Annotated in this window: 58 protein-coding genes and 2 tRNA genes (1 of these 60 only partly in view); 35 read left to right on the plus strand and 25 right to left on the minus strand. The window is 70.8% G+C overall.

Going from position 1 to position 55873, the window contains the following annotated elements; genetic code table 11:
• Positions 1 to 24: 24 nt before the first annotated feature.
• Together BIU98_RS11195 and BIU98_RS11200 are read right to left on the minus strand one after the other, a co-directional pair.
• Positions 25 to 426: a hypothetical protein gene (locus BIU98_RS11195; RefSeq protein WP_071275873.1), complete on the minus strand. Its 402-nt coding sequence runs from the start codon at positions 424 to 426 to the stop codon at positions 25 to 27.
• A 33-nt stretch (positions 427 to 459) separates the two neighbouring features.
• Complete coding sequence (locus BIU98_RS11200) at positions 460 to 642, minus strand: hypothetical protein (protein WP_071275875.1); 183 nt, start codon at positions 640 to 642, stop codon at positions 460 to 462.
• A gap of 156 nt (positions 643 to 798) precedes the next feature.
• On the opposite strand from BIU98_RS11200, the gene BIU98_RS11205 reads away from it, so the two are divergent.
• From BIU98_RS11205 to BIU98_RS11215, 3 genes are all read left to right on the plus strand, one after another.
• On the plus strand, positions 799 to 1821 hold the full coding sequence (locus BIU98_RS11205) for an endonuclease/exonuclease/phosphatase family protein (RefSeq protein ID WP_071275877.1): 1023 nt from the start codon (positions 799 to 801) through the stop codon (positions 1819 to 1821).
• A 42-nt stretch (positions 1822 to 1863) separates the two neighbouring features.
• Entirely contained in the window at positions 1864 to 2115 is a 252-nt protein-coding gene (locus BIU98_RS11210) for a hypothetical protein (RefSeq protein WP_071275879.1), read from the plus strand.
• A 141-nt stretch (positions 2116 to 2256) separates the two neighbouring features.
• Complete coding sequence (locus BIU98_RS11215; RefSeq protein ID WP_139200673.1) at positions 2257 to 2895, plus strand: hypothetical protein; 639 nt, start codon at positions 2257 to 2259, stop codon at positions 2893 to 2895.
• A 372-nt stretch (positions 2896 to 3267) separates the two neighbouring features.
• Here the strand turns inward: BIU98_RS11215 and BIU98_RS11220 are convergent, their stop codons facing one another.
• The gene (locus BIU98_RS11220; protein ID WP_071276491.1) at positions 3268 to 3750 is read right to left on the minus strand and encodes a GNAT family N-acetyltransferase; all 483 of its coding nucleotides are present in this window, start codon (positions 3748 to 3750) and stop codon (positions 3268 to 3270) included.
• A 268-nt stretch (positions 3751 to 4018) separates the two neighbouring features.
• Between BIU98_RS11220 and BIU98_RS11225 the strand changes: the two genes are divergently transcribed.
• From BIU98_RS11225 to BIU98_RS11245, 5 genes are all read left to right on the plus strand, one after another.
• On the plus strand, positions 4019 to 6826 hold the full coding sequence (locus BIU98_RS11225) for an FtsX-like permease family protein (RefSeq protein ID WP_071275883.1): 2808 nt from the start codon (positions 4019 to 4021) through the stop codon (positions 6824 to 6826).
• Positions 6823 to 9021, plus strand: coding sequence for an FtsX-like permease family protein (locus BIU98_RS11230; protein WP_139200674.1), 2199 nt, complete (start codon positions 6823 to 6825; stop codon positions 9019 to 9021). The genes BIU98_RS11225 and BIU98_RS11230 overlap by 4 nt, the downstream gene beginning before the upstream one ends.
• Entirely contained in the window at positions 9018 to 9983 is a 966-nt protein-coding gene (locus BIU98_RS11235; RefSeq protein WP_071275887.1) for an ABC transporter ATP-binding protein, read from the plus strand. The genes BIU98_RS11230 and BIU98_RS11235 overlap by 4 nt, the downstream gene beginning before the upstream one ends.
• Positions 9976 to 10680: an ABC transporter ATP-binding protein gene (locus BIU98_RS11240; RefSeq protein WP_071275889.1), complete on the plus strand. Its 705-nt coding sequence runs from the start codon at positions 9976 to 9978 to the stop codon at positions 10678 to 10680. Before BIU98_RS11235 ends, BIU98_RS11240 begins: the two co-directional genes overlap by 8 nt.
• A gap of 189 nt (positions 10681 to 10869) precedes the next feature.
• Positions 10870 to 11676, plus strand: coding sequence for a response regulator transcription factor (locus BIU98_RS11245; protein ID WP_254787866.1), 807 nt, complete (start codon positions 10870 to 10872; stop codon positions 11674 to 11676).
• A 55-nt stretch (positions 11677 to 11731) separates the two neighbouring features.
• Here BIU98_RS11245 and BIU98_RS11250 read toward each other — a convergent pair whose 3' ends face one another.
• Entirely contained in the window at positions 11732 to 12286 is a 555-nt protein-coding gene (locus BIU98_RS11250) for a TetR/AcrR family transcriptional regulator (protein ID WP_071275893.1), read from the minus strand.
• A gap of 212 nt (positions 12287 to 12498) precedes the next feature.
• Here BIU98_RS11250 and BIU98_RS11255 point away from each other — a divergent pair, with 212 nt between their 5' ends.
• A complete protein-coding gene (locus tag BIU98_RS11255; RefSeq protein WP_217635692.1) occupies positions 12499 to 13080 on the plus strand; it encodes a hypothetical protein in 582 nt (193 codons plus the stop codon).
• 116 nt (positions 13081 to 13196) lie between these two features.
• Here the strand turns inward: BIU98_RS11255 and BIU98_RS11260 are convergent, their stop codons facing one another.
• Entirely contained in the window at positions 13197 to 14630 is a 1434-nt protein-coding gene (locus tag BIU98_RS11260; protein ID WP_071275897.1) for an NAD(P)/FAD-dependent oxidoreductase, read from the minus strand.
• On the minus strand, positions 14627 to 15523 hold the full coding sequence (locus BIU98_RS11265) for a UbiA family prenyltransferase (protein ID WP_071275899.1): 897 nt from the start codon (positions 15521 to 15523) through the stop codon (positions 14627 to 14629). The genes BIU98_RS11260 and BIU98_RS11265 overlap by 4 nt, the downstream gene beginning before the upstream one ends.
• A gap of 69 nt (positions 15524 to 15592) precedes the next feature.
• Between BIU98_RS11265 and BIU98_RS11270 the strand changes: the two genes are divergently transcribed.
• The gene (locus BIU98_RS11270; RefSeq protein WP_071275901.1) at positions 15593 to 16789 is read left to right on the plus strand and encodes a glycosyltransferase; all 1197 of its coding nucleotides are present in this window, start codon (positions 15593 to 15595) and stop codon (positions 16787 to 16789) included.
• Positions 16790 to 16989: 200 nt separating this feature from the next.
• Here the strand turns inward: BIU98_RS11270 and BIU98_RS11275 are convergent, their stop codons facing one another.
• The 3 genes from BIU98_RS11275 to BIU98_RS11285 all read right to left on the minus strand — a co-directional run bounded on the left by BIU98_RS11275 (position 16990) and on the right by BIU98_RS11285 (position 19356).
• The gene (locus tag BIU98_RS11275; protein WP_071275903.1) at positions 16990 to 18030 is read right to left on the minus strand and encodes a lipocalin-like domain-containing protein; all 1041 of its coding nucleotides are present in this window, start codon (positions 18028 to 18030) and stop codon (positions 16990 to 16992) included.
• A gap of 94 nt (positions 18031 to 18124) precedes the next feature.
• Positions 18125 to 18862 carry an NAD(P)-dependent oxidoreductase gene (locus BIU98_RS11280; protein WP_217635693.1) on the minus strand — a complete coding sequence of 246 codons (738 nt, stop codon included), beginning with the start codon at positions 18860 to 18862 and terminating at the stop codon, positions 18125 to 18127.
• Complete coding sequence (locus BIU98_RS11285; protein WP_071276495.1) at positions 18859 to 19356, minus strand: pyridoxamine 5'-phosphate oxidase family protein; 498 nt, start codon at positions 19354 to 19356, stop codon at positions 18859 to 18861. The genes BIU98_RS11280 and BIU98_RS11285 overlap by 4 nt, the downstream gene beginning before the upstream one ends.
• Positions 19357 to 19432: 76 nt before the next feature.
• Here BIU98_RS11285 and BIU98_RS11290 point away from each other — a divergent pair, with 76 nt between their 5' ends.
• Entirely contained in the window at positions 19433 to 19876 is a 444-nt protein-coding gene (locus BIU98_RS11290; RefSeq protein ID WP_071275905.1) for a MarR family winged helix-turn-helix transcriptional regulator, read from the plus strand.
• Positions 19877 to 20096: 220 nt separating this feature from the next.
• Here the strand turns inward: BIU98_RS11290 and BIU98_RS11295 are convergent, their stop codons facing one another.
• On the minus strand, positions 20097 to 20738 hold the full coding sequence (locus BIU98_RS11295; RefSeq protein WP_071275907.1) for a response regulator transcription factor: 642 nt from the start codon (positions 20736 to 20738) through the stop codon (positions 20097 to 20099).
• A 123-nt stretch (positions 20739 to 20861) separates the two neighbouring features.
• Between BIU98_RS11295 and BIU98_RS11300 the strand changes: the two genes are divergently transcribed.
• The 4 genes from BIU98_RS11300 (at position 20862) to BIU98_RS11315 (ending at position 25044) form a co-directional block, all read left to right on the plus strand.
• Positions 20862 to 21782 (plus strand): bacteriorhodopsin, encoded by a 921-nt coding sequence (locus BIU98_RS11300; protein WP_071275909.1) that lies wholly within the window; start codon positions 20862 to 20864, stop codon positions 21780 to 21782.
• Complete coding sequence (locus BIU98_RS11305; RefSeq protein WP_175481340.1) at positions 21769 to 23037, plus strand: lycopene cyclase family protein; 1269 nt, start codon at positions 21769 to 21771, stop codon at positions 23035 to 23037. Before BIU98_RS11300 ends, BIU98_RS11305 begins: the two co-directional genes overlap by 14 nt.
• On the plus strand, positions 23034 to 24098 hold the full coding sequence (locus tag BIU98_RS11310; RefSeq protein ID WP_083393181.1) for a Brp/Blh family beta-carotene 15,15'-dioxygenase: 1065 nt from the start codon (positions 23034 to 23036) through the stop codon (positions 24096 to 24098). The genes BIU98_RS11305 and BIU98_RS11310 overlap by 4 nt, the downstream gene beginning before the upstream one ends.
• A gap of 94 nt (positions 24099 to 24192) precedes the next feature.
• Positions 24193 to 25044, plus strand: a complete 852-nt coding sequence (locus tag BIU98_RS11315) for an alpha/beta fold hydrolase (RefSeq protein WP_071275913.1) — start codon at positions 24193 to 24195, stop codon at positions 25042 to 25044.
• Positions 25045 to 25093: 49 nt separating this feature from the next.
• On the opposite strand, the gene BIU98_RS11320 is transcribed toward BIU98_RS11315, so the two are convergent.
• Positions 25094 to 25510: a MarR family winged helix-turn-helix transcriptional regulator gene (locus BIU98_RS11320; protein WP_071275915.1), complete on the minus strand. Its 417-nt coding sequence runs from the start codon at positions 25508 to 25510 to the stop codon at positions 25094 to 25096.
• 72 nt (positions 25511 to 25582) lie between these two features.
• Here BIU98_RS11320 and BIU98_RS11325 point away from each other — a divergent pair, with 72 nt between their 5' ends.
• From BIU98_RS11325 to BIU98_RS11335, 3 genes are all read left to right on the plus strand, one after another.
• Positions 25583 to 26533 (plus strand): zinc-binding alcohol dehydrogenase family protein, encoded by a 951-nt coding sequence (locus tag BIU98_RS11325; protein WP_071275917.1) that lies wholly within the window; start codon positions 25583 to 25585, stop codon positions 26531 to 26533.
• A 93-nt stretch (positions 26534 to 26626) separates the two neighbouring features.
• Positions 26627 to 27469 carry a helix-turn-helix transcriptional regulator gene (locus BIU98_RS11330; RefSeq protein ID WP_071275919.1) on the plus strand — a complete coding sequence of 281 codons (843 nt, stop codon included), beginning with the start codon at positions 26627 to 26629 and terminating at the stop codon, positions 27467 to 27469.
• A gap of 82 nt (positions 27470 to 27551) precedes the next feature.
• Positions 27552 to 28469 carry an SDR family oxidoreductase gene (locus BIU98_RS11335; RefSeq protein ID WP_071275921.1) on the plus strand — a complete coding sequence of 306 codons (918 nt, stop codon included), beginning with the start codon at positions 27552 to 27554 and terminating at the stop codon, positions 28467 to 28469.
• A gap of 86 nt (positions 28470 to 28555) precedes the next feature.
• On the opposite strand, the gene BIU98_RS11340 is transcribed toward BIU98_RS11335, so the two are convergent.
• The 4 genes from BIU98_RS11340 to BIU98_RS11355 all read right to left on the minus strand — a co-directional run bounded on the left by BIU98_RS11340 (position 28556) and on the right by BIU98_RS11355 (position 30805).
• Positions 28556 to 28774 (minus strand): hypothetical protein, encoded by a 219-nt coding sequence (locus BIU98_RS11340; RefSeq protein WP_071275923.1) that lies wholly within the window; start codon positions 28772 to 28774, stop codon positions 28556 to 28558.
• 142 nt (positions 28775 to 28916) lie between these two features.
• Entirely contained in the window at positions 28917 to 29123 is a 207-nt protein-coding gene (locus BIU98_RS11345) for a tautomerase family protein (RefSeq protein WP_071275925.1), read from the minus strand.
• Positions 29124 to 29162: 39 nt separating this feature from the next.
• Entirely contained in the window at positions 29163 to 30065 is a 903-nt protein-coding gene (locus BIU98_RS11350) for an SDR family oxidoreductase (RefSeq protein WP_071275927.1), read from the minus strand.
• Positions 30065 to 30805, minus strand: a complete 741-nt coding sequence (locus BIU98_RS11355; RefSeq protein WP_254787867.1) for an SDR family oxidoreductase — start codon at positions 30803 to 30805, stop codon at positions 30065 to 30067. Before BIU98_RS11355 ends, BIU98_RS11350 begins: the two co-directional genes overlap by 1 nt.
• A 96-nt stretch (positions 30806 to 30901) precedes the next feature.
• On the opposite strand from BIU98_RS11355, the gene BIU98_RS11360 reads away from it, so the two are divergent.
• Both BIU98_RS11360 and BIU98_RS11365 read left to right on the plus strand, forming a co-directional pair.
• Complete coding sequence (locus BIU98_RS11360) at positions 30902 to 31627, plus strand: TetR/AcrR family transcriptional regulator (RefSeq protein WP_071275932.1); 726 nt, start codon at positions 30902 to 30904, stop codon at positions 31625 to 31627.
• Positions 31624 to 32124, plus strand: coding sequence for a VanZ family protein (locus BIU98_RS11365; protein ID WP_071275934.1), 501 nt, complete (start codon positions 31624 to 31626; stop codon positions 32122 to 32124). The genes BIU98_RS11360 and BIU98_RS11365 overlap by 4 nt, the downstream gene beginning before the upstream one ends.
• Positions 32125 to 32638: 514 nt before the next feature.
• Here the strand turns inward: BIU98_RS11365 and BIU98_RS11370 are convergent.
• Positions 32639 to 32714 (minus strand) — tRNA-Val (locus BIU98_RS11370).
• A gap of 205 nt (positions 32715 to 32919) precedes the next feature.
• Here BIU98_RS11370 and BIU98_RS11375 point away from each other — a divergent pair.
• From BIU98_RS11375 to BIU98_RS11385, 3 genes are all read left to right on the plus strand, one after another.
• The gene (locus tag BIU98_RS11375; protein ID WP_071275936.1) at positions 32920 to 33213 is read left to right on the plus strand and encodes a hypothetical protein; all 294 of its coding nucleotides are present in this window, start codon (positions 32920 to 32922) and stop codon (positions 33211 to 33213) included.
• A 22-nt stretch (positions 33214 to 33235) separates the two neighbouring features.
• On the plus strand, positions 33236 to 33439 hold the full coding sequence (locus tag BIU98_RS11380) for a hypothetical protein (protein WP_139200676.1): 204 nt from the start codon (positions 33236 to 33238) through the stop codon (positions 33437 to 33439).
• Between the two features lie 70 nt (positions 33440 to 33509).
• Positions 33510 to 34400, plus strand: coding sequence for a hypothetical protein (locus BIU98_RS11385; RefSeq protein WP_139200677.1), 891 nt, complete (start codon positions 33510 to 33512; stop codon positions 34398 to 34400).
• A gap of 14 nt (positions 34401 to 34414) precedes the next feature.
• Here BIU98_RS11385 and BIU98_RS11390 read toward each other — a convergent pair whose 3' ends face one another.
• Both BIU98_RS11390 and BIU98_RS11395 read right to left on the minus strand, forming a co-directional pair.
• The gene (locus BIU98_RS11390; protein ID WP_254787869.1) at positions 34415 to 35998 is read right to left on the minus strand and encodes a CoF synthetase; all 1584 of its coding nucleotides are present in this window, start codon (positions 35996 to 35998) and stop codon (positions 34415 to 34417) included.
• Positions 35995 to 37032 (minus strand): hypothetical protein, encoded by a 1038-nt coding sequence (locus BIU98_RS11395; RefSeq protein WP_071275942.1) that lies wholly within the window; start codon positions 37030 to 37032, stop codon positions 35995 to 35997. The genes BIU98_RS11390 and BIU98_RS11395 overlap by 4 nt, the downstream gene beginning before the upstream one ends.
• A 114-nt stretch (positions 37033 to 37146) precedes the next feature.
• Between BIU98_RS11395 and BIU98_RS11400 the strand changes: the two genes are divergently transcribed.
• The 6 genes from BIU98_RS11400 to BIU98_RS11425 all read left to right on the plus strand — a co-directional run bounded on the left by BIU98_RS11400 (position 37147) and on the right by BIU98_RS11425 (position 42220).
• Positions 37147 to 37524 (plus strand): holo-ACP synthase, encoded by a 378-nt coding sequence (locus BIU98_RS11400; protein WP_071275944.1) that lies wholly within the window; start codon positions 37147 to 37149, stop codon positions 37522 to 37524.
• Between the two features lie 114 nt (positions 37525 to 37638).
• The gene (locus BIU98_RS11405) at positions 37639 to 37932 is read left to right on the plus strand and encodes an acyl carrier protein (protein ID WP_071275946.1); all 294 of its coding nucleotides are present in this window, start codon (positions 37639 to 37641) and stop codon (positions 37930 to 37932) included.
• On the plus strand, positions 37929 to 39122 hold the full coding sequence (locus BIU98_RS11410) for an acyl-CoA dehydrogenase family protein (RefSeq protein WP_071275948.1): 1194 nt from the start codon (positions 37929 to 37931) through the stop codon (positions 39120 to 39122). Before BIU98_RS11405 ends, BIU98_RS11410 begins: the two co-directional genes overlap by 4 nt.
• Entirely contained in the window at positions 39119 to 40063 is a 945-nt protein-coding gene (locus BIU98_RS11415) for an amino acid--[acyl-carrier-protein] ligase (protein ID WP_071275951.1), read from the plus strand. The genes BIU98_RS11410 and BIU98_RS11415 overlap by 4 nt, the downstream gene beginning before the upstream one ends.
• Positions 40060 to 41646: an alpha/beta fold hydrolase gene (locus tag BIU98_RS11420; protein WP_139200678.1), complete on the plus strand. Its 1587-nt coding sequence runs from the start codon at positions 40060 to 40062 to the stop codon at positions 41644 to 41646. Before BIU98_RS11415 ends, BIU98_RS11420 begins: the two co-directional genes overlap by 4 nt.
• A 22-nt stretch (positions 41647 to 41668) precedes the next feature.
• Complete coding sequence (locus tag BIU98_RS11425; RefSeq protein ID WP_139200679.1) at positions 41669 to 42220, plus strand: hypothetical protein; 552 nt, start codon at positions 41669 to 41671, stop codon at positions 42218 to 42220.
• Here BIU98_RS11425 and BIU98_RS11430 read toward each other — a convergent pair.
• The gene (locus BIU98_RS11430) at positions 42156 to 43190 is read right to left on the minus strand and encodes an alpha/beta fold hydrolase (protein WP_071275957.1); all 1035 of its coding nucleotides are present in this window, start codon (positions 43188 to 43190) and stop codon (positions 42156 to 42158) included. The genes BIU98_RS11425 and BIU98_RS11430 overlap by 65 nt on opposite strands.
• A 65-nt stretch (positions 43191 to 43255) precedes the next feature.
• On the minus strand, positions 43256 to 43744 hold the full coding sequence (locus BIU98_RS11435; RefSeq protein WP_071275959.1) for a peroxiredoxin: 489 nt from the start codon (positions 43742 to 43744) through the stop codon (positions 43256 to 43258).
• A gap of 235 nt (positions 43745 to 43979) precedes the next feature.
• Here BIU98_RS11435 and aceE point away from each other — a divergent pair, with 235 nt between their 5' ends.
• The 6 genes from aceE to BIU98_RS11465 all read left to right on the plus strand — a co-directional run bounded on the left by aceE (position 43980) and on the right by BIU98_RS11465 (position 51684).
• The gene (aceE, locus tag BIU98_RS11440; RefSeq protein ID WP_071275961.1) at positions 43980 to 46724 is read left to right on the plus strand and encodes a pyruvate dehydrogenase (acetyl-transferring), homodimeric type; all 2745 of its coding nucleotides are present in this window, start codon (positions 43980 to 43982) and stop codon (positions 46722 to 46724) included.
• 7 nt (positions 46725 to 46731) lie between these two features.
• Positions 46732 to 47955 carry a CdaR family transcriptional regulator gene (locus BIU98_RS11445; RefSeq protein WP_071275963.1) on the plus strand — a complete coding sequence of 408 codons (1224 nt, stop codon included), beginning with the start codon at positions 46732 to 46734 and terminating at the stop codon, positions 47953 to 47955.
• A gap of 78 nt (positions 47956 to 48033) precedes the next feature.
• Positions 48034 to 48963, plus strand: coding sequence for an ACP S-malonyltransferase (locus BIU98_RS11450; RefSeq protein ID WP_071275965.1), 930 nt, complete (start codon positions 48034 to 48036; stop codon positions 48961 to 48963).
• Positions 48964 to 49043: 80 nt separating this feature from the next.
• A complete protein-coding gene (locus tag BIU98_RS11455) occupies positions 49044 to 49994 on the plus strand; it encodes a beta-ketoacyl-ACP synthase III (RefSeq protein ID WP_071276501.1) in 951 nt (316 codons plus the stop codon).
• A gap of 103 nt (positions 49995 to 50097) precedes the next feature.
• Positions 50098 to 50346, plus strand: a complete 249-nt coding sequence (locus BIU98_RS11460) for an acyl carrier protein (protein WP_071275967.1) — start codon at positions 50098 to 50100, stop codon at positions 50344 to 50346.
• 93 nt (positions 50347 to 50439) lie between these two features.
• Positions 50440 to 51684, plus strand: coding sequence for a beta-ketoacyl synthase (locus BIU98_RS11465; RefSeq protein ID WP_071275969.1), 1245 nt, complete (start codon positions 50440 to 50442; stop codon positions 51682 to 51684).
• 428 nt (positions 51685 to 52112) lie between these two features.
• On the opposite strand, the gene BIU98_RS11470 is transcribed toward BIU98_RS11465, so the two are convergent.
• The 5 genes from BIU98_RS11470 to BIU98_RS11490 all read right to left on the minus strand — a co-directional run.
• Positions 52113 to 52613, minus strand: coding sequence for a DUF3145 domain-containing protein (locus tag BIU98_RS11470; RefSeq protein ID WP_083393218.1), 501 nt, complete (start codon positions 52611 to 52613; stop codon positions 52113 to 52115).
• Positions 52614 to 52769: 156 nt separating this feature from the next.
• Positions 52770 to 53570 carry a DUF1684 domain-containing protein gene (locus BIU98_RS11475; protein ID WP_071275971.1) on the minus strand — a complete coding sequence of 267 codons (801 nt, stop codon included), beginning with the start codon at positions 53568 to 53570 and terminating at the stop codon, positions 52770 to 52772.
• Entirely contained in the window at positions 53567 to 54703 is a 1137-nt protein-coding gene (locus BIU98_RS11480) for an AI-2E family transporter (protein WP_083393183.1), read from the minus strand. Before BIU98_RS11480 ends, BIU98_RS11475 begins: the two co-directional genes overlap by 4 nt.
• A gap of 117 nt (positions 54704 to 54820) precedes the next feature.
• Positions 54821 to 54895: transfer RNA gene (locus BIU98_RS11485), tRNA-Ile, on the minus strand.
• A 12-nt stretch (positions 54896 to 54907) separates the two neighbouring features.
• On the minus strand, positions 54908 to 55873 hold the 3' portion of the coding sequence (locus tag BIU98_RS11490; protein WP_071275973.1) for a glycosyltransferase. 237 nt of this gene lie beyond the right edge of the window; only the last 966 of its 1203 coding nucleotides appear in the window; the start codon falls outside the window, past its right edge; the stop codon is at positions 54908 to 54910.

Here is a 55873-nt window from a genome sequence, read left to right on the forward strand (position 1 = left end):
CCGAGCCTCCCGTCCGTCATGGGGTCACCAGATGCCGCCGGCGCGGAGGAACCCCCAGCCCATGGCGACCTGCGCCCCCACCATGAGTGCGAGGTAGATGCACGCGACCAGGACGAACACCTTCCGCTCCCGGGCCCGCAGGTCCTGGGAGCCGCGCTTGCCGGTGGTGATGTACGGGGGCAGCAGCACCAGCGGCACCACGGCCAGGATGACGACCGGCAGGTCCCATCCGCGGCTGAGGCGGGAGTACTCGACGGTCGTGGACACGGGCACCGACACCACGACGAGCACGGCGATGAGGGCGGTGGCGACGATGCTGGCCAGGTTCGCGCGTCGCACGCCCTGCACGGTGCGACGGGACACGGCCGTCTCGTCCCTCGTGTCGGGCGGCGCCGGCGTCGGGTCGGTTCGCTCCGGCTCGGTCATGGGAGGCTCCTGTCCGCTCGGGCTGAAGGGCAGCTAGCGGTCGGTGCGTCGTGCGCGACGCATGAGCACCAACTGCCCGACGAGCAGCAGGCCGATCAGGACGGCGACCCAGCTCGCGACACCGTTCGCCACGAGTGGCGCGATGACGAGCCCGAGCACCAGGCACGAGACGGCGCAGACGAGGACGACGGTCTGGTTCAGTGCGGTCGGTCGCACGGTGGTTCCCCTTCCCACGGACGACGAGCTCCTCGGCCCGTTGCGACCACCGTAACAAGCGGATTCGGAGGGAGCACGGTCATGACCCTTGGTCGGCTCTGCTGCGTGGGACAATCGAGCGTCCGCCAGGGGGGCGGCGAGACCGATGGAGTCCCCGTGACCGCTCAGCCCGGACCGGTGACCCGACACGGGTGGTCCAGCCGACCCGGGCGGGCACGCAACGCCGTCGCGACCGCGTCAGCGGTGATCGCCGCGGCGCTCCTGATCATGGCGCTCCTGCTCCCGCACGTCGGTGGCAGGCTGCCGGTGCTGTTCCTCCTCGTCGCGTTCCACGCCCTGTTCCTGCTCTGTGTCGGGGCGTTCGCGGTCGTCGTCGGCATCGTCGGCGCCGCGCTTCGCTCGCGGTGGACGATGATCGTCGCCGTCGTCGTGGTCATCGCCGTCGGTGTCGCCTTCGCGGTGCCGGCCTCGGTGCGCTCCCCCGGAGCCGACCCGGCTCAGATCACTGCGTCGGGGAAGGGCACGCTCCGCGTACTCGAGTGGAACACCGACCAGCAAGACGTCGACGCGACGACGATCCGGACCCTCATCGCACAGACGGATCCGGACATCGTGGTGCTGCCGGAGTACTTCGAGCAGATCGCCAGGGGGTCGCTGGCGGAGATCGCGAAGCAGCGAGACATGCAGGTCCTGGGATGGGACAGTTCGGCTTCGACGCTGTTGGTGGCGCGTTCCCTCGGCGGGTACAGCGTCGATCACCGCGACGCTCCTGCGTGGGCCGGGTTCGTCGCTGTGCCCACGAACCCGACGTCCCCCCGGCTGGTGATCACGCACCTGCAACGACCGGACATCACCAGCACGGCCCGGTGGCGCGAGCACGTCACGTGGGCTGCGAACCAGTGCAGGGGCAACTCGCTCGCCGTCGGCGACTTCAACGCCACTGTCGACAACATCAGCCCCTCGCGGACCCTCGGCGGGTGTGTCGACAGCGCCACGGCTCTGGGGCAGGACCCGCAAGGGACGTGGCCGACGGTGCTGCCCGGCTCGTTGGGGGCGACCATCGACCACGTGTTCACCGGCCCGAGCTGGAAACCGGCCGTGTTCTCCGTCCTGGACGGACTCGACCGAGCCGGTTCCGACCACCGGCCGACGTTCGCCGTCCTCACCAGAGCCGCATGACGATCGGGCCCCGCCGTCCGATCTCCGGATAACGTCACCCACATGACCGACATGCATCGGCGCAGCCTCCTCGAACGGCTCGTCGGCAAGCCCCTCCCCTGGGTCGTCTGGGCGTGGGCCGTCCTGGCTGTCATCTGGACCGTCCTCGCGATCATCGACCCGTCCGGGCTCCACACCTCCATGGCGATCGTGTGGACGATCCTCGCTGCGATCCAGATCAGCGCCGCCTACTACGGTCGACGACAGGAGCGGAAGCGCGCTCGCAACGCAGACACCGGTTCCGGGAGTCGCTGAGCTGGATGCCGCGTCGGGAGCGGATCCGCGACGCGTCGACAGACTCCTCAGCTGCAGTGCGACGCTCGGCACGAAGCTGCTGCTGCTCCCCGTCGTGATGGGGACGGGATCGGCCACTGAGACGCGACGTAGGCTCAGACCATGACTCGTGGGGGAACGTGGTTCGGGAAGTTCATGCGCCGCGGCCGGACCATGGCCGCCGAGCGCAAGGGGCTCGGGGATGAGCACATCCGGAACGGATCGAGCATCGCTGTGGGCGACGCACTCAAGTGGGAGGTGCGCGACGCAGTCGGAGACGCCCCTGCGACGATCACCCTCACCCTGCGCGAACAGATCGAACGTGTGCCCTACGTGCACCTCACCGGCTTCATCCTCGACGGTGCGTTCCGCGGGACACTGCCCGAACGCTGGGAAGCCACCGACACCTACCGGGGCTCACTCGACGACGGGAGCGAGATCGAGGTGATCGCTCCGCTCGTCGTGGCCCCGGTGAAGAACCTCGTGCCCGGCACTGCGCACACCATCGAGATCCCGGTGCCACTCGACCGCATCGTCGCCCTCCGGTTCGGGTCCCTGACCAACCGGGCATGGGTGGAACGCGCCCGAGAACACGTCTGGCTCGTCGATCACGAACGCACACCGCGCCTGGACGACTTCGCCACACAGTGGGGAAGCGACCCTGTCGTCCACCGGGTCGCGCTCCGCACGGACGGCCCGCTACGACTCGAGCCGGTGGAGGACGTCCTGCTCAGCGAGCTCTACCGTCGCAAGGCAGAGTGACGTCGCCTCGCCGCCGCCGCCGTTCCGCGGCGGCATCCTCGCGACACCCACTGACGAGCGGGTAGGCGGCCGTCTGACTGCGGGCAGGTGGACCTCGACGGTGACGGCGACCTGCCACGAGGAGCACTGCGATGCCTCGATGACGTCGCACGTGCCGGACGAACGGGCACTCTTGCCTGGGTCCGACGAACGACCGAGGGCGACCCTGTCCCGTTCTTCGCGCAGGTGGACGGCACCGCGGTCACGGTCGCTTCCACGTCGACGTACGACTCGTACGGTCAGGGCGGCTGGACCGTGTCCCGCTGCTCCGAACCGGCAGAGCTTCCCGACTGTGGGTAGCGCTCGTCATCGCGCGGACGTCGGAGCCGCCTGTCAGGCAGTGAGTGCGCGTCGGTAGAACACGTGCGACTCGGTGCGCTTGACCTCGGTGAGCCCGTTCTTCTCGAGGACACGTTGCGAGGCGATGTTCGCGAGGTCCGTGTCCGCCACCGCGACCCGTGCGCCACACGCCATGGCGTGCCGGAGACCCAGGTGCACGGCTTCGCTCGCCAGGCCCGCCCCTCGGGCTGCGGGAACCAGGCCGTACCCGAACTCGACGGTCCCCGTGTCGTCCGGCGGACCGAAGAACCCGAAGCCGCCGACGGCGAGACCATCTGATCGCCGCCGCACGAGGTACATGGTGAAGTCCGGCTCCGTTCTGGTCTCGGCGGCGAGCGACCGGAGGGGGTCCAGCTCGTCGGCGAACGGGTAGTCGGGGTGCCAGTCGTCGCCGGGGCGCTCGTCGCGCAGGATGATGCGGTGCGCCAGCGCTGGTGAGATCGTCTCGAGCGCGACTCGCTCACCGAGGAGTGTCATGCTCCCCAGGGTCCCAGGCCCGGCGAGCCCGTTCCGGTTCGACACGGTCGGCCGTCGATCGGGCGCCTCGTCAGCTCAGGGGCCGGGTCGCGGCGATCGGCGGGTGGTGAAGAGAGGCCTGGTGTCGTCGTCAGTGGAACCACGGGAGTCCGGGCGAGGTGCTTGCGAGCTGCCGGTGAACGCCTAGCGTGGTGTCGACCACGGCAGCCCGGCGAGCACCGCACGGACGAGTGGCACCACGCCCCCGCTCGTCGACTCGGAAGGCAGCATGCTCGACGCGATCCGTCCGTGGCTCCTGCGCTCCCGGCGTCGCACGGCGCTGCTGCTGGTCGTTACGCTCACCGCCGCGGTCCTCGCCGCCGTCGCCGGGGTGACCCTCACGCTCGTCCTCCAGGCACCCACGACGGATCTGCGGAACGCACTCCGAGATCTCCCCGCCGCGTCACAGACGCTCCGCATCGAGGCGTCCGGCGACGGGCCCACGCAGGACCGTGCGTTCCGCTCCCTGGTGACCCGGTCGTTCGGCGACGTCCCGGTGCGCGTCCGGACGACGGTCAGCGGCGACACGACCCGGTGGGACGTCTCGCCGGACCCTGCGCGCATCACTCAGGACGACCTGGTCGCGCTGCACGCCGGCTTCGAGCGCCTCCCGGCCGCCGCCGCCCGGCAGTTCGCGGCGGACGGTGGGACGACGACGCAGCACGCCGCGACGGTGCAGGAGAACACGGCGGTGCTCGTGGGCGCGGTGGCCGCCGTCCGCGCCACTGCCCCCGTGCCGTTGTCGATCGTCGTCATCGCGGGTGCGGTCGCGCTGTTCCTCACGGGCCGACTGCTCGTCGAGGGACGAGTGGTGGAAGACCGGCTCCTCCGGGCGCGCGGTGCGTCGGACACCCGCATCGTCGGTCTCGCCGGGATCGAAGCGCTCGTCGTCGGCGCGATCGGTGCGGCCGTGGGCAGCACGGCGGGCACCCTGTGGGCAGCGAGCCGGTGGGCTGCGGCCGACAGCACCTCGACCGGACGCGACGTGGTCGTCGCGGCCGCGTCGGTGACCGTGCTCACCGTCGCCGCCACGACGGCGGCCGCAGCATGGCGCGGGCACTCCGCCGACGCTCGGACGTCCGGACGGGCGTCACGGGTCGCCGCCGTCAGGGCCGCCGCGGTCGTCCTGCTGCTCGACCTCGTCGCCGCGGTCGCCGTCTGGCGGTTCGGCAGCCAGCGCGCCGGCGTCGCCGGCGACCCCCTCGCCGTCATCGCACCGGCCGTCCTGCTCACCGCGCTCGGCGTGACCGGTGCGCTGGGGCTCCCGGCACTCCTCGGGGTGCTCGCACGGGTGTCCGGACGGCGCCCGGGCTTCGTCCGTCCTGTCGGCCTGCGACTGGCCGCCGGCGACGGACGGCGGTTGTCCGTCCCCGCTGCGTTGCTCGTGCTCGCGGTCGCCTCCGGAGTCCTCAGCACCACCGTCGACGCCTCCACCCGCGGCTTCCTGCAGGACACCGGCCGGATCGCACACGGTGCAGCGGTGCGCGCGGACGTCGGCGGACCCGTCCCGCTGGACGGCGCCTCCGACCTCCTGCCCCTCGGTCTCCGCGACCAGCGGGCGATCGATGCGGGCGTCCGTCCCGTGCTCCGACTGTCGGGCACGACCGGTGACGCCACTCAGGCGGACGGTCCGGTGGCCGTGGTCGGTGTGGACACCGCGTCGCTGCCGGCGATGCTGCCGGTCGCACCACGGACGTTCGACGTGCAGCGCGTCGTCCGGGGCCTGCGCGCCGACCTGCCGGGCGTGGCCCTCGGTGCCGCCCGGAAAGCGAGCAGCACGCTCGAGATCGGCGTGCGGACCTCGATCGGCTCGGCCAACCCGGCCACCGCGGGGATCGACGGCGCAGACACAGCGCCCCGCACCCCGGCGCACGCGGACACCCGGCTCCGTGCCGTCGCCTGGGTGGTCGACCGGGTCGGGGACGTCGCACCGCTGAGGTCGTCACCGTCGGGAGCCCTGCGCATCGGCAGCAGTCCAGCGGCACAGACCCTGCAGGCGACCCTGCCGCCCGGAGGCCCGTGGCGGCTCGCGGCACTCGACCTCGCGCTCCAGGGCGGTGCGGACCTGGAAGACCTCGACGTCGACGTGCAGTCGCTCGCGGTCTCGGGCACCCGCGTCGTCCTGCCCAGCCGACCGTGGACCGCTGCTGCACCCGCGTACGACGCCTCCGGTCTCCGCGCCGGTGCCGTCGCGGAGCCGGGCCACAAGCCAGGCCCCTTCGACGTCCGTGCCGAGCGACTCCCGCTCGCCTCGCAGCCGGGCAGTGGCTCCGCGGTCCGGCTGATGCCCGCCGGCGACCGCGTCGTCCCCGTCATCGCCAGCACGGCGACCGGCTCGGCGGTCGGCGACACCATCGCAGTGGACGGCGCCTGGGCGAGCTTCCGCGCCCGTGTCGTGGCGACAGCGCCGACCGTCCCCGGGACCGACGGCGGCGCGGCGTACCTCGCCGACCTCCCGACGCTCGACCAGGCGGTCCTCGCGGCCTCCCAACGCCCCCAGCGCGTCCGCGAGGCCTGGGCTCCCCACGACGACGACCGGTCTCTCCTCACCCGGGCCGCGCCGGCGGCCACCATCGCGGAGCCGTCGACCGGCCTCGAGTCCGGCTTCGCACGCCTGGTCGTCCTCGCGTTGCTCGCCGGCACGGCAGCGGCGCTCTTCTGCGCGGTGCTCATCCTCGCCGCCACGGCGGCGGCCGTCGCACGGGACCGTCAGGACGAAGCCCTCGGACTCCGGATGGTCGGCGCCTCTGCATCCCAGCAGTCGCGGGTGCGCGCGATCGGTCCGGCGCTCACCGGGGCGTTCGGCCTCGTCATCGGCGTCGTGGCCGGGATCGCGTCCGCCGCCCTCGTCGGCGTCACCGCCGTGCGAGCGAGCGTGCCGAGTGCGCCCGGCGGCCTCGGGGTCCCCCTCGTCCCGACGTGGTGGGTGGTCGGTGCCGTCGTCGGGGTCGCCGCCATCGCCGTGGTGGTCGTCACCGCGACACACGCCTCGGCCGTCCGACGCGCGGCAGCACACACCGGACGGGAGGCACGGTGAGCGCCCACGAGACCCGTCGCGTCCGGCGGTCCACGCCACCAGGGCGCGGGGCACCCTGGCCGTTCCGCCTGGTCCGGCGGTCGGTGGCCGACCAGGCGGCCGCGCTGGTGGCGCTCGCCGTGCTCGTCGCCCTGACCACCGCAGCCGCGGTCGGTGTCCCCCGGCTGGTGTCGTCCCTCCTGGAGACCGACCTCGACCGCACGGTCACGAGCGCGTCACCGTCGCTCCGGGACCCGGCAGCGGGCGTCTCGCTCGCGGTCGACACCTCGGTCTCGTCCCCCGACGGCTTCTTCCGCCAGGTCTGGGAGCGGCTGCCGGGAGAACTCCGAGACGCGCGGACGCACATGGCGCCGGCGCTCCGCGGGGTCCTCGACGACGGCCACGTCTCAGCGCGTGCGATCGGCGTCCACACGGGGTTGCCGCCCACCGGGGAGATCGCCGAGTTCGCCGCCAGCGGTGTGCCCGACGGACCACCGATGGCGACGGGCTACCGGATCGACGCGTACCGGGGGCTGCGCGCGGACTCCCGTCTCGTCCAGGGACGCTGGCCTGCCCCGGCCACCACGGTCGGCGGCCGGTCCGTCCTCGAGGCGGTGGTCACAGCGCGGACGAGCCGTGAGATGCACTGGAAGACCGGCGAGGAGCAGCAGTTGGTCCAGGAGGGGAGCTCGATCTCGGCGCGCTTGGTCGGTGTGATCGAGCCCCGCACTACGAGCTCGGACTTCTGGGCACTCGACCCGGGCCGCAGCCGGAGCTTCGTCACCTACACCACGGACATGACCCCGACGCGGCACGGCATCGTCTTCGTCGACCCGAGCACCTGGTCCACGATCGGTCCGCAGCTCGGCGGCACGCAGGTCTCCGCCTGGTACCACCTGGAGACCTCCTCGATCTCGACGGCCACGCAGCCGCCCGTCACCGCCGGGCTCGATCACCTGATGGCCGATCCCCCGACCGTGTCCACTCCCGAGGGCGACGTGCGTGTCCTCCGGTTCAGCTCGTTCCTGCCGCTGGTGTTCGGGCTCGCCGATCAGCGGGCTGCGGCGTCCGGGGAGTTGCTGTCGGTGTCCGCGACCGGTCCGATCGGGGTGGCCCTCGTCGTCGTGCTCCTCGCCACGTCCGTCGTCACAGCCGGGCGGAGGGCGGACCGGGCACTCCTGCGCGCTCGTGGTGCCGGCACCCGGACCACGGTCCTCCGGTCCGCCGTCGAGACCACGCTCGCCACGGCCCCAGCCGCGCTGGTCGGTTGGGGCGCCGCACTCGTCGTCCTCCCCGGAGCGCCGTGGACGGCCGGACTCGCCGCCGGACTGGTCGGTGTGCTCCTCCCGCCGGTCGTCACCGCGGTCGTGGCGGTCGCCGAGGGCCTGGGTGGGCGAGGGGTCGCGACTCCGTTCCGATGGGTGTTCGAGGTGCTCGTCGTGGCCGGAGCGGCCGTTGCCGTCGTCGCCGTGCTCCGGCGCGGCCCGGTCCCGTCGGACGGGTCCGTGGCCGCCGGTGACCCGCTCGTCCTCGTGGCGCCCCTGCTCGTCGCGGCCGTCGTGGTCGTCGCGCTCCTCCGCTTCCGACCGCTGTCCGTGCGGTGGACCGCGCGACTGGTGCGGGACCGCAGCGCGGCCACGTTCATCGGCATCGCCGAGGACGCCCGCGGTGGCACTGCACCCGCCTGGGTGCTCGGGGCGGTGGTCCTCGCGACCGGCACCGGGATCGTCGCCGCGGTGCTGCTCGCCGCCGTCGCCGCCGCGACTGCCACGGCGACGGGGGCCACGAAGGGCCTCGACACGAGCGTGCTCGTGGCGGGTGCTCCGAGCATGGTGGTCGGTGGCCTGGCGCTGGCCGCGATGCTCACGGCGGTCGCCGTCGTGATCACGGTCGTCGCAGCCGCACACGAGCGTCGTCGCCGCGGTGGGCTCCTCCGCACGCTCGGGCTGTCCGGGCGGGACCGGACCGCCGTGACGGTCTGGGAGCTCGTCCCGAGGTGCGTCCTCGGCGTCGTCGGCGGGGTCGTGGCCGGGCTGGCCGCCTCCCTCGTCGTCGTGCCCGCGGTCGTCCCCGGTTCCGCTGGCGTGCGTCCGGACCCGCTCATCGTCCTGCTCACCGCTGCGGCGTTCGGTCTGGCCGCCTCGGCCGCGACGGTCGCCGCCGTCCTCTCCGACCGGCGACGGTCGACCCTCGTCAGCGACAGGAGTGCACCATGACCACGACGACCGCGCCCGACGTCGGTGTGGCCGGCTCGACACCGGACCGGTCGATCCGGTGCCGCGAGCTGGTCCGCATCTACGCCTCCGACGACGTCGAGGTACAGGCGCTGCAGGGGCTCCAGCTGGACGTCGCGAGCGGCGAGCTCGTGGCGTTGGTCGGCGCGTCCGGCTCCGGGAAGTCCACGCTGCTCGGCATCCTGTCGGGACTCGACCGTCCGACCGCCGGGTCAGCGGTCGTCGCCGGAGTGGACCTCACGTCGATGACCCGCAGGACCCGGCTGCAGTACCACCGCACGGTGGTCGGCTTCGTGTGGCAGCAGACGGAACGGAACCTCGTGCCGTACCTCACCATCGCCGACAACGTGCTGCTGGCGATGCAACTCGGTGGCACCCGTCACCGGGCGGCACGCCTGAGCACGCTCGTCGACCTGCTCGACCTCGGCGACGTCCTCGACCGACGACCTGCGGACGTCTCCGGCGGGCAGCGGCAACGCGCGGCGGTCGCGGTCGGGCTCGCCAACGGACCGTCGGTGCTCCTCGCGGACGAGCCCACCGGCGAGCTCGACGAGTCCACGAGCGCCCAGCTGCTCGAGACGCTGCGCAGCGTCAACCGTGAGACGGGGACCACCACGCTCATCGTCACGCACGACGCCACCGTGTCCGAGCACGTCGGGCGGACCGTCCGCATCCGGGACGGCCGGACCTCCACCGAGACGCTCCGGTCGTCGACGGACGGGTCGGCGCCGGACGGCGAGGCGCAGGAGTTCGCCCTCGTCGACCGCGCCGGCCGGCTGCAGCTCCCGAGTGAGTACGTCGACCGGCTCGGCCTGCGCGACCGCGTCCGGTTGGCGATGCGGCCCGACCACGTCGGCGTCTACCGCGGCGACGACGAGCCCACCGACGCCCACGACGGGCCACCCACCACAGCCGACGACCGAACGGACCACGACGATGCCTGAGGTCGCGACCGACGCCGTCCTGACCGCCGAGGCCCTCACCCGCCGGTACGGCACCGGCGCGAACGCGGTCGTGGGGTGCGAGGACGTCTCCCTCGCGGTCCGGCCGGGCGAGCTCCTCGTCGTCCGCGGCCGATCCGGTGCGGGCAAGTCCACCCTCCTCCGGCTGCTCGGCGCCCTGGACCGCCCCACCTCGGGGACGGTCCGCATCGGTGACGTCGACGTCGCCACGGCGTCCGAGGGTGCCCTCGTCTCGCTGCACCGCGACGTGGTCGGCTTCGTGCACCAGGAGTTCGGCCTGCTGCCGACCCTCACCGCCGCCGAGAACGTCGGGCTGCCCCTCCGCATCGCCCGCCGAGCGGCCGCTGAGCGGGACGCCCTGGTGGCCGACGCCCTCGCCGCGGTCGGCCTCGCCGGCCACGAGGCCCAGCGGCCAGGGCAGCTCTCCGGCGGGCAACAGCAACGCGTCGCGATCGCACGAGCGTTGGTGAGCCCGCGGAGCGTGCTCATCGCGGACGAGCCGACCGGGCAGCTCGACAGCGAGACGGGTGCGCAGGTGATGGACCTCGTGGTGTCGCTGACCCGCGAGCGCGGGGTCGCGACCGTCGTCGCCACCCACGACCCGCTCGTCGTCGCGGTCGCGGACCGGGTCGTCGAGCTGCGCGACGGACGGCTCCGGTCCGAGCAGGACCGCGACTGACGGCGGACAGGAGGCGCCTGGCGGAGCCGCACCGTGCCTCCCGTCCCGAACCGTGTCAGCAAGCCGGTCCTTCTCCGGAGGGAGCGCGGGAGAGCGAGACCTCGTCCTCCCGAAGGACGAGTGCGACTTCGGGAGGAACGTCGTGCCCTGGGGCTGCGGTCCGGTTCGCCGCCGTCGTACCGTGATGCCATGTGGAAACGACTGCTCGTGTTCGGCCCGCCCGTGCTGGCGCTCGTGCTGCTGGCCGCCTGGTGGGCGACGCAGCGCACCGGTGTCGTCAGCGGGGTCCCGACTCGAGACGACACCTTCCTCACGAATCCGTACGCGGTGCTCGTGATGATCGGCTATGCCGTCGTCCTCGGCCTCTCGGGCTCGCGACCCCGCGAGTCGCTCATGCTGCTCATGGTCCTCGTGGGCGCCCAGCTGCTCTTCTGGCCGGCGCGGTTCAGCCAGTCGAGCTGGGTCGGCTACCTCATCCTCCTGCCCCTGCCCGCGGTGCTCTCCCGTTCGGTCCCCGCCGTCGCGCGAGCGCGGACCTCCGTGCTCCTGCGCATCACATCCGTGGCGATCGGGACGCTGCTGACCATCCCGGCGTTGTCGGTGTCGGGCCGTTGGGGGCTCGTCAACGGGCAACCGTGGGGCGTCGACGTCGCGGTGAACGCATTCACCTGGGTCGTCATCTGCGTCGCCGCAACTGCTGTCTCGTGGAGGACCGGGCGCGCTCACCAGGTCCGAGAGGCCGAACTGACGGCGACTGTCCTCCCGGTCGCGGTCCCCGAATCGGTCGGTGACCTCTCGACGCGGGAACGCGAGATCTTCGCACTCGTCGCGGACGGCCGCTCGAATGCCGACATCGCACAGGCAGCTTTCATCAGCGAAGCGACGGTGAAGACGCACGTCAGCAACATCCTGGCGAAGTTGGGACTGTCGTCGCGCAGCGAGCTCATCGCGTTCGCCTACCGAACAGGACTCGTTGCGCCGTTCCGGTCTCCGTAGCGGAGGAGCGCTGGACCACGCGCACCGTCGCCGGTCGAGGACGCAGCGCCCGCGGTCATCGACGCGGGAGCCCTGCGATGAACGCGGTGAGGACGGAGACGGTGTCGAGGGGTGCGACCGCGGCCGTGCGGTACAACAACATCGCGTCGATGAGCCCGACGAGCGTGACCGCCGATTGCTCTGGAGCAACCACTCCGAGCGAGCTGAGGAGTGACCGAGCCACATCGTCGAGCCGGGCGCGAACGGGGTCGGCCCCGGTGAGCGGAGCGCGGAGGTCCTGGTCGTCGCGGAGCTCCAGCAGGAGCGCGAGCCGGGCTGCCTGCGCTTCCGCTCGCGCTGCGAGCTGTTCGAGGAACGCTGCGGCGATCTGCACGACAGCAGCGTCGTCGAGGTCATCGGGGATCTGCAGGGCGCCGAGCTCGGCGGACAACTGCGCTGTCACGCGGGCGACCACGAGCGCGGTCAGCTCTCGACGTGTGCGGGCGTAGTACGACGTCGATCCGGCAGCCAGTCCGGCCTCGGCGTCGACTGCGCGATGCGTGAGCGCGCGCATCCCGCCGCGCGCTGTGAGCCGGATCCCCGCGTCCGCCAGCTGCTCTCGCCGATCCACGTCTGCCCCTTCCGGCCGTTCCTACCGTAGTGTCTCTACAAACGTAGAGGAATGGTGGGGTCATGCGAGCAGCAGTGGTGGGCGGCGGAGTCTCCGGCGACGCGATCAGCCGGGCAGTGGAAGAGCGAGGATGGTCTGTCACGCGGTTGTCCCGGTCACGGGGGTTCGACGTGGTGCGCGACGATGCGACCACCGCGCTTGCGGGGTGCGACGTGGTCATCGAGGCGACGGGGCAGTTCACCACGAGCCGGAGGGCGGCGACGGCGTTCTTCACGGCGTCCACCCGGGCGATCGGAGGCGCAGCGCAGGTGAACGGAGCACACCACGTGCTGCTCTCGATCGTCCACTGCATGCTCCCCGAGGTGCAGGGCTACGGCTACTTCGCCGGCAAGACCGCGCAGGAGGCAGTCGCTCGTTCCGTCAGCCCGCGCCTCACCATCGTGCGCTCCACGCAGTGGTTCGAGTTCGCCCGGCAGAACCTGGAGCGGATGCGCGTCGGGCCGGTCGCGCTGGTCCCTGGGATGATGATCGCCCCGGTCGCACTCGACGCGGTGGCATCGGTGATCGCCGACGTCGTCGTCGGCGATCGATCCGAGCCAGAGGTCGACGTCGCGGGTCCGGACGCCATGACGTTGTGGGCGATGACGAAGGCGCTGCCCGAGCCCGGCGTCATCCCGGTGCCCCTCGCGATCCCGGGCCGGATGGGTCGGGCCTTCCGCGACGGCGTCCTGTTGCCTGCTCGTGAGGCTGAGATCGTCGGCCCGCGGTTCGAGGACTGGGTCACGAGCAGGTGACGCAGGACGCCCCGACGACGAACCGGAGCGAGCCGTGCCGAAGCGGTTGGAGGCTCGGCCCGCGCGATCAGCGCTGCATCCGTGGAGCTGTCGTGTCGACCGGCCTCAGGGCGAGGTCAGACCGGCATCGACTTCAGCAGACGGGTCACCGCGATCATCGCACCGCCCACGACCGCGGGGATCCCGCCGCCGGGGTGCACCGACGCGCCGACCCGCCACAGCCAGGGCCGCCAGGGGTCGTTGTAGGAGGGGCGGTGGAACGGCCCGCTCAGCCACGGCGGGCGGGCCGCCCCGTAGAGCGCGCCGTGCGGTTCGCCGCCCCCTGCGTAGTACTGCGGATCGAGCACCACCTGCTCGTCGAGGAGGTCGGTGAGGGGCCCGTCGAGTCCCATCGCGGACGAGACGCGGTCGACCTCGCGCCGCACGAAGGGGTGCTCGGCCGAGTAGTGCCCGCCGTCGGCCGGCGCGGTGAGCAGGATGCCGACGGTGCCGCGCGGGTTCGGGTACACCTCGCCAGCGCGGTACTGGTTGACGAACACCATCGTGTCCGCCGGCTCGTCGCCCGCCTCGAGGCTGCGGTGCAGCGCTGCCGGCTTCGTCGGCAGCACCACGCTGTGCGTCGCGAGCTCCGCCGGCAACTCCTCCCGGAGCACGCCGTACACCGCGATGGCCGAGCAGGAGAGGGTGCGGGGACGCAGGCGCGGAAGCGACGGCATCCGCGACGGACCCATCAGCGTGGCGAGCCGGTCGGCGTCCAGGGCACTGACGACGAGGTCAGCGGGATGGCGCCCGCCGTCGGTGGTGACCCACCCGCGCTCGACGCGGGTGACTGCCTCGCCGGTGCGGACCTCGACCCCGGCGGCCTCGGCCAGCCGGCCCAGCGCCAGCACGATCTCGTACACGCCACCGCGCGGCACCCACGCGCCGGTCTCCGCCATGATCGCCGGCATGCTCGCGTAGAGGGCCGGGGTCCGCGAGGGTGAGACGCCCGCGTTGAGGGTGTGGATCGCGATGACCTCGCGGAGCCCGTCCGGCAGCCACGGCAGGCTGTCGAGGTAGGCGCGCGTGGTGAGGCGCGAGCCGTAGACGGCCAGCAGCCTGCGGAGCGCCGGCAGGGCAGCCCGGTCGAGGGGGTCGGCGAGCAGCAGCTCGGTCACGTCGTCGGCGAGGGGGGCGTGCAGGTCGGAGAACCGACGCCAGGCGGGGTACCAGGGGTGGTCGGGTGCCACCGGCAGCGAGGTCTCCTCGCCGTCGTGGTAGTACCGGCCCACCTCGGGCATCCGCACCAGCTCGAGACGGCCGTCGTCGCGGGCGCGGTCGGAGGCGCGCCCACCGTCCCCGAGTCGCCGCAGCAGCTCGTCCCACACCGCCGGGAACGTCACGAGCGACGGCCCGGTGTCGATGCGGTCCGTTCCCAGGTGGATGCGACGGCTCTTGCCGCCGAGCTCGGAGGAGGCCTCGAACAGGGTGACGCGGTGGCCTGCGTGCGCGAGCAGCGCGGCGGCGGTGAGGCCGCCGATCCCGCCACCGACCACGACGACGCGGCTCACGACAAGCCCCCGAGCACGATCGAGACCATGAGGAGCACCCCGGCGAACGACCCCGCGATGTAGGGGAAGGCGACCGACAGACGGTAGAGGCGGTGACCGGTGGCCGGCGTCGGGTCGCGGAGCAGGCGCACCACGAGGATGCCGACGATGAGCAGGTTGACGGCGGCCACGGGGACGCTCACCACGGCGAACAACGCCGTGGAGACGATCCACCACGATCCGCTCCACAGGGCCGTCCCGCGCGCACCGAGCCGCACCGCGGTGGTCTCGATGCCCGCGTCGCGGTCCTCCACGATGTCCTGGACCGCGTCGAAGGCGTGCTTGGCCACACTCCAGGCCATCAGCCCGAGGGCGGCGGGCCAGACCGGCGTGACCGCGAGGGCAGCGGGCACGATGACCAGCGGCAGTGCGTAGGCCGCGTTGCTCAGCGAGTCGACGAAGGGCCGCGCCTTGAAGCGCAGCGGCGGGGCGGAGTAGAAGACGAAGACGCCCGCGTAGAGGAGGATCGCAGCGTTCGCGAGCGGCGGCAGCGTGAGGGCGAAGACGACGAGGAACGGGAGGTTGACGATCGCGACGGCGATCGCGATGAACCGCACCTCGGACTGCCGGATCCTGGCGCCCTCGATCGAGCCCTTGCGGGGATTGGCCGCGTCCGTGTCCTGGTCGTAGATGTCGTTGACGCCGTAGATGAGCAGGTTGAACGGCAGGGTGAGCCACAGGATGACCGGGAGGGCCCGCAGATCGAACAGTGCACCGGTGAGCCACACGGCGACGAGGCCGGAGCCGATGGTGTTGATCCACAGCACCGGGCGCGAGATCAGCACGAGGCGACGCACGGCCAGCCCGATTCCCGACGGCGCGATACGCAGGGTTCGCTCACTGCCATGGGTCACGAGGTCGACCGTACGCCGCCGGCGCGGACACCGGCTCACGGCTCACGGCTGACGGGTCAGACTGGGCGGATGCGCATGATGCTGCTGACAGCCGGCACCCGGGGTGATGTCGAGCCGTTCGTGGCCCTGGCACGACACGCCGCCTCCCGGGGTCATGAGGTACGGCTGGCCCTGCCCGACGACGCGGACGCGCTCGATGGGGTGGACACCGTGGCTCTTGGTCTGGACGCACGGCGGGTGCTCTCCCCCGCCGGTCGCACCCCGTGGGCGATCGCACACCACCTGCGTTCTGAGGTGCGGCCCGCGATGCGGCGGATGCTCGCCGCGGCGGTCCGGGAGACAGTTGCTTTCGACCCCGACGTGGTGGTGCACCACCCGCTGATCCTCAGTGCGCCGATGGTGGCGGACTCGCTGGGTGTGCCGCGCGTGCTCGCGGAGTTCGCGCCGGTGGCCACCCCGAGCGATCGCTTCCCCGCCGCCGGCGGTCCCACGGCCACCCGCGATCTCGGCGCCCGCAACCGGTTCACCTACGCCGTTCCGCGCACCGCCGCACGCCTCTTCGACGCCGACGTGGCACGCGCCGCCGCCGAGCTGCCGAGCGGTCGTCGTCCCGCCGGTCGGCTGCCGTCGCGCGCGACGCTCATGGCCGTGAGCCCCGCGCTGCTCCCGCGGCCGGACGACTGGCCGGAGCAGGTGCATCAGACGGGCGCCTGGTACGAGGAGGCGCCGTCGACGTCCTCTGACCCCGTCGTCGGCGACTTCGTCGGCGCCGGCCCCTTCGTCGTCGCCTCGTTCGGGTCCATGTCGACCGGTGATGCGTCGGCCCGCAGCGGCACCATCGTCGCGGCGGCCCGATCCCACGGCCTCCGGGTGCTGCTCGTCACCGGTTGGGGCGGGCTCGCGTTGCCGGCCGGATGCCATGACCCCGATGTGCTGGCGGTGCGATCGGTGCCGTTCGATGCGGTGTTGTCACGCGCAGTGCTCGCCGTGCATCACGGAGGGGCCGGTACCGCTCACGCCGTCGCCCGGGCTGGCGTGCCCGCCGTCGTCGTCCCCGTCACCGCCGACCAGCCGTTCTGGGCTGCCCAGCTGCACCGACAGGGGGTGGCCGCCGCCCCGATCCCGTTCCGCCGGTTGTCGGCCGGCACCCTCGTCCCCGCCATGGGCGACGCCCTGTCCCGTCGTGAGCGGGCGGCCGAGGTCGGCCGGGTCATGCGACGGGAGCACGGGGTACACCGGGCGGTCGACGTGCTCGAGTCCCTCTGATCCGTGTGTCCCGAGGGCGGTCAGGGCGCCTCGCTTGCGCGTGGTCTGCGCCCTGCGACTGCCCGAGCGCATCGCCGCACGGCGAAGCACTGACCGCGGCGGGGAGTGGGCGCTGCCGGAGTACGCAGCGACGCGGTGACAGTCGCACCGTGGAGACGACTTAGCTGGCGGCGCCCCGCTCGCCCTTTGACCGTCGACTCCTACCAGGACGCTGGCTCTCCGCCGGGGTAGTTCAGTTCGCAGATGGCTTCGCCGACTCCGTCGATGATGCCTTGCTCGTGGGAGAGATGGACGGCGCCTCGAGCGACGTAGCGCGCGTACGTGGGCTGGATGCCCCTGCGGTCGTACTCTGCACGCGACGCTCCGCCGAGCTCGGTGTCAGGGCCGCCAGTCCTTGACGCGGCGGCGTAGAGGTCCTCGTTCACGAGCGTCTGTGCCCAGTCCAACGAGACGACGATCTCGTCCGCTGGATCGTTGCCCGTGTAGGTGATGCGCTTCGGGTACTCCTTTCCGCTCGAGTCGTCGGTGACGGTCTCAGCGGAACTGGCCACTCGATCGTGGCCGTCGTGGAGCAGGCTGCCGTCGCGTCCGAAGACACCGAGCCAGGTCGTGTGGACGTGCCCGTGCGCGGCGTTGGCGACGAGGTCGTAGACGACAACGGTGGCGTCATCGGTGTAGAGGTGTGCGAGGAGCCAGTGGTGCCACGTGTCCATCGGGTCGGTGTCGAACCACTGGTGGTCGTGGTAGCCCTCGCCGGTGACCGCCGTCGGACTGCCGTTCCGCGTGAGGGTTCCGGTAATGGAGCAGCGGGCTATGATCAGGTCGGCAAAGTGGGTGTTGTCGTCGAGCGTGATCCCTCCGGTGCCGCCGGGGAGCCAGGGCTGCGTCAGAGCCGTGTAGTGCAGGTCGACGACGAGAGATCCGTCTTCGCTCTCGACGTGCAGGTCGTAGGTGCTGAGGTCGCCTCGGACGTGGTTCGCTCCGAAGAGCAGGTCGCACTGGTCCGAGCTGACGGTGTCGGCCCGGATGGAGCCGGCTGTGAAGTGGACGACGTTGTCACCGTCGGCGTCGGTGAGCATCACGTTCACCACAGTTCGGTACCGTTCCGGATCGTCAGGATCGGTGCCGACCAGGCAGAAGGCGATACCGATGCTCGTGCCGTCGTCGAGTCGGCCGTCGAAGTGCCACAGCTCGCTTCGTCCATCGCCAGGCTGCTGCTGGAGGCCATCGGAGAACGCCACGCCAGTTTGGGTGACCGCGGCAGTGTCACGGAGTGGGGTCACGGTGTCGCCTCGCTGGTGCCGGTGAGAGGGGTGGGAGCATTGGAGGGGATCGTCATCGCTTGAGTACTTCTTCCTTGAACATCTGCAGCGCGCTGACCGCGAGACCGGGCGTGGTGACTGCAACAATCTTCTGGAGGTACTGGTCGTCGGTCAGCTGATCGAGCAGCATCAGGGCGAGGTCCGGACGGGCGCAGAAAGCGCCGTTGATCTCTGTCTCCTGTGTTGCGTAGCCCTCGCCTGGGGTGTTGGTGAGACCGGGAGGGCGCACGATGGTCCAGTCGAGGTCGCTGGTGGAGACGTAGGACTCCATCCGTGCCATGTCGTCGTAGACGGTGCGTGCGAAGGTGCGCCGCGCCAGCACGTACGAGCCCTTCTGCACGGGGCCGCGGCGATGCTGCGACGGGGCGACTCCAAACGACGTCACCACGATCAAGCGTCGCCGGTCGTACTTCGCCATCGCCGTGATCAGCAGGTGTGCGCTGGTGGAGTACACGTCCACCTCGTGCCGGGTGAACTTCGTGCCGATCGTGCAGATCACGGCGTCCGTGCGCAGCACAGCGTCGTCGATGACGGCCCGGTCGGTTGCGTCGCCGGCCAGGACGTGGAGTCGGTCGTGACGGATGGGAAATGCATCAGGGTGACGAGTGAGCGCGTGGACCTCGTGTCCGCGATCGAGGGCCTGTCGCACCAGTTCCCGTCCTGTCGGGCCGTTGGCGCCCAAGACCAGCAGCCGAGAAAGATGTCCCGTCGTTCCCCGGCTCCCTGCGGCCTCGCTGTCGTTGGCGATCACAGCTCGACCGTGCGGTTGCGGATGGGGTCGTGGTCCGGGTTCCGGGTCACGGCCGCCCGAGCTGCCTGCGCGATGTAGGCAATCGTGCTCGAGGGTCCGTCCCAGTACTCGGCGGTGTCCGCTTCGACCTTGAGCAGGACGAGCCCCTCGGTTTGTGGCCCGTCCGGGAACCACGCTTGCAGCGGCTTGGCCCAAAGGGACTTCGCCCGCTCACGGTCATGGACAAGCGATGCTCGCCCTACGAGTGAGGTCCAGGAGTGGCCCGTTGCGTCGGTGAACGCGACGTTCACCTCGGGGTGTGCGCTGATCTGCCGCGCCTTCGCGGAGGTCTCGTAGGTGAAGAACCAGAGGTCGCCATCGAATTCCGTTTCCTGCAGTGCCATCGGCCGACTGACGATTCGTCCGTCGGCCGTCGTTGTGGTCAACATCGCGACCTTCGCCTTGCTCATCAAATCCACGACGTGATGCTGCTCGGGGGTGGTGGGGTCGGGCATGAAGTTCTCCAAATCTCTAACAGATTTCTGTTTCTTGACGATACCTGCCGGACGGGATGGATGGAAGGATGACGACGTGGAACCGACAGACACCCAGGAAGGGAAGAACCTCGACGACGTCCTGACCTGGAACGTCGTCCGCGTGGCGCGGTTCGTCGGGAATCGACTCGCTGACCGCCTGGCGACCCATGACCTGAACCCGATTCAGTTCGGTGTGCTGGCGTTCCTGGAGCAGGACGGGGAGCTCACGACGGCTTCGATTGCCCGATCGGTCTTGCTCCGCCCACAGAGCATTGCGCCCCTCCTGGACGGCTTGGAGCAACGCGACCTCATCCAGCGCAGCGGGACACGTTTGAGGGGGCGCCCCAATCCCGCGCAGATCACGGAAGCGGGCAGGCGCCTCCTCGACGACGTGTGGGGCATCGCGATCGACGCCAACGACCTCGGCGATGTCGGGCTCACCCAGACCGAGAGCCGAGAGCTCAACCGGCTCCTGCTGAAGATCGCGATCTCTCAGTAGTCAAAGGACGTCTAGCAACGTGCTGCGGTCGCTCCTGACGGCGATCCGCGCGAAGGCGGAGCGAACCGTGTACGTGCAGAAGCGGATCCGGCTCCTCGAGCAGGAGAGCGAAATCTTCCGCCGGCACCGGCGCACTTCGCTCAGCGCCAGACGGTCGGCGCCCGCATCACTGCAGTTCGGACGTCACACCTTCCAGCGCTGTGGATCCGATAGCCGTCGCCTACCGGTCGATGCTCCGGTGGTCGGGCTTGAACCCGTTTTCCGTGCCCCAGAGTGCCGCTTCGACGCGGGTGACGACACCGATCTTGCTGTAGAGGGTTCGGATGTGCGTCTTGACGGTGTTCGGGCTCAGGTGCGTCAGCTCGGCGATCTCCACGTTGCGTTTGCCCTGGGTGATGAGCGCGAGGATCTCCGACTGCCGGTCCGAGATGCCCTGCCCGCGGCCCGGCCACTCGACACCCGGACCGCTCGGCACCCGTCGACGCGGTGCACCGATGACATGGGTACCGGCGGCCACCTGCAGCAATCCCTCCGCGAGCTCCGCACCGGTGATGCTCTTGGCGAAGTATCCGGTGGCGCCACGTCGCACGGCCGCGTCGATGAGGTCCTGGTCCATCTTCCACGTGAACACCGCCACCGTCTTGATGCGCGGGTTCGACACTAACCGTGAGACGTCTTCGTCGTCCGGTTCCGGCTGCGCGAACGTGTCGTAGAGCGCAACGTCGACGTCAGCGGTGACGCGTCGACGCGCATCGAGCTGGACGACCTCGACCCGGTCTACGAACGGCGCAAGCATGTCGGCCAGTCCGCGGAGCACGAGTTCGTAGTCGTTCACGAGCGCCACACGGATCCGCTGCTGCATGAGAGTCCTCTCCTGTTTCACCCCTAGGGGTGACACGGGGCCTTTACCGTCCTGGTTCGTTCGGTGAAGCCAGAGTACGGACCGGTCGCATCCCGGTCCGGACACGAACCCGGAAGGACCCTCATGCCCGACGCACTCGCTCCATGGAACGCGACGCTCACGCTCGCGGAGCACTCGATCATCGTCTACGCACTCTCCGTCGCAGGACTTGCGCTCTTCGCCTTCTTCGTGAAGTCCTGGGTCTCCACGAACGAGATCACCGGCCGGTACCGCACCGGCGTCTACGCCGGCATGTGCATCACCGGCATCGCGTTCCTGTCCTACGTGCTCCTCGTGGTCGAGTTCGCACTCGGCTACGACCGGAAGGGCGAGTCCTGGATCCCGAATGCCAACGCGATCCTGTCGTGGGCGCCGCGCTACTTCGACTGGACGGTCACCGTCCCGCTGCTTGTCATCGAACTCATCGCCGTCGCCACCCTCGCAGGGGCAGCAGCACGACGTCTCCGCGCTGCCGGCATCGCCGCGGCGTTCCTGATGATCAGCACCGGCTTCATCGGCGGCGTCGTCATCGACTCCGGCACCAACATGGGCGCGCTCTGGATCTGGGGCATCATCTCCGGCATCTTCATGGTGATCCTGTACTTCCTGGTCATCTATGTCGTCGTCAAGGGCGGCCGTGACCTCAAGGGCTCCGAGGCCGCGACGACGCTCCGCAACGCCGGGATCCTGCTCATCGTCACCTGGATGGCGTACCCGATCATCTTCGGCCTGCAGGGCTGGGGCCACGGCGGTGCAGTCATCACCTGGATGCAGGTCGTCCTCTCCGCCGCGGACATCGTCGCGAAGGTCGGATTCGGTTCGATGATCCACAAGATCGCCAAGCTCCGCTCCGCCGAGGACGTCCGCGCCGGCACCGACACCCTCCCCGAGGCGCTCTGGATCTCCTCGGAGAAGCTCTCCGATGGCACCATCCCGAACACCGCCACGACCCACCACTCCCAGAACACCGCCACCGTTGCCGGTGAGCAGCGTGGCCGCCACTGACTTGACGGTCGCGACCACCCCGGGGGCCGGAGCGCACACCGCTCCGGCCCCCGGCCCCGTCCGGCCGACACTCCCGGCTCAGGTCGACGTCGCGATCATCGGCGCCGGCTGCTCCGGACTCGCGACAGCTGTCCGCCTCACCGAGCTCCCCGGCGATCCATCGGTGCTGGTGCTCGAGGGACGCTCCACCCCCGATCCACGGTCCTGGTGCTCGTGGGACGACGGCAGTGACCCGCTGCCCGAGGCGCAGTCGGCGACCTGGAACCGATGGGAGGTTCGGACCGACCACGGCACGAGCACCGGGACGGACCCGGAACACCCCTACGTCCTCGTGCGGGCCGCGGACCGACGCGCCGCAGCAGAGCGACGCCTCCGCACCACGTCGACTGCCGTGATCGACGGATCACCCGTCCGGAACGTCACAGCCGAGACCGACCACGCACTCGTCCACACACCCGACGGCGTGGTCCGCGCAGGAACGGTGCTCGACGCGCGCGGGCCACGCTGTCCCGAGCACGTCGAGCCGGGACGTGTCCTCCTGCACCAGCGGTTCGTCGGACAGTGGGTCACCACGACCCGGCCGGTCTTCGACACCTCCACGGTCACCCTCATGGACTTCACCGACCAGCACGCCGGAGGTGCGGTCCGGTTCATCTACGTCCTCCCCGTCGCACCGGACGTCGCATTCGTCGAGAGCACCCTGTTCACACCCGACGGCGCCGACCCGTTCGACCACCGCTTCCACATCGCCAGCCACGTGCGTCGCCGCTGGGGACTGACCCCGAACGAATGGCAGGTCGACGAGGAAGAAGCCGGGTGCATCCCGATGACCGACGCGCCACCGATCGGGCTCACCGGCCGCGCCTTCACCCACATGCCGTCGACCGTCATCGGGACCACCCGGCCGAGCAGCGGCTATGGCTTCGCGCGCAGCAACCGCCACAGCGTCGCCCTCGCCCGGCACCTCGCCGGCGGCACACCCGTCCCCGCGTTCACCGACCGCCCCCGGACACGGTTCCTCGACGCGGTGTTCCTCCGCTTCCTGCGCGACCGGCCCGACCACGCTGCCGAGGCATTCAGGAGGCTCCTCGCCCTGCCCGGCCCGCTCGTTGTGCGGTTCATGACCGAACGCTCCACCCTCGCGGACGACCTCCGTATCGTGCTCGCGCTGCAGAAACGCCCGTTCCTCCGCGCCCTCCGCTCCACCATCGCCGACGCCGGTCACCGACGGCGGCACCGGTGGGCTGCGCAGTGACCGCGCTCGTTCGCGGGGGCGTCCAGCCCGCAGCAGCCGCGACACCGCCAGCACTGCAGACGTGGGTGTCGGACCGCATCCTCGCTCCAGTGACGACGCTGCTGCTCGTCGTCGCGACGCTCAGCGCGGCGGTGCACCTCGCGGGGGCGGAGATCCCGATGCCGGTGCAACTCGTGCCGTTCGCGGTCAGCATCCTCGTCTTCGGCCTGCCCCACGGCGCTCTCGACCACCTCGTCCCTGCTCGGCTGCGGCCAGGGACGAGCACCGCCCGCTCCGTCCTCGTCGTCATCACGCTCTACCTCGTCGTCGGGACGGCGACCGCCGCGCTGTGGACGGCCACGCCCGTGCTCGGGTTCACGGCATTCATCGTGATCACCTGGTTCCACTGGGGTCAAGGCGACCTCTTCATCGATCGGATCCTCGATGACGGTACGACAGGGCGCGGCGGCGCCGCACTCACCGTCGCCGTGCGCGGCGCACTGCCGATGCTGGTCCCCTTCATCGCACAACCGGCAGCCGCGACTGCCGTCGTCACGGGCACCGTCACCGACTTCGGCGCTGACCACGACGCGGTCGCGAGCGTGTCCCTTCCCCTCCGCATCGCGGTCGGTGTCCTCGTTGGCGCACTGATCCTGCTCCACCTCACCGCGGTCAGGAGAAACGGAACGCCCCTCTGGCGCCAGGCCTCCGAGGACATCGTCCTCGTCGTGTTCTTCGCGATCGTCCCCCCGGTCCTCGCAGTCGGGCTTTACTTCACCCTTTGGCACTCCGTCCGCCACATCCTCCGCCTCGAGCTCACCGACAGCGGCTCCGCGGAACAGCTCCACCGCGGCCAGCTCCTGGCACCGTTCCTGCAGTTCATGAGGCAGGCATGGCCCATCACGGCGATCGCCGTCGGCATGCTCGTCGCCCTCGCGCTCACCCTGCACCGCGCCGACCTCGGTACCTACCTCGCACTCATCGCCGCGCTGACGACACCGCACGCCGTCGTCGTGACGTGGATGGACCACATCCAACACACCTGGCATTGCAACCAGACCACCGACACGGGGCCAGCATGATCGAGACCCCAGCCCCGTGCGGCAGAGGATCCTTGGGCGGACGTGGCGGCATCGCTGGCGCTGCCAGTGTTGTGGTTGATGCCATGCTGACGCCATGGATCACAGCATCGTCACTGAGCACGTCGCGTCTCGGGACGGCACCTCGATCGGCTACCTCCGCCAGGGCGCCGGACCAGGCATCGTCCTGGTGCAGGGCGCGATGGCTGACGTCCACGCATACCGAGACCTCGCCCTTGCCCTGTCCTCCTCGTTCACAGTCATCACCGCCGAACGACGCGGCCGAGGGATCAGCCCGCGCCCGTACACCACCGACCACACCATCGCCCGCGACGTCGAGGACCTCGACGCCATCATGACCGCGACCGGCGCGACGAAGCTCTTCGGACTCAGCTCCGGCGCTGTCATCGCCCTGGAAGCCGCACGCACCCTGCCCGAAGTGGAGCAGCTCGCGGTCTACGAGCCCCCGTTCTACCGCGACGGCATCGACCGGGACGGCATCCGCCGACTCAACGCCGAAATCGAGCGCGGACAGTCCGGGGCTGCACTCATCGACGCGCTCGTCATTGCAGGGACCGCGCCTACGCTCATTGCGCGAACCCCGCGGCTCATCGCCCGCGCCCTGGGCCGTGTCGTCCTCGCGGTCCAGTCCCGCCAGCCCGGCCCAGCGTCATCGCTCCGCGACCTCCTTCCGGGCGTCCGCTACGACTTCCACGACGTCGCCGAACGCGACGGCCACATCCAGGACCACGCGAGCGTCGACTGTGCAGTCCTGCTGCTCAGCGGAACCGCGAGCCCGGCATTCCTCCGCACCGCGATCCGCGACCTTGCCGGCATCATCCCCGACTCGCGGCACGTGGAATTCGACGGACTCGGCCACGACGGCCCATGGAACAGCGGCGGCCCCGAGCAGATCAGCGCCGCGCTCCACGCCTTCTTCACACTGTGAGTCGGGCGCAGCAGCGCCTCAATAGCCGATCGGCTAGTGAGACGTCCGATCAGTGGAGCATCGCATCCAGAAGTGCGTGCAGCTGCGATCGACGAGCCGGGTCGAGCGTGGCTGTCATGGGTGCGAGCGCTTCGCGCATCGAGGCTCCCAGGCGCCGCGCGACCCGCATGCCTGTGTCGGTGATGACGACATCGACGGCGCGCGCGTCGTCCGCATTCGGCTGCCGGCTGAGTAGTCCCTTGGCGGACGCGCGCGCGACGAGGCCAGTCATCGTCGAACGTTCCAGTCCGAGGTACTGCGCGAGATCCCCGATCCTGAGGCGTCGATCCCGCAGGATCGCCAGCACTCGGAGCTGGGTCAAGGACACCCCCTCGTCCGCCGCGATCTCGGTCAGCGCTCCCATCGTGCGGAAGGACAGCTCGCCGAGCGCGTCCACGAGCTGGTCCGCCTCGTCATCATGGTCCATGCCTCGATCCTACTTGGCGTGTTTCGCACTACGAACTACATTGTTCGCAACACGAAGCAATAGGAGGATCTCATGTACGCAGCCGTCGTCGAGCAGTTTGGTCAGGCACCGGTCTGGCAGCAGTTCCCGGAACCGGAACCCGCGGCCGGTGAGGTGGTCGTCGACGTCGTGGCCGCGGGCTTGCACCCGCGGGTGAGGTCGCAGGCCGCGGGTTCGCACTACACGAGCGAGGGGGCAATCCCGCTGATCCCAGGCGTGGACGCGGTGGGCCGGTTCCCGGACGGGTCACTGCGGTACTTCGTCGTGACCAGCGACACCCGGGGAACGATGGCGGAACGCGTCGCCGCGGATCCGCGCGCCAGCGTCGTCCTCCCTGATGGCGCAGACCCTGTCGCGGTGGCGGCGGGGGCAAATCCTGTGATGTCGTCGTGGGTTGCGCTCCGGCACCGGATCGAGTTCGCGTCGGGCAGCCGGGTGCTGATCATCGGGGCCACGGGAGCGTCCGGGAGCGCCGCGGTGCAGGTCGCACGGCACCTCGGCGCCTCGTCCGTCATCGCCAGTGGCCGTGACGCAGCACGCCTTGAGAGCGTGCGTGAGCTGGGGGCGGATGCATTGGTATCCCTCAGCGATCCGGAGGCGGTGGGCGAGGCGGCGGCCGAAGTTGACGTGGTCATCGACTACGTCTGGGGGCAGCCCGCGGCAGACGTGATGCGGTCCCTCGTCACGGCCCGACAGGACCGCGGGCGCCAGTTGGACTGGATCGCGATCGGCTCGACTGCGGGGCAGGATGCCCCGGTCCCGTCGGCAGCGCTTCGTGCATCAGGGCTGAGCATCGTCGGCAGCGGGCAGGGCTCCGTCGGACGTGCCGCGTTCGTTTCGGAGCTGCCTGGCATCGTTTCGGCGATCGCAGACCGCACGGTGGCCATCGACGCTGAAGCTGCACCCTTCCGGGAGGTCGCGGCGCGCTGGGCCGGTGATGGTGCGACGACGGGTCGCGTTGTGTTCACGACAGGCCGCCGGTAGAGGATCGGCTATTGAGGTGTGACAGTCGAGCCGCGCGGAGCGGTGGATTGTCGAGTCGTGGATACCGCTCAGGGGATCCTGTAGGACGGACAAGTGATCGACCGCCCTGCTCTGGCCGAGTTCCTCCGACTTCGACGCAACGCGCTGCAACCGGAGGACGTCGGCTTGCCACGTGGGTCTCGGCGTCGCACCGAGGGACTTCGGCGTGAGGAAGTTGCGGTGCTGTGCAACATGTCGACCGACTACTACGCCCGCCTCGAGCGCGGCACCGGGCCGCAGCCGTCAGAGCAAATGGTCGCCGCGATCGCGCAAGGCCTGCACCTTTCCATGGACGAACGGGACCACGTGTTCCGCCTCGCCGGGCAGCACCCACCCGTGCGCGGGACTGCGAGCGAACACGTCGGGCCCGGCATGTTGCGGATTTTGGACCGGCTCATCGACACCCCGGCCGAGATCGTCTCGGAGCTCGGGGAGACCCTTCGACAGACGCCACTCGCGAAGGCGCTGACCGGTGACGCCGTGCAGCGCACCGGGTACTCGCGGAGTCTCGGATACCGGTGGTTCACCGACCCTTCCTCGCGAGAGCCGTACCCGGAGGACGAGCAGCTCGTGCTGTCCCGCGTGTATGCGGCCGGGCTTCGCGAACTCGTCGCAATGCGGGGACCAGGCTCCCGTGCCGCGGCCATGGTCGACGCACTGTGGGACAACCCGCAGTTCCGTGTGGTGTGGGACCGGCACGAAGTCGGGGTCCGCTTGCCTGAGGTAAAGCGGTTCTTGCACCCGGCGGTCGGCGCGCTCGAACTCGCGTGCCAGACACTCCTTGACCCGGATCAGTCGCACCGGATGCTCGTGTACACGGCCGTGCCGGGGAGCGTCAGTCACGAGCGGTTGCAGCTGCTCGCGGTGATCGGCACGCAGGATCTTTCGAGCCGCTGACCGACGGGTCCTGGATGTCCTCGCGAGACCCATCGAGCATGAGAGCGACCCGTTCCCGCTCGCCGTCCCGGAAGGACACACCATGCCAGCCACGCCATACCTCGACATCCCGGACCTGACCGGACGTCTGGCCGTCGTTACCGGTGCCAGTGACGGACTCGGTGCTGTGATCGCCCGGCGCCTCGCTGCTGCCCGTGCGGAGGTCGTGATGCCGGTCCGCTCCAGGGAGAAGGGCGAACGAGTGGCTGCCCAGATCCGTGCGGTCGTGCCAGAAGCGTCGCTGCGGGTTGCCACGCTCGATCTGTCCCGGCTCGACTCCATCGCCGCACTCGTGGCCGAACTCCTCGACGAGGGACGGCCGATCCACCTCCTCGTGAACAACGCCGGCGTGATGCGACCCCCGGCACGCCAGGAGACAGCCGACGGATTTGAACTCCAGGTTGGGACGAACCACCTCGGGCACTTCGCCCTCACGCTCGGGCTCCTTCCGCTCCTGCGAGCAGGTCGCGCCCGCGTCACGCACCAGACGAGCGTCGCTGCGCGGAGGTGTGCGCTCGACCTCACGGATTTTGCCCACCAACGCCAGTACGACGTGATGCGGGCCTACACCGCGTCGAAGATCGCCGTCGGCCTCTTCGCACGCGAACTCGATGCTCGCAGCCGCGCGGACGGGTGGGGCATCAGCAGCAACCTCGCGCACCCTGGTGTGTCTCCGACGAACCTCCTCGCCGCGCAACCCGGCATGGGTCGGGAGCGTGCCGGTGCGGAGCGCGGCGTCATCGAGCTCCTGTCGCGCGTCGGGGTACTCGGCACAGTTGAGAGCGCCGCCCTACCCGCACTGCTCGCGGCGACAGGCCCTGACTCACACGGCGATACGTTCGCCGGCCCCCGACGCACGGTCGGAGGTGCGCCGACACTCCAGCCGATGTGGCGACCGTTCACGAACATGGAAACGGCACGGGCTCTCTGGGACCACTCCGCCGAGGTGACCGGGACTTGAGCCTGACCACTCACCCCTCAAGCAGGCGCAACACCGACGGCATATCTCGTCCGGATACCGATGGCTCACCGGGCGGCAGTCACCCATCAACGTCTCCGACGGTCTTCCAGCCTCACCGCCAGCGAGAATCCGACCACGAAAATGGCCCAGCCGAGGACTGGCACCAGGTTGCCGACCGACGGCGTGCCCACCAAACCCAGAATCGCAAAGAGCAACGCGAGTACCCCGAAGATGATCGCGACGATGAACCACCGGCGCGTCCTGCGCCAGGACCCCTGATTCGGCGCACCCTCGGGCCTGCTCACCGCGACACAACCATGTCGGCAGCGTACCGACAGCGCCTGTCCGGTAGCGGATCGCTACCGGACATTGTCACGCCGTCTTCTCAAACTGGTGACGAAGGGACCCGGTCTTCCGGGTCCCTTCGTCTGCGTGTGGTCAGCGGACTCAGACGCGGCCGAGCATCGCCTCGTTGAGGATGGTGCCGCCGAGCATCCAACCTCCGTCGGCGACCTCGTCGAGGATGACGAGGGTGGTGGGGCGTGCTCGCTCCCCGTAGGCGTCGACGATGGCGTCAGTGACGGCGTCCTGCAGCTTCTTCTTTGACTCGGCGGTCAGGGTGTCAGCGGGGACCTTGATGTTGGCAAAGGGCATGGTGTTCCTCTCGGTGGGGTTTCCCGGGCGGTCCGGGGGTCAAAGTGCGGCGTTGGAGGAGAGCAGGTCCTCGATGCCGACGCGGTGGTAGAACTCGGCGCGGATGCGGTCCGCGACCGCTGAGACGACCTCGCTGCCGTCGCGCGAGGGGTCGACGTGGGTCCGGTAGGGGCGGGTTCCCTCTGGGAGGCTGACCACGCGGACGATCTCGTCGGCGACGTCCTGCACGTCGGCGTCCACCGGGACGATCGCGGCGAGGCGGTCGGTGAGGTCATGCCGGAGCGCCCCGTACTCCTCGTCGTGTGCAGCGACTCGGGCGGCGTCCGTCGGGACCGCAGCGTTCGTGAAGTGGTTCGTTCCCGAGGTGAAGGCTCCCGGGACCACGACGGTGGTGTCGATGCCGAAGCGGACGAGCTCCGCTGCGTAGCTCTCGGCCAGGGCGTCCATGCCGGCCTTCGCCGCGAAGTACGGCGCGAGGAACGGCGGGTGTCCGCCGCGGGTCGACGAGCTGCCGACCCACACGACCAGTCCTGAGCGGCTGACGCGCATGTGCGGCAGGACGGCGCGGGCGACGCGTTGTGCGCCGACGACGTTGACGTCGTAGAGGGCCGTGAACTGCTCGGGCGTGAACGCTTCGGCCGGGCCGTAAGCCATGTGGCCGGCGTTCTGCACGAGGACGTCGATTCGCCCGTGCAAACGGACGACCGCGTCGACGGCGTCGTCGACGGACTGTTGTGACTGGACGTCGAGCTCGACGGCGCTGAGCTGCAAGCCCTCGCGAATGGCGAGATCCTCGAGCTCGGTGCGAGCCGTCGCGTTCCGACGGTCGACCGCGCGCATCCCCGCGACGACCACGTTGCCAGCCCGCGCGAGCGCCTCAGCCGTCAGCCGACCGAAGCCGCTGGACGCACCCGTGACGAGGACAACCCGTGGAGCGGTCATCAGACCATCCCGCCGTTGGCGCGGATGGTCTGGCCGTTGACCCAGTGGCCGTCGGGTCCGGCGAGGAACGCCACAACCGCCGCGATGTCCTCCGGCGTGCCGAGCCGCTCGAGGGGCGGGACCTTCGACAGCGTGTCGATCTGATCCTGGGTCTTGCCGTCGAGGAACAGCTCCGTTGCCGTCGGTCCTGGGGCCACCACGTTCGCCGTGACGTCCCGGCCGCGGAGCTCCTTAGCCAGGATCAGCGTCATGCCTTCGACGGCGCTCTTGCTCGCGACGTAGGCGCCGTAAGTCGGGAACTGCGTCCCGACCACCGAGGTTGACATGCCGACGAACGTGCCGCCAGCCCGGAGCCTGCGCGCCGCCTGCTGCGCGACGACGAAGGTCCCGCGGATGTTCGTCCGGTGCAGTGCATCGAGGACGTCGAGGTCCTGGTCGGCGATCGTCGACAGTGCGAGTCGTCCGGCGGAGTGCACGACGACGTGGACGCCGCCGTGGTCGGCCTCGACCCGATCGAACATCGCGGCGACTGCGTGCTCGTCGGCGACGTCGGCCAGCACGGCGACGGCGCGACCGCCTGCTTCCTGGATCTGCTCGACGGTGGCGGCGGCCGCGGCTGTCCCGCTGGCGTGGTTCACGACGACCGTGAAGCCGTCGGCCGCCAGCCGGGTCGACACCGCGCGGCCGATGCCGCGTGAGCCCCCCGTGACGACTGCGACGCGTTCTGGAGTGCTGCTCATCATGCTTCCTTTCACTGATATGCACCGAGCATTTCGACGCTACGCAGAAGCTAGCACAGATACGATCATCGATACCAACTGCGCTACCATTGCTCTATGGCCCGATCTGACGAAGCACTCCGGAGCGCGCTGCTCCGCGCGGCAGAGGAGCAGCTCGTCGCAGCTCCCGACGGCGACATCGCCACCCGTGCTGTATGCGAAGCAGTCGGCGTCACCCAGCCCGTGCTCTACCGCGTCTTCGGCGACAAGCGCGGGCTGCTCGACGCCCTCGCCGACGTAGGTCTCGAGCGGTACGCGGCCAGGAAGGCCGAGCTCGAGGTGTCCGACGACCCGTCGGCGGACCTGCGACGCGGCTGGGACGACCACCTCGCGTTCGCACGCCAGCACGCCGCGCTCTACCGACTGATGTTCGCTCCCCGGCCGTGGGCCAGCAGCTCGGCGCGCGACGGCGTGACCGCGCTCCTCGAGCGGACGCTGACCCGCTGTGCAGCCGCCGGCATGCTCCGTGTCGACGTCAAGGTCGCGGCAACGATGCTGCTCGCCGCGAACGTCGGGCTCGCACTAGATGGGATGAGCGCGAACCGCCAGGACGACTCCGACGAGGTCGCCGACACGCTCCGGGACGCGGTCCTCAGTGCCGTCCTCGTGCAGCCGCCCAGCCCGGAACACGGTGACGTCGACGCGGCCTCCCGTCATCAGCTCCGCGCGCGACTCGAAGCAGGCAGATCGAGCCCGTTGCTCCCGGAGGAGTCGGCACTCATGCGGGTGTGGCTCGACCGACTCGACCACCACGCCCACCACGACCAAGACGGCTCCGAATGATCTCCACGTTCCTCATCGAACACGCACCCCTGGTCCGAGCGGCATTCTGGGTGGCACTCGCCGCCGCCGCCGTCCTCGCCTGGTTGCTCCACCGCCTGCGGCTCCGCGGCATCCTGCTGGGCCTGTCCGGGGTGTCGCTCGTCGCGGTGCTCGTGCTCACTCTGCTCCCCGACGGCACGCGGCCGGGCGGCGTCACCTGCACCGTGCAATTCTCCGTCCCGTTCCAGGGCCTCGAGACGCTCGCCAACGTCGCACTCCTGCTGCCGCTCGTGCTCTTCCTCGGAACCGCGACGAACCGACCGCTCACGATCCTTGCCGGCGCGGTGGCGCTCTCCGTCGCCATCGAGGTCGTACAGGCCCTCGCGCCGGCACTCGGTCGTCGGTGCGACACGAACGACTGGTTCATGAACACAGTGGGAGCGCTCCTGGGTGCCGTCGTCGCTCTCGTCGTTTGCAGGATCGAACGACGTCGGACGACCACCGCCGTCGCCGGGTGACCGACGGGCGGAACGCGGAGGACGAAGAGCTCGACACCCTGCGCGGTCGCTGCTGGTGAGGGCGCGATGTGCGCGTGCTCGCCGCCCCGCGGGGAGGGGCGCGAAACGGTCGTCCCGACGCGTCTCGTAAGCCGGTCCCGCTCCGGACCGTTCCGCGATCCTGCCCCGACCCCCGGCTTCGAGTAGTCGCTGTCTCACATAGGTGGTCCGCTGCTCGTCGCGCTGAGGGGAGGGCATGCGGACGCCAGCGCGCCCAGATGGCAGCCGCGCGAAACCAGTCATTGCCGGCGTCTCGGACGAGAGGTCGGCGGACGGTCCCTCCTCGCTGGCGCAACTTGTGCGCCCCGCCCAGAGTGCGGTGCCGGCACCCAGGTCGAGCATCGGGCTCGCCGTATCTGGTGCTCCGCGGAGAGCGTCGGATCGGCCACCGCCAGTTCGCCGGCAGCGCCGTGATCGCAACCCGCAACCACCGCTTCCAGACCACACGCTCTTAGCGTCTGATCTGGCCTTCTCTTGGTGGGCCCTGCCGGGATCGAACCGACGACATCCACGGTGTAAACGTGGCGCTCTACCAGCTGAGCTAAAGGCCCTCGACGGAATTCTACGGCCCGCCGGCACACCACCACGACGGCATGTCGACGATCACTGGAACTCGACACTTCTGTGTTGCGTTCCTCGTGTGATGCGGACGGCGCCAGCGCTCCGGGATGGCGGCCCTGAACGCAAGGACTCCACATCCACCATGGGTCGACTCTTCGTACGTCCCTCTCGACGCTGACGCTCGTCGGCGTCGCGATGACCACCCTCGTACCGACCTCGACGGCGGCCACGGCCACCAGCACACGGAGCACCATCGGCGTGGCCATCGACGCCATGAAGGACGGCATCGTTCCGTTCACACCGAAGGACGCGCCAGGCGGTCACACCGGCACCGCCAACGGCATCGTCCGCACGATGGACACGATCACCTACCGCATGTCCGTGAACTCCAACGACGGCAGCAGCACGAACGAGCGCTTCACCGTCACCGCTCCTGCTGGCGGTGGACCCCGGCACCCCCGAGACGCCCGACACGACCGACCCGGGTAGGGCCACGTTCCCGTCGGACGCCGTGGTCTCGCCGGACGGACCGCCCTCGACGAAGCCCGGTCCGTCGACGACGACCGGAGCGAGGTCCGCCCTCGCGTTCACGGGCGCAGCAGGCCTCCAGCTCGCCACCGCCGTCGCAGTGCTGCTGCTCGTGCTCGGCACCGGCACCTTCCTGGTCTGCCGCCGACGCCGACGCCAGTCGCACAACCCGCCGCACGACCAGTGACGACGCCCCGGCCCACGTCGAGGCCCGCGTCCTCGAGCACGGAGGCCGCACCCTTCGGTACGGTCGACGTGTGTCGGGGGAACATGCGCGACCGGTGACGGTCCGCGGGAACAGGGTGACGCCGCTGGCGTGGATGCTGCTGTCGTCCGGGCTGGTGGCCGCCGGCGTGTGGCTGGCGTGCTCCGAGGACGTCTTCGGTGGTGCGTGGTTCACGCACGTCTGCTCCAGTGGGCTCCTGCTCGTCGTCGGCCTGCTGGGGCTGCTGCTGGCGGTGAGCACCATCCGCACCCGGGTGCGGGTGTTCCCGGACCGGCTCGAGGCCACCGTGGCCCTCGGCCGCACCCGGACGATCCACCCCGGCGAGCTCGCCCGGTTCCGTGCGTCCGGCACGGGCAACGACGTCGTCAGCGCGTGGACCGCCCGCGGGCGCCCGGGGTTCCAGACGAACCGGTTCCACCGCCACCACGACGCGTTGGAGGACTGGCTCGACCGCAACGGGGGCGAGCCCTGGGCGGAGCACCGGGCGTTCTCCGAGAAGCTCACGCGCCGGACGAAGCGCAAGCCGGTCGCCGACACCGTCTCGATGCTGGTGATCGTCGCGTTCTTCGTCACGATCATCGCCATCTGCCCCGGTCTGTTCGTCCTCGTCGCGTACGACGACGCGCACCAGGAGCAGGTGACCTGCACCATCACCGCGGCCGAGGCGATCACCGTCTCGAACCGGTCCGCGAAGGGCATCGGGTCATCGCACCCGGCGGTCGGCATCGACTCCTCCGACTGCGGCCGCCTCACCTTCTCCCGCGGCATCGACGACGAGAACCAGGAGCGCACCGCGCGCGCGTACGACCGTGCACCCGGTCCGTACACGTTCACGGTCGGTGCCGGGTCGTTCTGGCTGCGCCAGCACGCGCCGTGGGCACGGCTCGGCCCGACCGTCTACGCCATCAGCAGCCCGCGCTGACCGCGTCAGCCCCCTCACACCTCCCGCGGCGCCGTCCACGACACGTCGAGGTCCCAGTCCTCCACCGCCGAGGCCCCGAGCTGCCACACGTACTCGTTCTTGAGCTTCCGACCGTCGTCGCGGAACGGCCCCGTCCGGTACGGGTAGAACGCCACGGTGGGCAGCGTCCCCCCCGGCGCGGTCCGGACGGCGTTGGAGAAGTCCCGGTTGAGCGCACGGAGCTCGGCGACGACGGCCCCGCGGGCGGCAGCGGCGTCGAAGCCCTCGACCGACGCAGCGCCGGCCGCCAGCTGGAACGCGATGTGCAGCTGCCGGTCGCCACCGGCGTCCTCGTGGCTGATCAGCCGGTGGTTCTCCACGGCCTCGAGCAGGGCGGGGTCGCCGTAGACCACGTCGCGGACGACGTCGGGCGCGACCACCGCGCCGTTGTAGTCCACGGACAGGTCGCTCCGGCCGTAGTGGAACAGCAGGGGCAGGTCGAGCTCGGCGAGCTCGAGCAGGTCTGCGTGCCCGGTCGACCGCAGCACGGGGCGCAGGTCCCGCATCCGGACGACGTGGCCGCGGTCGTGGATGTTGTAGCGGATGCGCGGGCTGATGTTCTCCGACCGGGCGATGGTGACGACGAGTTCGCCGAGCTCGTTCGTCTCGATGAGGTACCCGAACGGGTTGAACTGGAACACCATCGGGAGCACGCCGTACTCCCCCTGCTTCGTCAGCGCGCTCGACAGCGCCGGGTCGGCGGCGATCGCCCGCCGGAGCGCCACCGAGAACCCGGTCTCGATGCCGAGGTTGATCTCGAGGTCGCTCGCCCCGTAGGAGCCGAGCACGGTGTGCGCGTACTGCTCGATGTGCGCCCGCATGTTCTCGCTGATGCCCTCGCCGCCGAACGCGCACACGATCGTGTACTCGGACCAGTCCAGGCGGTCGTCCTCGAACAGCGCCTTGAGGAACGGCGGGTAGCTGAGGATCACGTAGGTGAAGTCGGTGCCGAACTCGCGCATCGTCTGGACGACCTTGTCGCGGTCCGGCCCGATCGACTTGATCATCGTCGACTCCGTCAGCGACGCCGTCACGTTCATCCCGGTCGCCCAGGCGCCGAGCGAGAACGCGTTCAGCACGAACGGCTGCTTCGGCAGCTCCTCCGAGGTCCGCGCGAACCCGAGCTGCAGCAGCTGCCGCGTGGCCTGCCGCTCGTCGGGGCCGCGCACCCAGCTCGTCGGGGTGCCCGAGGACCCGGAGGACTCGTCCACGACGACACCACGCCGCGGCAGCCGTCCGTCGAGGCAACGCTCGGGGATGCTCCACCGCTTGACGTAGGAGTCCTTGTCCATCTCGGGCAGGGTGCTGAAGGCCCCGGCGATCCCACCGCTGGTGTCCAGCCGGGAGGCTCGGCCCGACTCCGCCAGGTACGCCCGGTACGCGGGCACCCGCCTGGCCGCCTGCTCCGCCGTCCGCCACGCACGCCACCGACCGAGCGTCCAGCGCAGCGGCTCGATGCCGGGTGCCAGCAGCAGCCGGTGCGTCTGCACCCGCGGCATGAAGAGCGCCACGAACACCTCGACGAGCCACACCACGGAGAACACCGCCGCGCGCTTCACGACGCGCTCCCCACGGTCATCGCGGCTGCCGGTCGCCGGTGCGCCACGGGCGGCGGGGCACTGCGACCGAACCGGAACAGCATCCACGCCATCCGGCCGTCGGACTCATCGACACCGGCGCGGTCGACGAACGCGGCGTGCGAACGGGGGTTCGTGATCACCGTGCCGAACGGGTGCAGCGCGACACCGCGGCGGCTCAGCTCGAGCCAGATCCGCATGAACACCCGACCGGCCTCGACGTGGTCCGCCGCGGTCTCGAACGGCCCCTCGAGCCACCCGAGCTGCCGGACACCGCGCATCGTCGCCAGGTACACCCGGCGGAACACCGCTCCGAGGACGGGCACGTCCCACAGCCCGCGGTGCTCCATCGCCACCCGCAGCACCGGCCCGGGCATGAGCATCGTCTCCGCGGAGAGCCCGTCCCCCGTCGCCGCGGCCTGCCGCTTCGAGAACCGCAGCCAGTGCAGGATCTCGTCGTGCACGGCGTCGTTCCGCAGGTCGTCGAACAGCGTCTCCTGGTTCACGCGCACGATCTCGTCGACGACGGACCGGTCGTCCGTGCTCCGGAACCGGTGACCGGACGCCGCCGCGATCTCCTCGGCCGCAGCCACCGCCTCCCGACCGACCAGGGTGTGGTCGTAGGGCCTGCGCGACGAGCGCCGCGCGAGGAAGCCGGCCAGGGCCTCCCGGTCGTCGTCCGTGACCACGTGTGGGACGAGCGCGACGCTGCCCAGCCGGTGCAGGTGGTCGTCGGGGTCGCGCGTCAGCCGCTCGAAGTCCATCGGGGTGTGGTCCAGCGTCTCGGTCACGGTGAACCCGTGCGCGCGGGCGACCACCGCCAGCCCGGCCAGGAACACCCCGGCGCAGACGTGCCCGAACGGGATCCCGAACGACTCCGCCGGCAGCCCCCGCCGCAGGTCGTAGGACACGGTCGCGGTGCGGTCGTCCTCGACGCCCACCACGATCGGTTGCGAGTTGTGCGGCGACGGGTAGTGTCGCGCGTCCTCGATGATGTCGGTCCACGGTGATGCCATCGGTTCCCCCTCGGTGGTCTCGTGTCCAGATCCTACGGACCCGCCACGACGCCCATGCCGCCGCTGGCATGCACCCGCCGGTCGGCGCCGGCAGCACGCCCGTATGCTCCGACCATGACCGCCATCCGCACCGGCTGCGACCTCGCCGCCGTGCAGGACGTCCTCGACGGCATCCAGGCGCACGGCGAGCGGTACCTCGCGCGGGTCTTCACGGTCCGCGAACGCGCCGACACCGGGGACGACCCGGAGCGGCTCGCCGCGCGGTTCGCCGGCAAGGAGGCCGTCGTGAAGCTGCTCCGCCCGACCCGCACCGACGCCGTCCCGCTGCACGACGTCGCCATCGTCTCGGACGAGCACGGCGCACCCCGGGTGGAGCTGTCCGGAACGGCCGCTGCGCTCGCCGCAGCGGCCGGGATCACGGTCGTCGACGTGTCCCTGTCCCACGAACGGGGGCTGGCGCTGGCGACCGCCGTGGCCCTGTCGGAGCGCTGACGGCGGGGCAGGACGACCGTTCCTGTACGAGCGCACAGCAGGCCGGACGACGGTGCGGTTTCCCGCAGCCGCACGGCGGCTTTCCGGGCTGCTCCCCTCGTTAGCGTTGCTGGCATGCACCAGGACCCGAACACCGCAGCGACGCCCGTCGCGCTCGCTGACCCGACGGCCGAACAGGCCGTCCGACGCGCACTCGCCGACCACGGCCACCTGACCGTCGACGCGATGGACGTCGCCCCGATCGCCGACCTGTACGCGCTCGGCCTGACGTCGCACGCCACGGTGAACGTGATGCTCGCGGTCGAGAACGACCTCGACGCCGAGTTCCCGGACAGCGTCCTGAACCGTGCGACCTTCGCCTCGGTCGAGTCGATCGTCGCCGCGGCGGCCCTGGCGACGGCCCAGTGACGACGGTCCAGCCGGAAGCCCCGGTCCGGGTCCTCGGGACGCCGTCGGACCGCTTCGCCGAGCGCACCGCCGCCGTGGCCGCGGTCGCCGCGCAGTTCGCCGACGAGGTCGACCGTGACGCCCGACCGCCGCGCGAGGCGATCGCCGTGATGCGGGAGTACGGCCTGCTCGCCGCTGCGGTCCCGCTCGAGCACGGTGGCGAGGGCGCCACCGTCACCGAGCTCTCCGTCATCGCGACCGAGCTCGGTCGCGCGTGCGCCGCCACCGGCATGGTGTTCGCGATGCACCAGGGACAGGTCATGGCCCTCTGGCGGCACGGCGGCGACGGTGCCGGCGTGCTCGCGATGATCGAGGCCGTCCGCGACGGTGCACTCGTGGCGTCGTCGACGACCGAGAAGGGCGTGGGCGGCGACGCCCGCCGGTCGACCTGTGCGATCGAGCCCTCCGAGGACGGCCGGATCCGCCTGCGCAAGGACGCGCCGGTGATCTCCTACGCCACCGAGGCCGACGCCGTGTTCGTCACCGCCCGCCGCGACCTCGACGCCCCCGCGTCGGACCAGCGCCTGCTGGTCTGCCGGACCGCGTCGACCGTGCTGTCGCAGACGTCCACCTGGGACACGATGGGCCTGCGCGGCACCTGCAGCAACGGGTGGGTCCTCGACGCGGACACCACCGCGGACGCGGTGTTCCGCGACGACTACGCGACGATCTCCGCGCAGACCGTGCTGCCCGTCTCGCACGTCCTCTGGGCGTCGGTGTGGGTCGGCATCGCCGCCTCCGCCGCCGAGCGTGCCCGTACCGCCGTGCGCAAGCAGGCGCGCGCCAGCGTCGGGACGACCCCGCCCGGGGCGCTCCGGCTGGCCGAGCTGCTCGTCGACCTGCAGCTGCTGGCCGACGCCGTCCGGCACGCGGCCGAGCGGTTCGACGCCGTGGCCGACGACCCCGCGACGCTCGAGTCGAGCGCGTCCGCCCTCGCCGCCAACGCGCTCAAGGTCGGCGCCTCCGAGCGGGTCGTCGACATCGTGACCGCCGCGCTGCGGATCGTCGGCATCGCCGGGTACGCCGCGACGGGGCCGATGAGCATCTCCCGACACCTCCGAGACGCCCACGGTGCCGCCGTCATGGTGAGCAACGACCGTCTCCTCCACAACAACGCCGGACTGGCACTCATGACCGGAGCGATCCTGTGACCCTCACCGAACCCACCACCGAACCCACCACCCTCGACCGGGCCCGCGCAGCGCTGCGCGCCCGGCTCCTCGAGGACCGCGTGCTCATCGACCTCGGCTCCCCCGGGCTCTACGGCCGCACCGGGGTCTTCGAGCACGTGTACGCCGCGGTCGACGCCGCAGGGGTCCGCTCGATGGCCGACCTCGAGTCCTCCGTCGTCCGGTTCCCGCCGGTGGAGCCCCTGGCCGCCTTCGAGCGCACCGACTACATCGCGTCCTTCCCGGACCTCGCCGCGTCGATCTCCGCCTTCACCGGCGACGACCGAGCGCACCGCGAGCTGCTCGCAGCCCGTGAGCGGGGCGAGCGCTGGGAGTCCTTCCTCGAGCCCGCCGACCTGATGCTCACCCCGGCCGTCTGCCACCCGCTCTACGGGCTGCTCTCGGGCACGATCCCCCAGCAGGGCCTCTGGTTCGACGTCCTCGGCGACTCCTTCCGCCGCGAGCCCTCGCTCGACCCGATGCGCCTGCAGGCCTTCCACATGCACGAGTTCGTCCACGTGGGCACGCCCGAGTCGGCGAAGGCCCACCGCGACGGCCGGGTGCCGGCGATGCGGTCGATGCTCGAGGGCCTCGGTCTCGAGATCGACGTGGTGTCGGCCAACGACCCCTTCTTCGGTCGCGTCGGCCGGATCCTCGCCCGCAACCAGGTCGAGGCCTCGCTGAAGTACGAGTTCGTGACGCCGGTCTACGGCGACGCCGGGGACCCCACCGCCATCGGCTCGGCGAACCTGCACGAGGACCACTTCGGCGCCTCGTTCGCGATCAGCACCGCGGACGGCGAGGTCGCCCACAGCGCCTGCGTCGCCTACGGTCTCGAGCGCGTCACCATCGCCCTCTTCGCCGCGCACGGCACCGACCCCGGCTCGTGGCCGGTCGGCGTCCGTCGCGCCCTGGCGCTGTGACGACCCACCACGGGTGGGCGGGCTCCCCGGCCCTCCGCGCCGCCGTGCAGTCACCGCCGTCGGCCCGCGCCGGCGTCGTCATCTGCCCGCCGCTCGGGCAGGAGGGCGTGATCGCGTACCGCACGCTCCGCCTGCTGGCAGACCGCCTGGAGGCTCGTGGCGTGGCCTCGGTGCGCTACGACCCGTCCGGACGTGGCGACTCCGCCCCCGACACCGACCCCGACGCGCAGGTGCGGTCCGCCGTCCGCGCGGCCGCCCTGCTCCGGACGACGGGCGTCCAGCGGATCACCTTCGTCGGACTGGCGTCCGCGGCCGTCGTCGCGGCCGCCGCCGCGACCGAGGACGACGGGCTGGTGGTGTGGGACGCACCGGACTCCGGTCGCGCCTGGCTCCGCCGGCAGCGCGCCCTCGCGAGCATCACGGTCGAGGGCGAGCGGGTCCTGGACGGCGTCGAGAGCATCATCGGGATGGACCTCGCCGAGGACGAGGCCGCAGCCCTGTCCGCGCTGCGCTTCACCCCGCGCACGGGCGCCACGCTCGCGCTCGTCCGCCCCGGCGGTCGCGTGCCGAAGGCGCTCGGGGACGTGGCCACGGCCGAGGCCCCCGGGAGCGCCGAGCTCCTCGACCGCACCAGCGTCCACGCCCGCATCCCCGGCGACGCCGTGGACGCAGTCGTCTCCTGGGTCGACACCTGGGCCCCGACGACGACGGTCCCCGTCACCGTGCCCGCACTCGAGCGCCTGGTCGACGTCGACCACCGCGTCTCCGAGCGGGTCGTCCTGCTCGGTCCGGAACGGCTGTTCGCGATCGAGAGCGTGACGTCACGGCAGGCCCCCGACGCCCCCGTGGTCGTGCTGCACAACGGTGCCGCCGAGCACCACGTCGGCTCCGCGGACTACCAGGTCACGCTCGCCAGGAAGCTCGCCCGCGACGGCGCCCGCGTCGTCCGGGTCGACCGGCGCGGCACCGGCGAGAGCTCCGTCGTCCGCGCCGACGAACGCGACTACCTGTTCGCGCAGGAGTGGCTCGACGACCAGTCGGCGATCGTCACGGCGCTCGCGGCCCCCACGGAGCAGCTCGTCGTGGTGGGGATGTGCGCCGGCGCCTGGATCGCCGGACGCGCCCACGAGGACGCCCCGCGCCTCGTCGTGGAGATCAGCCCGAACGACTACCGCCGCCGACCCGCGCTCCCCGGCGCCTACAGCGACGCCGTGCGCGCGGTCGACTCCCCGTCCCCGCGTCGGCAGTGGATCCGTGAGCGGTACAACGTCGTGGTGCCGAAGTGGCTCCGTGACCGCATCGCGCGACGCGACCGACCCGGTGGGGTCCTCGACCACGTGAAGCCGCTCGTGGCGCAGGGCACCGACGTCGTGGTCATCGTGGCGGACGGCGACGCGGAGCTGTTCGACCGCCTCGGTGGCCAGCGCGCCCTGCGACGGTTCCCGGTCGGCGGTCGTGGCGGCGGGGTGGAGCTCGTGCACGTGGTCGACGGCGACCACGCGCTGTTCGCCCCGGCGATGCGGGCGGTCGTCATCGACGAGGTGCGCGCCCGTGTCCGTGCGGCCTTCCCCGTCCACGCCTGAGCACGAGGTGTAGGCAGGACCCGTGCGACGAGTGACGGCGACAGCGGTGGGGCTGGCCGTCGTGGTGCTCGTCGCCGGGTGCGCCGCACCGCAGGGCGCACCGCAGGGCGCCCCGCCGTGGCCCCGGCCGACCGACCTCGCGGCGCGGGCGCAGGACGCCGGCCTGCGCGACGTCTGGGGTGAGCGGCTCGCGGAGCACGTCCACACGCACGTGACGATCACCGACGGTGACGAGCCAGTGGTCATCCCGGGCGACATCGGGCACTCGGCCGCCCAGCGTTTCGCCGCCGAGGTCCACACGCACGACACGTCGGGCATCGTGCACGTCGAGTCGCCCGAACGGCGGACGTTCACCCTCGGGCAGTTCTTCGACGAGTGGGGCGTCTCCCTCGGTCCGGCGCACGTCGGCGGGCTGCACGGGGACCTGACCGTGTGGGTCGACGGCCACCGGTCCTACGGCAACCCGCGCTCGATCCCGTTGCGCGACCTGGAGCAGGTCGACCTCGTGGTCACGACGATCGGCGAGGTGCCCCGACGACCGGCTGCGTTCGACTGGCCACCGCAGTACGACTGAGGACGACGGTGCCACCGGCGCCACGGTCGTCGGCAGCGCACGCGTCCGCGGCGAGCAGCGCGTCGGCGACCGCCTCCGGGTGCTCGACGTGCGCGAAGTGCCCGCAGTCCTCGAGCAGCACGGTCCGGACCCGCGGCAGGACCCCGACCAGGCGCGCCAGGTCCGTCACCCGGGCGAACACGTCGTCCTGTCCGGCGACGGCCGTGACGGGGACCGTGATGCCGCGCCACCGGTCCGTGTCGTAGGCGGCACCGGAGCGGGCGGCCGCCAGGAAGCCCTCGGGGCGGAGCTCCTCGACGAACGCGTCGAGGACACTGCGGTCGAGCCGTCCGACGTGCGTGAAGACCGGCGCTGCGAGCAGCCGGAGCAGCCCGACCGCCGCCAGTGTGCGGAGCAGCGGGACCGCGGCGCCCCTGGTCACGGCGAGGCCGGCGCGGAGCAGGGTGAACGCCGGCAGCGTCACGAGCCCGAAGAGCGGGTGCCGAGCGGCGTGGGCCGTGGCGAAGGTGGTGCCGGACACGAGCACCACCGAGCGGACACGCTCCGGCATGGTCACGGCGCAGTGCATCGCCACGAAGGCGCCCATCGAGTGCCCGACCACGTCGACGGCGTCCATGTCGAGGGCGTCGAGCACCTCTCCGAGCACGCGCACGGCGTCGTCCGTGGAGAGCGGCACGGCCGGCGCCGGCGAGGACCCCCAGCCGGGCAGGTCGACGAGCACGAGCCCGCGCCCGTCGAAGCCGTCGGCCGCGCGGAGCAGCGGTGTCCACGTCGTCCAGGAGCCCGCGACGCCGTGGAGCAGCAGGAGGGGCCGGTCACCGAGCCGCACGTGCACGACGACGTCGCCGACGGCGGTCGGCACGACCATCCGGGTGAGCGACCACGGTGTCGGGTCCGACGTCACCGGGAACGGTGCGTAGGCGGGCGGCGCGACCATCTCGGGTGCGTCACCCGTGTCGATGCGGTCCACCGTGCCTCCAGTCCGGCGCGTCTGCGCCCCCGTGGAGGATTCGGAGCCGACGCGTCTGCGGTTGCCTAGGCGGCCGCGACGGGGGTGGTGCAGGCCGCGAGGCGGTCGAGCGCGGAGCGGTACTCGGTGACGTCCCGGGCGATGCCGGGCTCCGAGATGATCGAGGCGCGGATCCGGCCCTGGACGTCGATGACGAACGTGGCGCGGTTCGCGAAGCCCTTGTGCTCGAGGAACACGCCGTACTCCTTCGACACGGCGCCGTGCGGCCAGAAGTCGGCGAGGAGCTCGAAGTCGTAGCCGTTCTGGTCGGCGAACGACCGGAGCGTGGCCTTCGAGTCGACCGAGATGCCGATGAGCTCGATGCGGTTGTCCTGGAACATCGCGATGTTGTCGCGGAGTTCGCAGAGCTCGCTCGTGCAGGTCGACGAGAACGCCAGCGGGAAGAAGACGAGTGCGACCGGGCGGGATCCGCGGTGGTCGCTGAGTCGGACGTGCTCACCGAACTGGTTCGGGAGCTCGAAGTCCGGCGCGAGTGAGCCGATCTCCAGTGCCATCAGGCGTGTGCTTCTTCCTCGGGCTGCGGGTGTGCCCGTCGATCCACGCTCACGCAGGGTCTGCGTGGGCACGATCGGCAATCGTACGCCGACGACACGTGAATGCAAGGACCTGTCCACCCAGGCTGTCTGTCCGACGTGGGGCCTAGAGTGGTCGAGGCTCCCGCCGCCGGTCGCGACCCGATCGATCGGTGGGCCGACCATGTCCCCACCACGAGAACGAACGAGGTCAACGGTGACGGTGAACGACCAGGACCCGCGCAGCACCGCAGGAACCGACCAGGACCCGGAGGAGACCGCCGAGTGGCGTGAGTCCCTCGACGGTCTGGTCGCGGCCCAGGGGCACCAGCGGGCGCGCGAGATCATGCAGAGCCTGCTGAAGCGCTCGAACGAGCTGCACCTCGGTGTGCCGATGGTCCCGACGACCGACTACGTGAACACCATCGCGCCGGAGGACGAGCCCGAGTTCCCGGGCGACGAGGAACTCGAGCGCCGGTACCGCCGGTGGATCCGCTGGAACGCGGCCGTCACGGTGCACCGCGCACAGCGCCCCGGAGTCGCGGTCGGTGGGCACATCTCGACGTACGCGTCGAGCGCCGCCATGTACGAGGTCGGCTACAACCACTTCTTCCGCGCGCAGGACCACGCCTCCGGTGGCGACCAGGTCTTCTTCCAGGGCCACGCCTCCCCCGGCATGTACGCCCGCGCGTACCTCGAGGGCCGCCTCGGCGAGGACCAGCTCGACGGCTTCCGCCAGGAGAAGTCCCACGCCGGCGGCGGACTGTCGTCGTACCCGCACCCACGCCTGATGCCGCACTTCTGGCAGTTCCCGACCGTGTCGATGGGCATCGGCCCGATCAACGCGATCTACCAGGCCCAGCAGGCCAAGTACCTGACCAACCGCGGCATCAAGGACGCCTCCGACCAGCAGGTCTGGGCGTTCCTCGGTGACGGCGAGATGGACGAGGTCGAGTCCCGCGGCCAGCTGCAGGTCGCGGCCAACGACGGCCTCGACAACCTCAACTTCGTCATCAACTGCAACCTGCAGCGCCTCGACGGACCGGTCCGCGGCAACGGCAAGATCATCCAGGAGCTCGAGGCCTTCTTCCGCGGCGCGGGCTGGAACGTCATCAAGGTCGTCTGGGGCCGCGAGTGGGACGACCTGCTCGCCCGCGACACCGAGGGCGCACTGCTCAACCTGATGAACCAGACGCCGGACGGCGACTACCAGACGTACAAGGCCGAGAACGGTGCCTACGTCCGCGAGAACTTCTTCGGGCGCGACCCGAAGGCGCTCGAGCTGGTCAAGGACTACACCGACGACCAGATCTGGAACCTCAAGCGCGGTGGCCACGACTACCGCAAGGTGTACGCGGCGTTCAAGGCCGCGGCGGAGCACAAGGGCCAGCCGACCGTCATCCTGGCGAAGACGGTCAAGGGCTACGGCCTCGGCCCGAGCTTCGAGGGCCGCAACGCGACCCACCAGATGAAGAAGCTGACGCTCGACAACCTCAAGCAGTTCCGCGACGAGATGCGCATCCCGATCTCCGACGCGCAGCTCGAGGAGAACCCCTACACACCGCCGTACTACCACCCGGGCAACGACGACGAGGCGATCCAGTACATGCACGAGCGCCGCGCCGCGCTCGGCGGGTACGTCCCGGAGCGCCGGACGAAGTACACGTCCATCACCCTGCCGGACGACGCCAAGTACCAGGTCGTCAAGAAGGGCTCCGGCAAGCAGGAGATCGCCACCACGATGGCGTTCGCCCGACTGCTCAAGGACCTGCTCCGCTCCCCGGACTTCGGCAACCGCGTGGTGCCGATCATCCCGGACGAGGCCCGCACCTTCGGCATGGACGCCTACTTCCCGACGGCGAAGATCTACAACCCGAACGGCCAGCACTACACGTCGGTCGACCGCGAGCTGCTCCTGGCGTACAAGGAGAGCCCGCAGGGCCAGATCATCCACGTCGGCATCAACGAGGCCGGCGCCCTCGCGGCCTTCACGGCCGTCGGCACCTCGTACTCGACGCAGGGCGAGCCGCTCATCCCGGTCTACGTCTTCTACTCGATGTTCGGGTTCCAGCGCACCGGCGACGCCATCTGGGCCGCCGGGGACCAGATGACCCGCGGGTTCATGATCGGCGCCACCGCCGGCCGCACCACCCTCACCGGTGAGGGCCTGCAGCACGCTGACGGCCACTCGCCGCTCCTCGCCGCGTCGAACCCCGCGGTCGTCTCCTACGACCCGGCCTACGGCTACGAGATCGGGCACATCGTGCAGGCCGGCCTCGACCGGATGTACGGCACGAACGAGGACGGCTCGCCGAAGCACGACGACCCCAACGTCATGTACTACCTGACGGTCTACAACGAGCCGATCGTGCAGCCGGCCGAGCCCGAGGGCGTCGACGTCGAGGGCATCACCAAGGGCATGTACCTGCTCAAGGGCAGCGAGCACGACGGCCCGAAGGCGCAGCTCCTCGCGTCGGGTGTCGCCGTGCCGTGGATCCTCGAGGCCCAGCAGCTCCTCGCCGAGGACTGGGGCGTCTCCGCCGACGTCTGGAGCGTCACGAGCTGGGGCGAGCTGTACCGCGACGGTGTCGCGGCGGAGCAGCACGCGTTCCTCAACCCGAACGAGCAGCCCCGCACGCCGTACGTCACCGAGCGCCTGCTCGGCACCGAGGGCCCCGTCGTCGCCGTCAGCGACTTCATGCACCTCGTGCAGGAGCAGATCCGCCCGTTCGTGCCGACGGACTACGCAACGCTCGGCGCCGACGGGTTCGGGTTCTCCGACACGCGCCCGGCCGCCCGCCGCTTCTTCCACATCGACGGCCCCTCGGTCGTCGTGCGGACGCTGCAGCAGCTCGCCCGCCAGGGCAAGGTCGACGCGGCACTCGTCCAGCAGGCCATCGACAAGTACCGCCTGCACGACGTGACCGCCGGCACCACGGGCAGCGCCGGCGGCGAGAGCTGATCACCCGGTGACGACTGTCCGCACCGACGCCGCGAGCCGGGAGAACGACCGTGAACGGGCGCTCTCCTGGCTCCGGCAGGTGTCGGGCGAGCTCTCCACCGCCACCATCAAGCGGCTCGAGGACACGCTCCCCTGGTACAGCGAGATGCCCCCGGGGCGCCGTTCCGCCGTCGGCATGGTGGCGCAGGCCGGCATCACCTCGTTCATCTCCTGGCTCGAAGGCAGTGCCTCCACGCCGTGGATCGCCGCGGCCGACGTCTTCGGGTCCGCGCCGCGGGAGCTCCTGCGGTCGGTGAGCCTGCAGCAGACCCTGCAGCTCATCCGCGTCGTCGTGACCGTGGTGGAGGAACGCGCCAAGGACGACGAGATGCTGCAAGAGGCCATCTTGAAGTACTCGCGGGACATCGCCTTCGCGGCCGCCGACGTCTACGCCCGGGCGGCCGAGGCCCGCGGGCTGTGGGACGCCCGGCTCGAGGCCCTCGTGGTCGACTCGATCCTCTCCGGCGAGTACGACGACGAACTGCCCTCGCGCATCGCCGCCCTCGGGTGGCACGGCCACGGCGAGGTCGCGGTGCTCGTCGGCACCGCCCCGAAGCAGCTCGAGGTCGACCAGGTCCGCCGGACCGCACGGCACATGGACGCCGACGTGCTCATCGGCGTGCAGGGCTCCCGGCTCGTCGTCGTGATCGGCCGGGCCACGCCGCGGGACGACGTCCCCGAGGGCGAGGAGCCGGTGTCCTTCACGGCCATCGCGCAGTCGCTCGAACCGCTCTTCGGCGAGGGTCACCTGGTGCTCGGCAACGAGGTCACCGGGGTCGTCGACGCCTCGACGTCCGCCAAGGCCGCCCTGGCCGGGTTCGCCGTGGCCCGCGCCTGGCGGGGTGCTCCTCGTCCCGCCCTCGCCGACGACCTGCTCCCCGAACGGGCCCTCGCTGGCGACCCGCTCGCCCGGTCGGCCCTGGTCCAGCGCATCTACGTGCCGCTGAAGGACCAGTCCACCGAACTCCTGCAGACGCTCTGGTGCTACCTCGACACCGGCCGCTCGCTCGAGGCCACCGCGCGGGAGCTCTTCGTCCACCCGAACACCGTGCGCTACCGCCTTCGCCGCGTCGCGGACATCATCGGCTGGGACGCCACCCACGCCCGTGACGCCCTCATCGTGCAGTCGGCGCTCATCCTCGGGGCGATGTCGGAGTCGTCCGCCGGTCGTCGCCGCGTCGGCCGACGGTAGAGGTCCCACAATGTCTCGACCCGTTTCGTGTCGGGAGTCCACACGGGCGCGGCTCTCCCCGAGGGCAAGGATTGTTCGGTGATCGTCGTCGTCGCGCCCGGACAGGGCTCCCAGACCCCCGGATTCCTCGCGCCCTGGCTCGAGGACGCCGCCGTCCGTGACCGTGTCGGAGCGTGGTCCGAGGCCATCGGCGTCGACCTCGCAAAGCACGGCACCGAGTCCGACGCGGAGACCATCAAGGACACCGCGCTCGCGCAGCCGCTCATCGTCGCCGCCGGGCTCATCACGGCCGACGCCCTCCTGGCCGACGGCCGCCGTGCCCACGTCGGCGGTGTGGCCGGCCACTCGGTCGGCGAGTTCACCGCCGCCGCGGTCGCGGGCATCCTGCAGCCCACCGACGCCGTCGCCCTCGTCGCCGAGCGCGGCCGGGCCATGGCGGACGCCGCAGCACTCGAACCCACCTCGATGGCGGCCGTCCTCGGTGGCGACCCCGACGAGGTCGCCCAGGCCCTCGACGCCCACGGCCTCGTGCCGGCGAACCACAACGGCGGCGGCCAGACGGTCGTCGCCGGCAGCGCGGACGCCGTCGCCGCGCTCGTCGCCGCTCCCCCGACGAAGGCCCGGGTGATCCCGCTCGCCGTCGCCGGTGCGTTCCACACCCGGTACATGGCCCCGGCGGTCGAGCGTGTCGCACCCGTCGCCGCCGCCGCTGCCGTCACGGACCCCACCCTGCCGATCTGGACCAACGCCGACGGCTCCCGCGTCGACGACGGCCGTCGGTTCGTCGACCTCATGGTCCAGCAGATCGCCAGCCCCGTGCACTGGGACGCCGTCATGACGTCCTTCCAGCAGGCCGGCGTCACCGGGATCATCGAACTCGCACCCGCCGGTGCCCTCGTGGGGCTCGCCAAGCGCGGCCTCCGCGGCACCCCGACCGTCGCGGTCAAGTCCCCCGAGGACCTGCCTGCCGCGATCGAGCTCCTCACGACCGAAGAGGTACCCGCATGACCCTCACTCCCGACTCCTCCGCCCAGCCCGCCGCGCGCCCCGTGCTCGCGCAGCGCCGCGGTCACGAGTTCAGCCGCATCATGGCGTTCGGCGCCGCCCGCGGCGAGCTCGTCGTGCCGAACGACGACCTCATCGGTCCGATCGACTCGTCCGACGAGTGGATCCGCCAGCGCACCGGCATCGTCACGCGCATGCGCGCCGGCGCCGACGTCGAGGCCGTCGACCTCGCCGAGGCCGCGTCGCTCGAGGCCATCGCCAAGGCCGGTCTCACCCCGGACCAGATCGGCGTCGTGCTCGTCAGCACCGTCACGAACACCGTCGCCACCCCGTCGATGGCCGCGCTGCTCGCCGAGCGCATCGGTGCCACGCCGGCCGCCGCGTACGACATCAGCGCCGCCTGCGCCGGGTACGCCTACGGCATCGCCCAGGCCGACTCGTTCGTGAAGTCCGGCATCGCCGACCACGTGCTGGTCGTCGGCGCCGAGAAGCTCAGCGACATCGTCGACCCCACCGACCGCTCGATCTCGTTCCTGCTCGGTGACGGTGCCGGCGCAGCGGTCGTCGGCCCGAGCGACTTCCCCGGCATCGCCCCCACGATCTGGGGCTCCGACGGCTCCAAGTGGGACGCCATCGGCATGACCGCGACCTTCAACGAGTGGCAGGCGGGTGCAGCGCGGCCGACGATCCGGCAGGCCGGCCAGACCGTGTTCCGCTGGGCCGTCTGGGAGATGGTCAAGGTCGCCCGCGAAGCGCTCGAGACCGCCGGCGTCCGTCCGGACCAGCTCGCCGCCTTCGTCCCGCACCAGGCGAACATCCGCATCATCGACGAGTTCGCGAAGCAGCTCGGCATCCCAGACTCGGTGATGATCGGTCGCGACATCACGACCACCGGCAACACCTCAGCAGCGAGCATCCCGCTCGCCACCCACCGCCTGCTCGAGGAGCACCCGGAGCTGTCGGGCGGCCTCGCCCTGCAGATCGGGTTCGGCGCCGGCCTCGTCTTCGGGGCGCAGGTCGTCGTCCTCCCGTAGGACATCCGCTTTCCCTCAGTCCCGCACGGCTGCGGGCGCGGGACCACCCCGTGCCCTAGGCTGATCAACGGTCAAACGACACCCCCCTCAAGGAGACACCATCATGGCCCTGTCCAACGAAGAAGTCCTCGCCGGCCTGGCCGAGCTGATCAACGACGAGACCGGCATCGCCACCGACACGGTGCAGTCGGACAAGTCCTTCACCGACGACCTCGACATCGACTCCATCTCGATGATGACGATCGTCGTGAACGCCGAAGAGAAGTTCGACGTCAAGATCCCGGACGAAGAGGTCAAGAACCTCAAGACCGTCGGTGACGCCGTCGACTTCATCGTCAAGGCCCAGGCCTGACACGAACTTCCCTGAACGCCGTGGTCCGGCTCGACCTCCCGGTCCCCGGCCACGGCGTTCTCCACGTCCACCACTGAAGAGACAAGTCGTTCCATGACCAACAAGACCGTCGTCGTCACCGGGATCGGTGCGATCACCCCTCTCGCTGCGACTGCCACGGAGACCTGGGACGCCCTGCTCGCGGGCAAGTCCGGCATCACCAGGATCGAAGACCCGCGCTTCGCCGCGCTCGAGCTCCCCGTCGAGTTCGCCGGCCAGGCGCGCCACTGGATCACCGACCAGCTCACGCGCCCCGAGACCAAGCGCTTCGACCCGTCGTCGCAGCTCTCGCTCATCGCCGCACGTGAAGCCTGGGCCGACGCCGGCATCGACGCCGAGTCCGTCGTCCCCGAACGCCTCATCGTCGACTGGGCCACCGGCATCGGCGGCGTCAACACGCTGCTCGACGCCTGGGACACTCTCCGCGAGAAGGGCCCGCGCCGGGTCCTCCCGATGACGGTGCCCATGCTCATGGCCAACGGGCCCGCCGCGGCCATCGAGATGGAGTTCGGCGCCCGCGGTGGCGCTCGCACCTATCTCTCGGCGTGCGCGTCGTCGACCGAGTCCCTCGCCGAGGCCTACCGCCACGTCGCGACCGGTGAGGCCGACATCGTCATCGCCGGTGGCGCCGAGGCTGCGTTGCACCCGATGCCGCTCGCCTCGTTCGCCGCGATGCAGGCGCTGTCCCGGCGCAACGACTCCCCCGAGACCGCGTCGCGTCCGTACGACGTCACGCGCGACGGCTTCGTGCTCGCGGACGGTGCCGCGGCGCTCATCCTCGAGACCAAGGAGCACGCCGAGGCCCGCGGAGCGAGGATCTACGCCGAGGTCGCCGGTGCCGGCATCACCTCCGACGCCTTCCACATCACGGCCCCGGACCCCGAGGGCAGCGCTGCGGCCCGTGCCGTCCTGATGGCGCTCGAGCACGCCGGCGCCTCGCGCGAGGACGTCGTCCACGTCAACGCCCACGCCACGTCGACGCCCGTCGGTGACATCGCCGAGTACCACGCCATGCGCCGGGTCTTCGGTGACCACCTCGACTCGGTCGTCGTCTCGGCGACCAAGGCGTCGACCGGTCACCTCCTCGGTGGTGCCGGTGCGATCGAGGCCGTCTTCACCGCCCTCGCGCTCCACAACCGTGTCGCACCGCCGACGATCAACCTCACCGAGCAGGACCCGGAGATCGTCATGGACGTCGCGACCTCGCCGCGCGAGCTCCCGGCCGGCGACCTGCTCGCGGTGAGCAACTCGTTCGGCTTCGGTGGGCACAACGCGGTCGTCGCGTTCCGCTCCGTCTGACCCACGACACGAACGGCCGCAGCCCACGCGGGTTGCGGCCGTTCTGCTGTCCAGCCGGGAGGCTCACCCCACCCCCGGCACTCACCCCACCTCCCCGAGACGCCCCTGTCTGCGCGGAACACCCCTGTCTCCGCGAAACGGTCCTGTCTCGGCGAGGCTCGGTCGGCTGGAGACGGTCCTGTCTGCGGCGAGACGGTCCTGTCTGCACGAGACGGTCTTGTCTGGGCGAAGCTCGGGCTGCCCGAGACACCCCTGTCTGCGCGGAACACCCCTGTCTCCGTGAAACGCCCCCGGACACACGAGACGCCGCCGTTTTCGGCGGCGTCTCGCGGGATCGGGGGTGTCTCAGACAGACAGGGGCGTCTCAGCGCGGGTCAGGAGGAGGACTCCTTCGCGAGACGGGGGCGTCTCGGCGTGACAGGGGTGTGTCAGCCCACGCGGTGGAGCCAGACGACGGGGTTGCCCTCGGCAGCGTGGCGGAACGGTTCGAGCTCGTCGTCCCAGGCCTGCCCGAGCGCCAGTCGCAGTTCGCGGTGGAGCTCGAGGGCGTTGCTGCCGGCGACCTCCATGGCGTACCGGACGCGGTCCTCGGGGATGACCATGTTGCCGGTGACGTCGGTCTGCGCGTAGAAGACGCCGAGGTCCGGCGTGTGCATCCAGCGGCCGCCGTCAGAGGCGGCGCTGGGCTCCTCGGTGACCTCGTACCGGAGGTGCTCCCACCCGCGCAGGGCCGAGGCGATCGCGGCACCCGTACCAACCGCACCCGTCCAGGTGTACTCAGTGCGGCGTGAGCCGTCCTGCGCCGGCTGGTCCAACCAGGAGAAGTTCACGGCGCGACTCATCGCGCGACCTGCTGCCCATTCGACATGGGGGCAGAGCGCGCGTGGGGAGGAGTGCACGTAGAGCACTCCCGACGCAGTCCCGGTCATGGTTCCTCCGATCATCAGGTGCGACTTCCCCATCGACCTGTGCTGGAGGATCCTGGTGCGAGGCACTGCGGAACCATCGATATGCGATTGTGATGTCCTCGCGGACACGCCCATTATGCAGCCCACCGCCTGGGTACGGCAAGGACACCGGGCGGATCAGTGGAAGACGGCCCCGTCGGTGTCGAGCGGATGCCGTTCCCCGGCCTCGAGCGCGACCGTCAGGCGGTTCTCCGGCGGCGGGATCGGGCAGGCGTACTGGTACGAGAACGCGCACGGCGGCAGGACCAGGTCGTTCCAGTCGAGCTCGACCTCGGCCGGACCGCCCGGGTCGGCGACGAACAGGAACCGCCCCATCGAGTACGAGCTGCCCGGGTCGTCCTCGGGCAGCGCACTGGTGGCGTCCTGGACGATGAGCTGCAGCCGTGCCGACCCGCCGAACGGTGCCGAGCGGACCGCAAGGATCCTGGCGATCTCACCGCGGATTGTGGTGTCGATCGTGCCGGCGACCACGAGCGGTTCGCCGGCGGCGTCGAGGACGCTCCCCCGAGCCTCCTGGCGGTCGACCGGTGTGTACCTGCCGGAGGTGACCAGGTCCGACGGAGGGAACCGGTCGATGCGCGCGAAGCGGGTGATCGCCTCGGCCCCCGGGTCCCAGACCCGGAGGGTGTGGCCAGCACCGGAGGCGGCGACCGTGGCGGCCATGCCGTCGGGGAAGGTGACGGTGGACGCGACGACCGCGTCGTCACCGGCGACCAGGACCGTGCTGTCGACGGGGACGCCGTCGACGACGATGCCGTCCGATGCAGCCGCGGTGACCTGCAGACCGCCGACCGCGGGTGCCCAGGTGCCGGGCACGGGCCAGACCTGCTGCGGCTGGTCGACGTGCTGGCTGTTCACGAGCGCCAGCGGGCCTCGGGCGCTGCGTGCCCAGCGGTCGCGGGCCTCGGCGTCGGTCATGCCTGCTCCTGCCGCGGGTAGATGACCTTCTGCACGATGATGATCACCGACGCGGCGACCGGGACGGCCACGAGGGCGCCGAGCACGCCGCCGATGGTGGCTCCGGCGACGGCGGCGATGACGACGAGCGCACCGGGCACCTGGACCGCGCGCGACATGATGCGCGGGGAGATCACGTACGACTCGACCTGCATGTAGACGAGGTAGTAGATCGCAGCGGCCAGCGCGGTCGCCGGTGAGGCGAAGAAGCAGAGCAGCGAGATGACGATGGCGGCGCTGATCGTGCCGACCAGCGGGATGAGCGATCCGATGAAGGCGAAGGTCGCGAGCAGCACCGGCAGGGGTGCGCCGATGATGATCAGCAGCGCGAGACTCAGCACGCCGTTGATGCCGGCCTGGGTGATCTGTCCGACGACGTAGCGGCCCACGGAGGAGGTGACCTCCTCACTGACGGCGATGTAGTTCTCGCGGCGGGACGCCGGGACGAAGCGGTACATCATCCGCTTCATGCCCCGCATCGACGCGAGGAAGTACAGCATCAGGATGAGCACGATGAGGGCGCCGGTGATGCCCGAGAGGATCCCGCTGCCCACCGCGAGGATGCCGCCGCCGAGGCTCAGGAGGTTGCCCGGGTCCTCCACGAACGACTGCAGCGACTGCAGCGCGTGGTTGACGTCGAACGACCCGTTGAGCTGCTTCGACAGGTCCTGCACCCACTGCTGGCGGGAGAGGTCCTGCACGATCTCCGGGAAGTTCTGCACCAGGTTGGTCGCCTGGTTGATGAGGATCGGCACCACCGCGAAGACCACACCTGCGAAGGCGGCCAGCACGGTGACGACGACTGCGAGGATCGCGAGCCAGCGCGGGACGTAGCGCTCCATGAACGTGACGAGGGGGTCGAGACCGAGCGCGATGAACAGGGCGACGCCGATGTAGACCAGGACCGTCGAGAGCTGGCCGATCAGGGACCCGACCAGGAGCGCCACGAGGACGCCGATGCCGCCCATGAAGCCGATGCGGAAGGCGTTGACACGGACACCGGTGCCGGCGCGGGAGGCCTCGAACACGACGTTGGGGGTGGGGCCGGGGCTGTCGACGCCGTGGGGCGCGTTCCGTCGGCTTCGCAGGTGCATGGTGGGCGGGCGGCCTTTCGGATCCTCGCGCACCCGGCCCGTGCCAGGTTGCGATTCGACTACGTGGGGCGGGCCAGCGTCGGCACGGCTCGAACCCGCGCTGGTGGTGCGACTACGTGGGGCGGGCGGGACTCGAACCCGCGAATCGTTCCGTTATGAGCAGACTGCCTTGACCAGCTTGGCTACCGCCCCTCGTCGGCAGGCCTAGGCCACCGGCTCCCCACGATACAGCGCCTCGAATGTAGCGAGCGTGCGGTTGATGTCGTGCGCCTCGATCATGGCCAGGCTGCGCTGGCGCAGGGCCACGTAGTCCTCGTCCGACGCGGTGAGGACGAGCGCGAGCTTGGCGGCGAGGTCCTGCTCGTCGCCCGGTGCGAACAGGTACCCGTTGCCGTCGATGAGGTGCGGCAGCGCCATCGAGTCCGCCGCGACGACGGGGAGTCCCGACGCCATGCCCTCGAGCGAGGCGATGCTCTGCAGCTCGGCGGTCGAGGGCATCGCGAACACGGTGGCGTTCGTCAACGCACGGTACTTGACCTCGTCGGAGACGAACCCGAGGAACGTGACGCGGTCCTCGATGCCGAGCTCCTTCGCCTGGGCGGTGAGCTTCGGGATCATCTCGCCGTCGCCGACGATCGTGATCGTGGCGTGCAGTTCCGCCGGCAGCAGCGGCAGCGCCCGGAGGAGGACGTCGAGGTTCTTCTCCGGGGCGACGCGTCCGACGAACACGATGTCGTTGCCGACGGGGCGGCCCTCACGCGCCACGTACCGGGAGGCGTCGATGCCGCAGGAGATCGCGAGGACACGCTGCCCGGCGATCGCCTTGCGGAGGTAGTCCGCAGCGAGGTTCGTCGGCGTCGAGATCACGTCGGCGAGGCGGTAGGTCTTCGCGGCGTCGTTCCAGGCGATCTTCAGCGCGATCGGCAGCGTGAAGCGACCGAACGGCGTGTACTCGAGCAGGTTCTCCGGCATGAAGTGGTTCGTCGCGATGATGCGGACGCCGCGGTCGTGGGCCTCACGGGCGACACCGCGGCCGATGATGATGTGCGACTGGATGTGGACGACGTCGGGCCTGATCGCGTCGATCAGCGGTGCGACGTGCCGGCGGACGGTCCAGGGCCAGGCGAAGCGCAGCCAGGCGTGGAGCGGCCACTTGTAGGACGGCAGCCG

It is taken from the genome of Curtobacterium sp. MMLR14_010 (assembly GCF_001865015.1).
Taxonomy (GTDB): domain Bacteria; phylum Actinomycetota; class Actinomycetes; order Actinomycetales; family Microbacteriaceae; genus Curtobacterium.

Excerpts from the sequence above, each read along its gene's own strand:
- BIU98_RS11195 (WP_071275873.1), bottom strand. The coding sequence starts at position 426 with ATGACCGAGCCGGAGCGAACCGACCCGACGCCGGCGCCGCCCGACACG.
- BIU98_RS11210 (WP_071275879.1), top strand. The coding sequence starts at position 1,864 with ATGACCGACATGCATCGGCGCAGCCTCCTCGAACGGCTCGTCGGCAAG.
- BIU98_RS11215 (WP_139200673.1), top strand. The coding sequence starts at position 2,257 with ATGACTCGTGGGGGAACGTGGTTCGGGAAGTTCATGCGCCGCGGCCGG.
- BIU98_RS11220 (WP_071276491.1), bottom strand. The coding sequence starts at position 3,750 with ATGACACTCCTCGGTGAGCGAGTCGCGCTCGAGACGATCTCACCAGCG.
- BIU98_RS11225 (WP_071275883.1), top strand. The coding sequence starts at position 4,019 with ATGCTCGACGCGATCCGTCCGTGGCTCCTGCGCTCCCGGCGTCGCACG.
- BIU98_RS11235 (WP_071275887.1), top strand. The coding sequence starts at position 9,018 with ATGACCACGACGACCGCGCCCGACGTCGGTGTGGCCGGCTCGACACCG.
- BIU98_RS11240 (WP_071275889.1), top strand. The coding sequence starts at position 9,976 with ATGCCTGAGGTCGCGACCGACGCCGTCCTGACCGCCGAGGCCCTCACC.
- BIU98_RS11245 (WP_254787866.1), top strand. The coding sequence starts at position 10,870 with ATGTGGAAACGACTGCTCGTGTTCGGCCCGCCCGTGCTGGCGCTCGTG.
- BIU98_RS11270 (WP_071275901.1), top strand. The coding sequence starts at position 15,593 with ATGCGCATGATGCTGCTGACAGCCGGCACCCGGGGTGATGTCGAGCCG.
- BIU98_RS11285 (WP_071276495.1), bottom strand. The coding sequence starts at position 19,356 with ATGCCCGACCCCACCACCCCCGAGCAGCATCACGTCGTGGATTTGATG.
- BIU98_RS11295 (WP_071275907.1), bottom strand. The coding sequence starts at position 20,738 with ATGCAGCAGCGGATCCGTGTGGCGCTCGTGAACGACTACGAACTCGTG.
- BIU98_RS11300 (WP_071275909.1), top strand. The coding sequence starts at position 20,862 with ATGCCCGACGCACTCGCTCCATGGAACGCGACGCTCACGCTCGCGGAG.
- BIU98_RS11315 (WP_071275913.1), top strand. The coding sequence starts at position 24,193 with ATGGATCACAGCATCGTCACTGAGCACGTCGCGTCTCGGGACGGCACC.
- BIU98_RS11320 (WP_071275915.1), bottom strand. The coding sequence starts at position 25,510 with ATGGACCATGATGACGAGGCGGACCAGCTCGTGGACGCGCTCGGCGAG.
- BIU98_RS11325 (WP_071275917.1), top strand. The coding sequence starts at position 25,583 with ATGTACGCAGCCGTCGTCGAGCAGTTTGGTCAGGCACCGGTCTGGCAG.
- BIU98_RS11335 (WP_071275921.1), top strand. The coding sequence starts at position 27,552 with ATGCCAGCCACGCCATACCTCGACATCCCGGACCTGACCGGACGTCTG.
- BIU98_RS11345 (WP_071275925.1), bottom strand. The coding sequence starts at position 29,123 with ATGCCCTTTGCCAACATCAAGGTCCCCGCTGACACCCTGACCGCCGAG.
- BIU98_RS11350 (WP_071275927.1), bottom strand. The coding sequence starts at position 30,065 with ATGACCGCTCCACGGGTTGTCCTCGTCACGGGTGCGTCCAGCGGCTTC.
- BIU98_RS11355 (WP_254787867.1), bottom strand. The coding sequence starts at position 30,805 with ATGAGCAGCACTCCAGAACGCGTCGCAGTCGTCACGGGGGGCTCACGC.
- BIU98_RS11360 (WP_071275932.1), top strand. The coding sequence starts at position 30,902 with ATGGCCCGATCTGACGAAGCACTCCGGAGCGCGCTGCTCCGCGCGGCA.
- BIU98_RS11365 (WP_071275934.1), top strand. The coding sequence starts at position 31,624 with ATGATCTCCACGTTCCTCATCGAACACGCACCCCTGGTCCGAGCGGCA.
- BIU98_RS11375 (WP_071275936.1), top strand. The coding sequence starts at position 32,920 with ATGACCACCCTCGTACCGACCTCGACGGCGGCCACGGCCACCAGCACA.
- BIU98_RS11395 (WP_071275942.1), bottom strand. The coding sequence starts at position 37,032 with ATGGCATCACCGTGGACCGACATCATCGAGGACGCGCGACACTACCCG.
- BIU98_RS11400 (WP_071275944.1), top strand. The coding sequence starts at position 37,147 with ATGACCGCCATCCGCACCGGCTGCGACCTCGCCGCCGTGCAGGACGTC.
- BIU98_RS11405 (WP_071275946.1), top strand. The coding sequence starts at position 37,639 with ATGCACCAGGACCCGAACACCGCAGCGACGCCCGTCGCGCTCGCTGAC.
- BIU98_RS11435 (WP_071275959.1), bottom strand. The coding sequence starts at position 43,744 with ATGGCACTGGAGATCGGCTCACTCGCGCCGGACTTCGAGCTCCCGAAC.
- BIU98_RS11455 (WP_071276501.1), top strand. The coding sequence starts at position 49,044 with ATGGCGTTCGGCGCCGCCCGCGGCGAGCTCGTCGTGCCGAACGACGAC.
- BIU98_RS11460 (WP_071275967.1), top strand. The coding sequence starts at position 50,098 with ATGGCCCTGTCCAACGAAGAAGTCCTCGCCGGCCTGGCCGAGCTGATC.
- BIU98_RS11465 (WP_071275969.1), top strand. The coding sequence starts at position 50,440 with ATGACCAACAAGACCGTCGTCGTCACCGGGATCGGTGCGATCACCCCT.
- BIU98_RS11470 (WP_083393218.1), bottom strand. The coding sequence starts at position 52,613 with ATGACCGGGACTGCGTCGGGAGTGCTCTACGTGCACTCCTCCCCACGC.
- BIU98_RS11475 (WP_071275971.1), bottom strand. The coding sequence starts at position 53,570 with ATGACCGACGCCGAGGCCCGCGACCGCTGGGCACGCAGCGCCCGAGGC.
- BIU98_RS11480 (WP_083393183.1), bottom strand. The coding sequence starts at position 54,703 with ATGCACCTGCGAAGCCGACGGAACGCGCCCCACGGCGTCGACAGCCCC.